The organism is Pedobacter antarcticus (genome assembly GCF_900112985.1).
GTDB lineage: Bacteria > Bacteroidota > Bacteroidia > Sphingobacteriales > Sphingobacteriaceae > Pedobacter > Pedobacter antarcticus.
Genome location: NZ_FONS01000003.1, coordinates 57,672 through 115,342 on the forward strand (window position 1 = coordinate 57,672; position 57,671 = coordinate 115,342).

Here is a 57,671-nt window from a genome sequence, read left to right on the forward strand (position 1 = left end):
ATGTAGGAACATCTACCCCGAATTTCACAGGAGGTATGGGGAATGAATTTTCTTATAAAAACTTTAGTCTGAATGCGTTTTTCAATTTCGTGTCCGGAAGTAAGATCTACAATTCGAGCAGGGAGTTATTCGATGCAGACGGTGCCTACCCACAGTATAACAGTATGGTATTAAAGGATGACTGGAACCGTTGGGAAAAAGCCGGCGACATAGCTACTCATCCAAAAGCAGTTGTAAACGGAAACAAACTTTCCTACAAACCTTCATCCAGATATTTGGAAGACGGATCTTACCTGCGTCTGCGGAATGTGACTTTTGCGTATAATTTCCCGGAAAGTGTCACTAAAAAATTAAATCTGTCAAACCTGCGCGTATTTGTAAGTGGTGACAATCTGCTCACACTAACTAAATTCTCTGGAATGGACCCTGAGGTATCAGACCTGGAACCAAATACAGCAAACAGCGGAGTAAGCGGATTCAGATATCCGATCAGCAAAAAAGTAATGTTCGGTGTTAATTTAAACTTCTAATCAGGCTACAAAAAATCTAAGAAAATGAAAGCTAATTATAAAATATGTATAGCAATGGCGCTGATCTGCACTTTCGGCTCCTGTAAAAAAGACCTTGAGCTCCCACCCTACAGCGGTATAATTAATGAAACCGTTGTCAGCACGCTCGAAGGACTACAATCAGCAACGATAGGAACTTACAATTACATAAAAGATGCGTATTACGTAAGAAATTATCATATCCTTTCTGAATATGCCAGTGATAACGTTTCACTGAGCGGCACAACAACTGACCCTTTATTTTTTGCTTATAATTATCAACATCAAAAAAACCAGGGGAATGTCGCCAATATCTGGAGAAAGGCCTACCAAGCTATTTATGGCACCAACGTGGTCATCGAAAAAGTTGCTGAAAGTGACGATCCGGTAAGAAACCAGCTCCTGGGTGAGAATTACTTTCTGCGGGCCATGGTCCATTTTGATCTGGTTAAACTTTTTGGCAGACCATATACCGATGATCAGGGCGAATCGCTCGGGGTAATGATAAAAACTAATACAGATGTTAAAGAACTTCCTGCAAGATCCAAGGTCAAGGATGTTTATCAGCTTGTCTTGTCAGATCTGCTTAAAGCAGAAGGACTGATGAACAGTACTAAAATAAATAATTTCGCATCAAAGGAGGTTGCTACGGCGATGCTGAGCCGGGTATATCTCTATATGGGAGATTATCAGAAAGCGTGGGAATATTCAGATAAAGTGATCAAAACCCAACGGTACAACCTGGTCTCTACTGGTGAATATCCAAAGTATTTCACTAAATCTCCCGAAGAGAATTCAGAGACAATTTTTGCTATCAAACATGTACTCACCGATGACCGTCTGGATGACGCAATAGGTTCCATGTACTGGGGAGGTGATTTGGGTTACGGAGAAATGTACGCCTCTCAGACTTATAGAGAGCTATTAAATAAACACCCTGAAGATGTAAGAAACTCATTTGTGGTTCCTCAATATGAAAAAGATGCTAATGGTAATATCAAAAAAGATGCACAAGGCAACCCGATTCTTCAAAAAAGGAATGGATACGCTAAATATTTCATTAACAAGTATTCCTTTCAAAATGGTTATGAGACACTGAGTTCGCCTGTGGTGCTCAGACTAGCCGAAATGTACCTCACCAGGGCAGAAGCCGCCTATCAGATGGGAAGAATCCAGGAAGCACTGGATGATGTTAATACCATCAGACAAAGAGCAGGATTGAGTGGTAATTCTCTGTTCTCTACCAGCAATATGCAGGGCTATACTAACGTACTGGATATTATTCTAGATGAACGAAGACTGGAGTTTGCTTTTGAGTCACAGCGCAAATTTGACGTGTTTAGAAATAAGCAAACCATGTATAGAAACTATCCGGGTACGCATCTGCCATCAGGAGAAACGCAGCAGGAGATTAAATACACCAGCCCCCGGGTAATTTACTTTATTCCCGAAAATGATATGGTTGTTAACCCTAACTTAGTTCAAAACCCCTAATAAGCAGAACCCCGCAAACAAATGCGGGGTTCTTTGATTGATACCTTTCGCTATGAAAAATAAAAAACAGAGCAAACTGATTATAGTCTTATTAGCCTTACTCGTTTCAGGAATAAATTTACCGGCTGCTATCAGACAGCAACCGGTTATTATTCCAGTAGCCGGAAACAGCTGGAAGAAAGATAATTCGGTCCGCATCTACTTTAACCTGTCAAAACCAACCAAAAGCAGAATAAGCCTTGACATCATACCAGATGGAGATGCTGAAATCGTAATCAAAGCAGGGAAAAAGTCACGTACTTTAAAACTGACTGGAAATGCTCCGCAAATGATAGATGCAGGTACATTTCAGTTCGACCGTTCTGGCTATTCCACTATAGAACTAATTAAAAAGTCTGGCAATCTGGGTATTGCACGAGCTGTTCATCTGAACGATCTGCCCGCTGAGGTACAAACCAATTATGTAAAAGATAATCAGGACAACAGATTTTACTGGGGAAGACGCGGGCCTTCTGTACATTTAAATTACGACGTACCGGAAACGTTAGTCAAACAAGATATTTCCTGGTTCTATAATGAGATTACGGTATCTGAAGGGAAAGACCCGGTTGGCTCATATTTTATGGCCAATGGTTTTGGAGAAGGTTATTTTGGGATACAGGTTAATTCTAAAGCCGAGAGACGGGTGCTGTTCTCCATTTGGAGCCCCTTCCATACCGATGACCCTTCTGCAATTCCCGAAGATCAAAAGATACTGATGCTTAGAAAAGGCAAAAATGTGCAGGCAGGTGAATTTGGAGATGAAGGATCTGGTGGTCAGAGTTTTCTGGTCTATCCATGGAAGGCAGGAAAGAAATATGAATTTCTGACCAGCGCGGTCCCCGATAAAGCGACAAATTCTACAGTTTACACTTCCTATTTTAAACCAGCTGACGCAGAGTGGATGCTCATTGCCAGTTTCCGCAGACCGCAGACGCAAACATATCTTACCAGGCTCCACTCCTTTTTAGAAAATTTCGACCCGGAAATGGGTGACCAGACGAGAAAAGCGGTTTACAGCAATCAATGGATCAGAGACAAATCTGGTCATTGGATTTCATTATCCAAAGCCAAATTCAGCGGAGATGACATTGCCAAAAGAGCATATCGGATCGATTATGCCGGTGGTTTAAGCAAGAATGGATTTTTTCTTCAAAACGGAGGATTTTTTAGTCCGGGAGTACCTTTGAATGAAATTTTCACCCTCCCACGCAATGCAGTCCATCCCCCGGAAATAGACTTCAGCCTGCTCCGGTAAATTTGCACTGATAGAAAAAAAGGAGGCTTACCAACCGGTAAGCCTCCTTTTTTGTTAATAATTATTTAATATTAAAAGATAATCGCAACTTGCATACATGTCGGTTAAACCAACAACCATTAAAGAAATTGCTAAATTACTGGACATTTCAGTAAGTACAGTTTCCCGCGCTCTAAATGACCATCCCAGTATTGGCCTAACTACAAAAATGCGGGTCAGGAAAATAGCTAAAGAATTAAATTACGAACCAAATCAACGTGCAATCCAGTTTCTTCAAGGAAAATCGCATACTATTGGCGTTATTTTGCCTGAACTCTCTGAATCTTTTTTTTCTGCTGCAATCAGCGGGATTGAAGAAATTGCCTATAAACGTAATTATACTGTGCTGCTGGCCCAGTCTCATGACGATGCCGATCTGGAAAAAGTATTACTGGAGAAAATGAAAACACAAAGGGTTGACGGTTTATTGATCTCAGTAGCAAAAACAACCATAAATTTTGATCATTTTGAAGCACTGAACCGATTGCAGATTCCGATTGTGTTTTTTGATCGTATCCCTGCCATAAAAAACATTCACTCCGTAGCATCTAACCTGGAAACCGGCACTTACGAGGCAGTGAGCTTCCTGCTGAAAAAAGGGCACAGGACTATTGGGATGATCAATGGTCCGACCAATATGACCTCCAGTGCAGAACGTAAAAACGGATATATCAAAGCGATGACTTCGCACCGCCTTAAATATGATCCTTCATTAATGATTCATACAGCCCTGACAGAAGAAGATACCATTCAGGCAATGAATACATTTATTCACCATAAACGTAAACCTACTGCTGTTGTTACCTTTAACGACTATGTCGCACTCTTCGCTATGCGTTATGCACGCTCACAGAACCTGAAGATCAATAAGGACATTGAGTTTGTAAGTTATGCTAACCTGCCTATTATAGAATACATGGAAAACACACCGATTGCCTCGGTAGAACAATTTCCATTTAAACAAGGTCAAAAGGCTGCAGATATTCTTCTCGATCTGATTAACAGCCCTAAACCAGATAACAGCACAGAACAGGCCTGGTATAAAGTAGTTGTAGAATCTGAGTTGGTAACAGGTAAAAATAAATAATTACACAACCGTTTGCACAAAAATCTCCTAACGAAATTGTTTAAGTTTGGTTTGATGTCTTTATGAACAATCATTCCTAAATCTATATGCATAACCAAATATTAGCCCAATACGGAAATCATCTTTCAAATTCGCAAATTCAATTATTTGGTGATGGATTAATCAATAAAACCTGGAAAATAAAAACGGTAGCCGGAAACTATATTCTGCAGCAGGTTAATGCATCTGTTTTTAAAACCCCGGAGGATATAGATGAGAACCTGAATAAACTTCGGCTATATCTGGAAAAGAACAATCCCGAATATCTGTTCATTTCTCCATTACCTACGCTAATTGGTGAATCCTTGGTTCATACCGAAGAAGGCTATTTCAGGCTTTTCCCCTTCGTAGAAAACTCCCATAGTTTAAATGTGCTTACTCAACCGAAAGAGGCTTTTGAAGGTGCTGCCCAATTTGGTAAATTTTCCCGCGTGCTGCAGGATTTTGACGTCAGCCAGTTAAAAATCACACTCCCCGATTTTCACAATCTTAGTTTACGCTACCAGCAATTTAATACCGCGCTGGAAAATGCTTCTGCAGAAAGAAAGGCCCGTTCTTCAAACCTGACCAGCTTTATCCAGGATCATCGCGATATTGTAGACACTTATGAGAAAATCGTCAGTGAAAATCTGATTCCGGTGCGGGTAGTTCATCATGATACTAAAATTAATAATGTGTTGCTCAATCAGCAAAACAAAGGAATGTGCGTGATAGATCTTGATACTGTTATGCCCGGATACTTTATAAGTGATGTTGGAGATATGATGCGTACCTATCTTTCTTCTGCTAACGAAGAAGAGACAGATCTCAGCCAGATAAACGTCCGCAAAGCGTTCTTCAAAGCCATCTATGCGGGTTATATGTCGGAAATGGGTAATGTCTTAACTGCTGAAGAACAGGAATATTTCATCTATTCCGGAAAATTCCTCATTTATATGCAGGCCATCCGCTTCCTGACGGACTATTTAAGTGAAGATGTTTATTATGGATCACGTTATCCGGGTCACAATTTAAACAGAGCTGCCAATCAGATCCGTTTACTCGAATGTTATCTGAAAATGGAGGATGAGCTGAACGCAATGGTTGCCACAGCCGGGTACTAAAATTAGGGCTCTTTTCAATTTCTAATTGTCAGAAGCATAAAATTTACAGATATTCGGCGCGGATGAAAATATTGTACGCCATTCAGGCAACCGGAAACGGTCATATTAGCCGGGCCAGAGAAATCGTTCCTCTATTGCAGAAATACGGGACGGTCGATTTGCTGGTAAGCGGTACTCAGGCAGATATGCAGCTGGATCAGGAGGTAAAATACCGCTTTCATGGCTTCAGTTTTGTTTTTGGCCGGAAAGGTGGTGTACATCATTGGGAAACCTGGAAATCAATGAACCTGCGCAGGTTTTTCCGAGACATGCAAAGCCTTCCATTGAAAGACTATAATCTGATTATTAATGATTTCGAACCGGTTTCCGCCTGGGCCTGTAAATTACAGGGTATAGAAAGTGTGGGTCTAAGCCATCAGGCCGCTTTTCAGTCTCCCCTGGTACCTAAATCCAAAAGCATCGACTGGGCGCAACTGGTCATGAAGTATTACGCCCCCGCCAGCCACTATATTGGTTTTCATTTTAAACGTTACGACCAATTTATTTATACGCCGGTTATACGCTCGGAAATCCGGCGTTTAGAGATATCAGATCTCGGCCATTACACCGTATATCTGCCTTCGATCGCCGATAAATGGCTGGTACCTGTTTTAAAACAAGTACCTGACGTAAAGTGGGAGATCTTCTCTAAACATATTTCCAGTGCTTACTCAGATGGAAATGTCAGCGTATTTCCGATACAGAACGCCGCTTTTAACGAGAGTTTAGCGAGCTCTACAGGCTTTCTGACAGGTGGTGGTTTTGAAGGGCCGGCAGAAGCGCTCTTTTTAGGCAAGAAGCTTTTAGTGGTACCCATGAAATTTCAATATGAGCAGCAGTGTAATGCTTATGCACTTAAACAGTTTGGCATTCCTGTAATCTGGGGCAGTAATCACGACTGGCTTCCTGTAATTCTTAAATGGGTAAAAGAGCCTCAACAACATCAATTGGAATTCCCGGATGAGACCGCATCCATCATTGACGATCTAGTCAAAAAATACGCACGTTAATTTGTCGTTAAATTGCCATAAATTTATCCGCATTGAAACATGACTGACTATTTTATGTTTTCAGTCAAATTTATGGGCCGCCTTTATTACCTTTGCCTCATATTTTAGCTTTTTTCGAGAAACAGAAATCGCTGGTGTGCTGTAAATTGCTTATTTTATCTATTTATTAGTCATTAAATAACGTTTACTGCCAAAAATTATTTTTAGAAAGACTTATGTTATTTGCAATAATCGCCGCAGGAGAAGGTTCCCGCCTCTCCAATGAAGGCTATATGGGATTAAAACCAATGGTAAAGATTAACGGTGAGATGATGATTGACCGCCTGATCCGCATTTTTCTGGCAAATAACGCCAGCTCAATTGCTGTCATTATCAACGAATCCTCGTTAGAACTTGCTGCGCATTTGCAACAGCTGAGCTTGCCGGTTCCTTTACAGATCATTACTAAAACTACCCCAAGTTCCTTACATAGTTTTCACGAACTTTTACAGGCTTCCCCTGAAGTTAACGAAGTTTGCCTGAGTACGACAGATACTATTTTCGATCCGGAAGAATTTGCAGGTTATATCCAGGACTTCCGTGAAAACGGGCAATTAGACGGTTCTCTGGCTGTAACAACCTTTATTGATGATGAAAGCCCCCTTTATGTCGATTTCGATGAAAAGTCGCTAATCAGCCAGATTACAGACGCCCCGGTTTCATTTTCACCTTCAGTTTCAGGTGGAATTTACTGCCTTCGCCAATCGGCGATCAGCACCGTATCGACCGCGATAGACAAAAATCTAAACCGGATGAGAAACTTTCAACGTTTAATGATCGAAAGTGGTTTACAGCTTAAAGCTTATAATTTCAGCAAGATCATGGATGTAGACCATCTTTCCGATATTACCAAAGCCGAACAGTTTTTAACAGAAATCCAATCCTAAGCAGTGCATATACAACCAATAACTTTACTGGGCGTCAAACGTGGCAGTAAATTCTCTCCAAACCATATCGGTAATGATGAGGCGATCTTTAACCTTACAGTAACGGCACTTGAAAAAATGGGTTGCACGGTTAATATCTGTACTGAAAACGATTTGATGGAAATGACCGATGTACAAGAGCGTTTCATTTTCGCGATGGCCAGAGAAATTGTTGTGGTCGAAAAGCTAAAGTCATTGGAAGAAAGTGGAAAAATCGTTATTAATTCAGGATATGGGATTGAAAACTGTTTCCGCACCAATATGACCAATGCATTAATTGCAAACAATATCCCTTATCCTAAAAGCAGAATTGTCTTGACAGATGAGCCCGGAGATGATGCATTTACAGATTTACCGGGTGAAGGTTACTGGATCAAAAGAGGTGATTTTCATGCAATTCACAAAGAAGACGTTACCTACGTTGAGTCGGAAGAGCAAGGCCGGTATATCCTGAAGGAATTTAATCTCAGAGGAATTCCCGATGCTGTTATTTCCCAGAATCTGCCAGGTGATCTCGTAAAGTTTTATGGAATCAGGGGTTCACAGTTCTTCCACCATTTTTACCCTTACGATCATAATCATCATAAATACAGCAGCTATGAGCAAATAAACTCAGCTACTGCACATTATCCTTTTAACCTTGATACATTAATGCAAGCAGCTGATGCTGCGGCTATTGGCTTAAATATCTATATTTATGGCGGTGATGCCATTGTCGACCGCGAAGGTAAGTTCCACATCATTGATTTCAATGACTGGCCTAGCTTTGCACCGTGCAGGGATATCGCAGCACCACACATTGCGCAATGCTTGTATGATAATTTTATAGCACATCTTTAATGAAAGCTCAACAAATACCACCAGTGCAACCTGACGTTTCCTTTGAGAGCACTTTGAAATCGAATGATACTGAAGAGAAAATAGATATCTATTTCTACCGGCCTATAGGCTATCGCATAGCACTACTTTGTGCAAAACTCGGGATTACTCCTAATGCGGTAACGATTATCAGTATTTTCTTCGGAGTCGGTGCAGGTATTTTATTTTATTTCCCTGAGCTGTGGCTGAATGTAATCGGTATGCTCCTGCTTGTTTTTGCAAACTCTTTGGACAGCGCTGATGGTCAGCTGGCAAGAATAACAAATAACAAAAGCAGACTAGGTCGTATTTTGGATGGTTTTGCAGGCGATTTCTGGTTTACATCTATCCACATTGCACTTTGCCTGAGATTAATGGATGCTGGATGGCCGGCCTGGGTCTGGGTGCTGGGAATCGGTGCAGGAGTATCTCACATATTTCAATCTGCGATGGCAGACTATTATAGGAATATCCATCTTTATTTTATTAAAGGCGTAAGCGGCAGTGAACTGGATAACTCCGCAGATCTGCAAAAAGAATATGATCTGAATAAGGCAAATACTAATTTCTTCCTGAATTTTGTAGCCAGAGGGTACATGGGTTATACCCGTTTGCAGGAAAATTGCTCTCCAAAACTGCAAAGGTTACTTGCATTGATGAAGTCTAAATTCGATATGAAAATTCCTGCTCAGGAGCTTCAGGCCTTTAATGCACAGAATAAACCTTTAATGAGGCTAACGAATATTATACAGTTTAACACAAGGGTTATTTTCCTTTTCCTGTGGTTGTTTATTGACCAGACCTGGTTATATTTTGTTTTTGACCTGCTTGTTCTGAATACAATCTTAATTTATATGGTAAGACGTCAGGAAAAGATTAGTGGTAATTTTTATCAGCGTTTATCAGCCATTGCTTAATGAACAGTAAATTATATAAGCTCATTTTTATGATCCTGGGTATCTTTACCCTGGGGTACATGATCTATAAATTGGGACTCGCAGAAATTGTGAGTGATATAGAAAAAACAGGCTTCTGGTTTTTCCCGATTATCGGTAGCTGGCTACTTATTTATATCCTGAATGCGATGGCCTTCCGCCAGATTATCCAGGAACCTGCCCTTCCACATTCAAATCTTCCATTTCTGACCGTTCTCCGCCTCACGGTAACTGGTTATGCTATAAACTATATTACGCCCTTTGTAGCTCTGGGCGGTGAGCCATACCGGATCATGGAACTCAAAAAAACACTGGGTATTCATAAAGCGACCTCTTCAGTTCTGCTATATGGTATGATGCACGTATTTTCACACATCATTTTCTGGCTGCTTTCTATATTTCTGATTCTTGCAGTTGTGCCGCTGGATAATACTTTATTAGCAGGCTGTATTATTGCTTTTTTTATCGGGTTGGGAATCACATTCTGGTTTCTAAGCATCTATAAAAAAGGTTTTACTGTGAGTACGTTCAAAATGCTGCAGAAAGTGCCTTTTATTAAACACAAAGCCACTAAATTTTTAGAAGAGAAATCAGAGTCACTGCATGAGGTGGACGATCAGATCAGAATTTTATATGCAGAACGTAAATCACGATTTTTAAAATCACTGCTCTATGAAATTCTTGCACGTGTAATTACCTGTGCTGAGATCTATTTCACGGCAATTGCCATTGGGCTGAATATGAGTATTATGGAAGCTTTAATTATCAGTTCTGCGTCTTCCCTTTTCGCTAACATCATTTTCTTTTTCCCAATGCAGCTGGGTGTACGTGAGGGCGGTCTTGCTCTTGCCTTGCGTTCAGTTGGTTTACCAGCAGAAGCTGGTATCTTTATTGGTATAATTATGAGAATCCGGGAAATTGTCTGGATCATGATCGGTTTTATCTGGATCAGACTGGCCAGACAAAAAGGAGTCGATTCTAAATTACAATAGCTATATAAAACATATTTTATGATTAAGGGACTTTTATTTGATTACGGCGGAACAATAGATACCAATGGAATTCATTGGGCGGTGGTATTGAAAAATGCCTATCAGCATTTTGGAATTGAAGTTCCTGAAACCTTGTTCTCCCAGGCTTATACATTTGGTGAAAGAAGTCTTGCATTGAAAGCACTGGTTAAACCAGAACATACCTTTCTTGATGTCCTGCGCCTGAAGGTCGGTCAACAGTTTCAATTTTTAAATGAACAAGGTTTTATAACGAATCCTGAAGCTATAGAAATGATTGCAGCACATTGCAACGAATTTGCAGCCGACACGATCAGTGTAACCAAAAGGACTCTGGAAGAACTTGCTGAAAAATATCCGCTTGTTATGGTTTCCAATTTTTATGGAAATCTGCATACCGTACTCCGGGACTTTGACATTTTACATTTATTCAAAGAAGTCATAGAATCTGCTGTCGTCGGTTGTAGAAAACCTGATCCGAAAATCTACCAACTGGGTGTAGATGCGCTTGGTTTTGCACCTGAGGAATGCATGGTAGTCGGAGATACATTTGGAAAAGATATTGTTCCGGCAAAAGCTGTCGGATGCCCGGTCATATGGCTTAAATGTCAGGGATGGGAAGAAGATCCGGAAAAGATCCGCGAAACCGGAATCCTGGCCGATTTTACCATTACCGATTTTGCAGAGATTCCAGCAATTATCAAAGGATAAAAATTACCTATAAAAAAACAGGGCAGCCAAAATATTGGCTGCCCTGTTTTTTTATAGGTTTACAGCGCTTACTTTCCCTCCCTGATCGAAAATCACTTTCCTCTCCTCCGGGGATTTCTTTAGTTCAACCTTATAATAAAACTTCTTACCCATTTCAAACTGATCAGCATCATCAATGCGGAATCCTTTGTATTGCTGTGCAATTGCATCCCGAACAGGTTTTGGTAACTCAGAAGATCTAAGCTCTTTTTTATGCTTGACAATCTGTCCCTGATCATTAATCCATGCCTCATGGTCTCTTCTGCCAATGTCAAATTCAACATTATACCCATCAATCTTCTTTTCCCATTCCACCTTAGTGGCTTTTGGGAAAGTTTTATGAAAAACGTTAACCACAACCCGGGGTACTTCAGCTTCGGCCAGGTCCTGAGCCAGCAAATAAAAAGGTGCCAGCAATAACAAAGTAATAAAGCTTATTTTCTTCATGAGATTTTATTTGTTTGTTAGTCTAACATCCTGTGTTTGAAAAAGTTTACGTCCCGGTAACCAATTGGTAAATCTTCCCTTTAAGCGTACTAAATTTCACAACCCCATTAGTATCTCGTTGGATTTGTACAGGCGCTCCCTTTTCGTCCAGAATAACCATTTCTGGTGGTAATACCAATTGACAGATTCCATCAATACCCGCAATTACCTGCGCTTTTTTTAATGTACTTCGGTCCCATTCAAAATCGACCGTGAATCCATTTCTGGCACGCATACCGGTTACCTTTCCCTTACTCCATTGTTGAGCCGAAGGTAATGCCGGTAAAAACCGGATCACCGCATCTCGCCCATTACTCTGCAGCAACATCTCTGCAATGGCAGCTGTACCGCCGAAATTACCATCAATCTGAAATGGTGGATGAGCACAAAACAAATTTGCATAAGTACCAGGAACAGACTTAATTTTTTTAGCAGGATCTTCATATGATGGATTTAAAAGAGATTTAAACATTTTCCACGCATGATCTCCATCCCCCAGCCGGGCCCAGAAATTTATTTTCCAGGCTCTGGACCAGCCTGTCCCGCCATCTCCTCTTCTTTCCAGTGTCTTTTTAGCTGCTTCTGCTAAAGCCGGGGTTTCCAGTACGTTTATTTCATCAAAAGGATATAAACCGTATAATTGCGACACATGCCTGTGTTCAATTTCTACTTCATCATAATCCCTGATCCATTCCTGAATACCTCCGTTTTTTTTACTGATCTGATTGGGTGCCATGTCTTTGACTATTTTCGCCAGGGAGTCTGCCCAATTCAGATCCCTTCCCAATAATCTTGCGGCAGTAATCGTGTTTCCCAGAAGTTCCCGTCCGATCTGCATATCCATTGCCGGTCCCATGGTGGTCTGCCCTACAAAGCCGTCCTCAGTTTTGTAGCTGTTCTCCGGAGAATTGGATGGTGCCGTCACTAAAAACCCTGTCTCAGGATCACGGATAAGTATACCTTTATAAAACTGCGCAGCACCCTTGAGCACGGGATAAATTTCTTTTAAGGTTTCTAAATTTGGATTAAACTGGTAATGCTGCCATAGATGTTCACATAGCCAGGCACCACCGGATAGGGTCGATCCCCATGCTGCACCTTCACCAGGCGCAGTGAACTTCCAAGGATTGGCAATCACATGAGCAACCCATCCTTCCGTATTATAATAAGTCTTTGCAGTTTTAGTTCCCGGTCCCACCAGTTGTTTAGTGAATTCTATCATAGGCTTGTGTATCTCTGCAAGATTGGTGATCTCAGCGGGCCAGTAATTCATCTGTAAATTGATGTTTAAATGATAATCTCCGTTCCATGGAGTTTGATATTCCTCTGCCCATAAACCCTGTAAATTCGCCGGTAAACCACCAGGTCTTGAACTGGAAATTAAAAGATAACGTCCGAAATTAAAATATAGGACAGGTAAAGTTGTATCCTCACCACCTTTAGCAAAATTGTTTAGTCTGTCTCCTGTTGACCAGTTCTCCGGAACATCTTTTCCAGATGCGTCAAGCTGAAGTGTGCAGCGGTCATAGTACCCGCGAAAGTCCTTCTCCTGATTTTTCTGCAGAACTTGCCAATTCATTCCCGCAGCTTTATTTACGTTGTTAAGTACTGCAATCGCCGGATCAGCACCCCGTTTTTCTACATTTGGCCAGTTCAGGTCTGTTGCCGCACTAATTACAATCAAACAAGTCGTTGCGCCACTAACTTCAACAGCATCTCCTTTTGCACGAACTTTACCGTTGTCTGTAATTGCACGGGCGACGGCAGAGAAGCGGATACCAGGCTCTCCATCTCCACCAGAAAGTTGACCGGTCATCGTAATCTGATTATCTCTGGCTTTAAAAACCGCCTTTTCTTTTCTGGAGAGATTAAATGTAAAGTTCAGCGCATTTGCATCACTCGCAGTCAGTCTGACCAAAATAACCTGCTCAGGACCGCTAACGATTACTTCCTCCACATATTTAACTCCTTTACGCTCCCATTCTGTAACTGCAGATGCCTTATTAAGTAATAACGTTCTTTTATAATTGCTTACTGTACCTGTGGTGTCTTTCCAGTCAATGAATAAATCGGATAAAATCTGGTAACAGCCGTATTTTGCATCTCCCTGAGACGAACCTGAACCTTTACCGGCGCTCACAAAATATTCCTGCAAAATGTCCTGTGCCTGTTTATTTTTCCCTTGCTGCAGGTAGCTGCGAATTTCAGGTAAATGTGCAGCTGCATCTGAACGATTAGGGTCTTCTACCCCTCCGGACCACATTGAAATCTCGTTTAAAACAATTCTTTCTTTACTTGTACCGCCAAAAACCATAGCCCCAAGACGACCATTTCCTAAGGGTAAAGATTCAGTAAAATGTGTGGCAGGTTGATTAAAGCGAATTTGCTGATCAGATTGGGCATAAGAAAAAAAGCTGCCCAGCCATAGACAGCCTGTTATTAGATAACATTTTTGGAACTTCATACAATATTTGGTTGATATTTAGCTTGAACTGCCGGAAGATAATAATTATTGAGCAGCGGTTTGCTAAAAATCAAATTCGCAGGCAGAGCAAATTTGCACCTGGTACGTACCTGGCGTAATACCAACTATCTTTTTGAAAATCCTTATAAAATAATTGGCATCGCTAAAACCCAATTCATAACTAACAGCCGCTATTTTTGACCTTGGATTACTCAATAACTGTTTTGCCCTTTTGATCTTTTCTTTCAGGATATAATCATTTGGACTAATACCAAGTTCTCTTTTAAATAACCTGTAAAATGTCGATTTACTCATACATGCTTTTTCACTCAGCATGTTCATGTTTATTTTCTCTCCAAGGTTTGACTTTATATACTGAATTACAAATGCAAGGGGGCTGGAGGCATATGCACCTGCTGAACTTACCAGCGAGCGAAGGTTCTGCTTTTGCATAATCCTGACGAGCAATTCTTTCATCGTCAGGTCGGCCAGAATATCTTTTTCAATACTTCTTTCAGAACAAATCCGAACAGCCTTATTAATCAGGTAGGCAATTTCCTGGCTATTAGCGAAATGACAGCCTTCCTCTTTCAAAGCCCAGCATTCTGAAGAATCTGCTTTGGGATAAAATTCGTTCAGGTAATCTAAAGTCTGCTGAATCTGCTGGCGGTCGATTGCTAATGCAATGCACTGTGTAGGATCGGTAGCTGTTGCATCTGGAAAATCTATATTCATGGTCTGCGCCTGGGGAACTATCACCGTCTCCCCCGGCAAATAATTGAATTTTTCCAGCCCTGGGATAGTCATAACCTTTCTGCCGCGTAACATACTGGTAATAACCAAATCATTAAATGTTAAAGGGACTTCAAGAGATTCCGTATAAGTTTCAAAAACATTAAGTTCACATCGTTCCAGAGAATATACAGTCCTGTTTTCTACCAGCGTTTGCAGGTTCTGCTGCCTGCTTAAATTAATAAGTTCTAATCTGTGCTGCATGATAATCGAATTTTGGTTAGATAATGCTATGCTTTGAAACTATACTCCTATCTAACGATAGGATATCAGTTTAGGTTTGTAATAACCAAAATATACAATTATGGAACAACAAATCAAAAAACCAGTATTCAAAGCTCACTATGATAATTTTATAGGCGGTAAATTTGTCCCACCGGTTAAAGGCGTATACTTTGATAATATTTCACCGGTAGATGGTCAGGTATTCACCAAAGCTGCCCGTTCCTCTAAGGAAGATGTTGAACTGGCTCTTGATGCCGCTCAGGAAGCTTTCAAAACCTGGGGTAAAAGTTCTGCAGCTTACAGAAGCAATATCCTGCTAAAAGTTGCACAGAAAATTGAAGATAACCTGGAGTTCCTCGCAACTGTAGAAACCATAGAAAACGGAAAAGCTATTCGGGAAACCTTAAACGCAGACCTTCCATTAGTTGCAGATCATTTCCGTTATTTTGCGGGAGTGATTCGTGCAGACGAAGGTACAATTGCCGAACACGATGAAAATACAGTAAGCATTGCCCTCTCAGAACCTATCGGTGTAGTCGCACAAATTATCCCATGGAATTTCCCACTGTTAATGGCCACCTGGAAAATTGCCCCTGCACTCGCGGCAGGCTGCTGTACAGTAGTTAAACCTGCGGAACAGACACCAGTTAGCATTCTTATATTAATGGAATTAATAGGAGAACTTCTGCCACCCGGGGTTCTGAATATTGTAAACGGGTATGGAATTGAGGTAGGTAAGCCACTCGCTACTTCTCCCAGGATTTCCAAAGTTGCGTTTACCGGCAGTACAACCTCCGGAAGGTTAATTATGCAATATGCTGCCGAAAATATTATCCCTTCCACAATGGAGCTAGGAGGAAAATCCCCCAATATTTTCTTTGAATCTGTCGCAGACGCAGATGATGACTTTTTCGACAAAGCTATAGAAGGAGCTGTAATGTTTGCGCTTAATCAGGGTGAAATTTGTACTTGTCCATCCAGATTGCTTATTCAGGAAAGTATTTACGATAAATTCATTGCCAGGGTAATCGAACGTACCGAAGCAATCAAGACAGGAAATCCCCTGGACAGAGATAGTATGATGGGTGCACAGACCTCAAACGAACAATATCAAAAGATTCTATCTTATATAAAAATTGGAAAAGAAGAAGGTGCCGAATTATTAACAGGTGGAGAAATCAATCAGCAATCCGGTGAACTTTCTTCAGGTTATTATATACAGCCGACCATATTCAAAGGGCACAATAAAATGAGGATCTTCCAGGAAGAAATATTCGGGCCCGTATTATGTGTGACGACGTTTAAAACTGTAGAAGAAGCAATTGAAATTGCCAACGATACCCTATATGGTTTAGGTGCCGGCGTCTGGACACGCGATGCACATGAGTTATATCAGGTGCCGCGTGCCATTCAGGCTGGCAGGGTTTGGGTTAATCAATACCATGCTTACCCTGCCCACGCTCCGTTTGGTGGTTATAAAAAATCTGGATTTGGAAGGGAAAATCATAAAATGATGCTGGATCATTACCGCCATGTCAAAAATATGCTGATCTCCTACGACCAGAAAAAACTTGGTTTCTTTTAGATCATATGAAGGGGTACCGTTGTTTGGGTACCCTTTTACTATTTCATCGTTTTTATATTTTAAACAGACCTGATTATGAGCAACTCAAGAATAGCTGTAACCCCGGCAGCAGCAGCCGTTATACAGCAATTAAAAGATTCATACGGCGAACTGTTCTTCCATCAGAGCGGAGGCTGCTGTGAAGGATCCTATCCGCATTGTTTTGAAAAAGGTGGGTTTCTGATCGGTTCCAACGATGTAAAGATAGGACAAATAGAAAGTTGTGATTTCTATATGGCTGCTGATCAGTTTGCTTACTGGCAGCATACCCATCTTACATTAGACGTGATGCCAGGCAGAGCAGCCGGATTCTCACTGGAATCAACTCTGGATATGGCATTTATAATTCATTCCAGATTATTCACCGAAGCTGAGTTACAAGATCTGGAACCAATTATCAATTCCGGTTAATCAACGGCATATATATTTTTAAATGTGATGCCAAACTTTTTTATACATCCCCTGTTATAAGTTTATCAATCAGATGAATATGGGATTATTAAAAACAGCATTAATTGGCGCCGCAGTATACGGTGCTATTAAATACATCACAAAAAAAGATCATACCGGAAGGTCAATCGTAGATGATTTACAAGACAAAGCGCCCGAATGGGTAGATAAAGCAAAAAAGTTCAGAGATGATCTCGATGCTAAGTATCAAAATACCAGTTATTCGGATATTAAGCCTTAAAAAAGGGTTGATTATTTGCTAAAATGAAGTACCTCCAAAATTTATACGCTTATTGGAGGTACTTTATAACAACCACATCTTTCTTGTCTTTTTTCGATTGTGGGAAATTCATAGTAGCTTGCCCTGCAATCATATATTAAAAAAAATACAATAAAAACATCTAACGGAACAATGCTTACGGGCACTGTTGTGTGAAATGATCAAATGGCCTTTTCATGATGAATGAAAAGGTTTTTTCGTTTCCGATCTTTCTGTTTTCTCAAACTCTCCTGCCCTTTTTTATTATTAATGCGACTTATTTGGTTTGTATCCTCTTTATTACGATTTTAATTATTTAAAATTTATGCTAAATTACGGCCGCCAAATGGAGCTAAAACCTTTTAACAATACAGGAGTATGAACGAATTTCAAATTAAAAAGTCAGACGTCGAGTATGACGCTATTATTGTCGGCTCGGGTGCCGGGGGCGGCATGTCCGGATACGTACTGGCGCATGCAGGATTAAAAGTCCTAATGCTTGAAGCCGGTGCCTATTTTGATCCAAGAATAGACGCGCAACAACTGAAATGGCCTTGGGAATCACCGAGACGTGGTGCCGGTACAACCAGACCTTTCGGAGATTTCGATGCCTCTTATGGGGGATGGGAACTCGACGGTGAACCATATACGCAAAAAAATGATTCAGAATTTGCCTGGTTCAGATCAAGAATGCTGGGTGGAAGAACTAATCACTGGGGTCGTATTTCACTGAGAATGGGACCTGAAGATTTCAAACCTACAGACGGCCTGACAGATAACTGGCCAATTACCTACGATGAAATCAAACCTTTTTATGATAAAATCGACCGGATGATCGGAATCTACGGTACTGCAGAAGGTATCGAAAGTGAACCGGACGGAATTTTCATGAAACCACCAAAACCAAGACTTAACGAATTATTTATAACTAAAGCTGCAAGAAAAAACGGTGTAAAAGTTATTCCGGGACGTGGATCTGTGTTAACAGAAGCATTACCGAATAATAAAGATCGTGCACCTTGTTTCTACTGTGGACAGTGCGGCAGAAGCTGTAAAGTTTACGGAGATTTCTCTTCTTCTTCCTGCCTGGTAATTCCAGCTGTAAAAACAGGGAATCTAACTGTAATTACAAATGCAATGGTTCGCGAAGTCCTGACAAATAAAGAAGGACTGGCTACTGGCGTATCTTATGTAGACAAAACTAATTTAGAAGAACATCAGGTTAGAGGTAAAGTGGTAATCCTTGGTGCCAGTGCATGTGAGTCGGCACGTTTGTTACTAAACTCTAAATCAGCCGCACATCCGAATGGATTAGCGAACAGCAGCAATGTAGTTGGTAAGTATCTGCATGATTCTACCGGTGCAAGCGTGGGCGGTTTCCTGCCACAATTAATGGATCGTAAACGCTATAACGAAGATGGTGTAGGTAGTGTACACATTTATTCTCCATGGTGGTTAGATAATAAAAAACTGGATTTCCCAAGAGGTTACCATATCGAATATGGCGGTGGCATGAATATGCCAGGTTACGGATTCGGTTTCGGTATGGAAGGCATGAATGACAGAGTACCCGGACGTGATGGAAAGATGAAAGAAGCTGGTGGTTACGGTGTATCTTTAAAAGATGATTACAGACGCTTTTTCGGAACTTCAGTAGGTATGGCTGGTAGAGGTACTGCAATAGCAAGAGAGTCAAATTACTGTGAAATTGATCCAAGTGTCGTAGATAAATATGGTATTCCTGTATTACGTTTCAATTACCAATGGGCAAATGAAGAGGTAAAACAGGCTAAGCACATGCAGGAAACTTTCCAGGAGATATTCCATACAATGGGCGGTATTATTACCTCCAAAATTCATGGTCCTGAGACAAATTACGGACTTGAAGCACCTGGAAAAATCATTCATGAAGTTGGTACAGTAAGAATGGGCGATGATCCTAAAAAATCTGCATTGAATAAATGGTGTCAGGCACATGACTGCAAAAATCTTTTTGTGGTAGATGCAGCCCCATTTGTACAGCAGGGTGACAAAAATGCGACATGGACAATTCTTGCTTTATCGATGAGAACTGCAGAATATATCCTTGCACAAAAGCAAAAATTGAACATTAGCTAAGATCGATTACACATTATTAATTTTCTAACCTAAAAGCAATGAACAGGCGTGAATCACTAAAAGCCATCGGCCTAACAGCAATCAGTACATCCGTTTTACTGGCAGCATGTAAAACAGGTCCAGATGGAAAAGAAGAATTAAAAGACGGCGAAGTTGCCGCACAGCCGGGTCGTGAGACCTTCGAAATAGAAAGAGACCAGAAATTACATGCCGAGAAGTTTTTCGACGAGCATGAGATGGCTACAATTTCCATTCTGGCTGACATCATTATACCTAAAGACGAGAAATCAGGAGGAGCACTTGATGCAAAAGTTCCGGATTTTATAGAGTTTATTGTGAAGGATATCCCATCTCATAAGACGCCCATGCGTGGTGGAATTAAATGGCTTGATTTGCAATGTCTTAATTTATACCAGAATACTTTCAAAGACGCATCCAAAACTCAACAACTGGAGATGTTAGATGCAATTGCGTATCCTAAGAAAGCTAAACCAGGTATGGAACAGGGAGTAGCATTCTTTAACAGAATGAGAAACCTGACAGCTACTGGTTTTTTCACCAGCGAAATAGGTGTTAAAGATCTTGGCTATGCCGGAAACGTTCCAAATCAATGGACCGGGGTTCCGGACGATGTACTCCGCCAATATGGTATGGAAAACGTCTAATTAAAAAGGACTGTCTGCGGACAGTCCTTTTTAATATCTTTATACCCAAACCGCAGCCATGCCAAATAAGCTCCCATTATCTAACTGGTCCTTAAAGAAGACCCTTCAACTGATAAACGATCCTATCAAGCATGCCAGAATCACGGTTTTCTACTATATCTTTTTATTTAATTATTTAAAAATCGGAATTGTTCTTCCTGTGTTCATTACACAGTCCAACCTTCCTGGAATACTCTTATGTGCCGCGGGTTTCATCTGCACAACCATTATTCTTAAGTTACTTCTTTCAAGGCCAGCCTATCTGGACACCCTGATAAATTTCGCATTAATAAGTTCCTTACTCACTATATACGTATCTATCCTACTATTTAACAGCCACTTGAACATTATTCTGATGCAGGATATTTTCATGATTTGTATGTGGAGCTTTTACGGCCTGAAAGGATGGTGGGGATTAATTTATTCTTCACTGGCAGCAATCCCTGTCATTCTGTATAGTTACAGTACTAATCACATTCAAGTTAGTGTAAGTCCGGCCTATATGCCACTCTATAGCCAGCTGCCAACGATAATATTAAACTTCATTATCATTTTTATGGCCCATTATTATTATCGCCATATCATGTATTCCAATATGGAAAGACAAAGGGAGCTCAATGCCGAACTTGAAGTATACAACCAGGAGCTTAAAAAATCCAATCAGGCGAGAACTCTATTTTTCTCTACCGTCTCCCATGAATTAAGAAATCCACTGAATACAGTAATTGGCATGGCCGGATTAATTAAATCACAGAATAAAGATGCTGATCAGCAGGAAAATCTTGACATTCTTAAGTTTTCTGCAGAAAGCCTGCTTTCGCTTATTAACGATATACTTGACTTCAACAAAATAGGGTCAGGCAGTGTGGAATTGGAAGAAATTCCATTTAATCTCTCTCAGCTGATGGAAAGTTCATGCGCTGGCCTGAGACGGGAAGCACTCAGAAAAGAGCTATATCTGAACTTAGCTATTCCCGAAGAATTCCGGCAGCAGGAGGTCCAGGGAGACCCAACCAGATTACTTCAGATCGTCAGTAACCTAATAAGCAATGCCATTAAATTCACTATTAAAGGTGGAATAGATGTCAGTGTAACTAAACTCGAATCTTCCGAAAAAGATGCGTTGCTCCGGTTTAAAATTAAAGATTCCGGACTCGGTATCAGTACGGACAGGCAACAATCGATATTCGATCCCTATATTCAGGAATCCAATACTACAACCCGCCAGTTTGGAGGGACAGGCCTGGGGCTTGCGATTGTAAAACGGTTACTGGAACTTCATCATTCACAAATAAACCTTGTTAGCGAAACAGAAAAAGGTTCAGAATTTACATTTGATATTCTTTACACCTATGCGACCAGATTAGAACAGCCGGCAAATCTGTTGCCCGATTTTTTACAAGAAAATTTAAGTCTGCATAAAGTTCTGCTTGCAGAAGATAATGCGATGAATGTCTTATGGATGAAAAAATTGTTCAGCACCTGGAATATTCCGATATACATTGCAGAAAATGGGTTGGAAGCAATTAACCTGCATCTTGTAAATGATTTCACCTTTATACTAATGGACATACAGATGCCAGTGATGGACGGATTTACAGCTGCCGCAAAAATCAGAGAACTCAAAAACCACCGGAAGGCAGAAGTCCCTATAATTGCACTTACAGGATCTGTAGACGCAGAACTTACACGGCTGGTGAAGGAGAACCGAATGAATGGCATCCTGGGTAAGCCCTTTCAAAAAGACGACCTCTATGCAGAACTAGTTAAATATAAGCCAGTCCTGGAAGTACAATCTCCATTTTAAAACTATCATAACGAATCAAAAAGAGGAAATATTTGGGATATAGAATAAAGTCTACTAATTTAGTAGTCTTACCTGTCTATCCCCATTTAATTCATTTTTATGATGCAATTCAATTTTCTTGTATTTACGATCCCCGCTTTTCTTATCTTTTTCTGGCTGGAGTTTCTGCTTGCGAAGAAAATTCGTAAACCCCACCTGTTCAAATATGAAAGTTCCATTGCCAATATCAGTGTAGGTATTGCAGAACGTTTGCTCAATCTATTTCTAACAGCCAGCTTTTACGGTGTGTTTTCGTGGATATACACTAAATATGCGCTATTCAAAATTCCAGATACCTGGTGGATGTGGGCAATCCTGATCTTAGTAACAGATTTGGTCTGGTATTGGTATCATCGGTTAAGTCATGAAATAAATCTATTTTGGGCAGTTCATATTGTGCATCACCAGTTGAAGAATTTAACCTGACTGTCGCCGCCAGGATTACCGTTTTTCAATCTCTGGTCAGAAATGTATTCTGGTGCGTCATTCCTTTCCTCGGGTTTCATCCGGACATGGTGGTCACTATCCTGATTGTACACGGTGCCTACTCGTTTTTTACCCATACCCGGGTAATTGGCAAACTCGGCTGGCTGGAGCATATTCTCATTACGCCTTCCCTGCATGGGATCCATCATGCCAGCGATGAAAAATATCTCGACAAGAACTATGGAGACGTGTTTACCTTTTGGGATAAACTGTTTGGGACGTATATGCAAGAAGAAGAACCCCCTAAATACGGATTAACACACCCGGTAAAGAGTTACAGCCTTCTATGGCAGCATTTCCATTATTTCCTGGAAATCATAGCGGCCTGTAAACGGACCGGCGGCTTTAAAGAAAAGTTAAAGATTATTTTTGGCAGCCCTGCATTACTTGATCAGGATATACGGCCGGAGCTGGAGAGAAAATATCTGCAACATAAAAACCACACCGAGTATCGTTTCCGGTTTAGCAACTATCTCAACTATCAGATCGCAGGCTGCATTATATTTCTGGCAATCATCACTGCATTTTACAAGAAACTGTCTCTTCCAGATCATCTTTTCATTGCCAGTGTCCTATTAATTACACTTGTAAACTGCGGGGCATTAATGGAGCAGAGAAGATGGATATACGATTTAGAATGTGTACGTCTGATATTAGTTTTCACCTACCTCTGCTATAGAACAGATTATTCTGAATATCTGATCGTACCGGCAATTTTAATATTCCTGATAGGTGAACTATTCAGCATGAGAGAGTATTACAACAAACATGTGCTGCACTACATCAAAAATTAGTCTGAATTTTAAAAGCCAGAGCGCCGGATTCAGGGATCCCCCTAGATGCCCCATCCTCCGGATATTTTCGTCGCGCTGGTACCGTAACACTAAGTTATCTAATATTTATTCTAATTCCTTCTAAAATTTTGTATTTTTTGATATTAAAAATAGTAGTTATATTAAATTTTATTATAAGTCTATTACTTTAGTTAATTTTTAATATAAGTAAACTGTATTTATTAGTATATTGATGAAAATTTTGACGCCGCCATATGCAATCAAATCCGAAGGGAAAAATCATGCTTATGAATGAAGAACAACTTCAGGAGATGAGCAAAACGGAAAGAAAAAAGTATTTATACAAACTCAAACTGATTCGTAATATTTTCGACTTCGGACCACAGTCTAATGCAGAACTCTTTACTTTGTTAGGCATTAGCTCTCCCACCTCCCTGGCCCTGCTATCGGAATTGCAGGAGGAGAATATTCTGGAAAAGAAAGGTAAAGGAGCCTCTATAGGCGGAAGAAAACCAGAACTTTTTGGCTTAAAAGACGACACCTATTATATTCTTTCCATTGATGTAGAAAGATTTAAAGTACGAATGGCCGTGCTGGACAATAACTGTAATTACATCACCGGGCCTGTAAAACATGATATTACAATAACTCCGGATCTTAAATCACTGGATAGTCTATTTGAAGCAATCGAGTTATTAATTAAATCGGCAATATTTGATCACCGTAAATTAATCGGCATTGGAATGAGCATGCCTGGTCTTGTAGATTCAAGGGCAGGCAAGAATTACACCTATCTTATTCCGGGACCAGAAGATAACTTGCAGGAACTAATGCAGCGTAAACTCGGTTATCCTGTATTTATACAAAATGACGTAAAAAGTGCTACAATAGCAGAATGCCGGTATGGCCTGGCATATGGAAAGAGTGATGCATTACTCGTACTAATGGACTGGGGTATTGGTCTGGGTATTATTATGGATGGCAAATTGCGGTCCGGATCCAAAGGTTTCTCCGGAGAAATCGGTCATATTCCTTTCGTTGAAGATGGTAAGCTTTGTTACTGTGGTAAACGCGGCTGCCTGGAAACAGTTGCTTCGGGCATAGCACTGGCAAGAATGGCAAAAGAAGGAATTCAATCCGGCAAGTCGTCCATTCTGAATCAATTATCTGACCAGGAAATCGAGACCATAGAACCAAGAATCATTATTGACGCGGCAAATAAAGGCGATCAATATGCCATCAATATCTTGTCGGAGGTCGGCGTTAGTCTTGGCAGGGGAATAGCCACTTTAATTCAACTGTTTAATCCGGAAGTAATTATTCTGGGTGGTAAAATAGCTGCTGCAAAACAATATATAACCATTCCCATACTCCATTCAGTTAATACTTACAGTATGACGGCCATTAGAGAAAACACCAAAGTAATCTTATCCGAGCTGGGCAACGATGCCGGAATTTTAGGAACAGTCAGTATGGTTATTGATAAGGTATTGGAAATGCAGATTGAGATGGCAGGCAAATCCTGACTTTCAAATACGTCTTAAATAAATAAACCTGTACCGGAATTACCAGTACAGGTTTATTTGTTTATTTAATTTAGAGGCTATGATATTATATCCCAGCGTCTCTTTTAACTTTATTCGCTGTACCTGCACCCGGTAGATAAATCTGAAGTCCGAAAGAAAGGTTCAGATTATTTTGAGTTGTGGAATTACCAAAGCCGACCAGACCATTGTATTTCAGCATAGTTTCCAATCCGATATTTGGCGTAATGAAGTATGCAAAACCTGGACCCACACCAAGGTTAAGGCCATTCGTCTTACCACCACCTTTACTTACGTTAACTCCACCAAAACCTACAGTTCCCTCTGCGAAGAAACGTCCGTGACGAAGTACCTCTACGTCTTTACCCGTATAATAACGACCTAAAGCACCCACTCCGTAATTAGTAGTGGTTGCACTGTTTTTCTGAGTTTTCAATCCGAGATTCACGTATCCACCGACAGCTACGTTATCCTGAATAAACCAAGCTGCTTTTGGTGTGATATCAACACTGAAAATACTCGGGTTATCTAAACCGAGATTAAGGTTGGCAAAATTACCGCCGACGAATACATTCCCTTTCTGAATTTGGGCATGTGCTGAAAAAGTTGCAATCAAAAGTGCAACTAGAGTAAGAGTTGAAAATTTTTTCATAGTGTTAGGATTATACTTTAAACCAACCATTGGCTAAAAGATGCTTTTAACACTACGCCTGAATACACCAAATTGTTTGCCTATTGATTAATTTTTAATAATTCACAGACTATTTCAGCTTTAAAAACGTTCTTTCGCCCTAAATAAGGGCCTGCAGAATCTCATGCGGAGGTAAATTCCAGAGAACACTTTCCAGTTTCATTAAACATTTATACCTTTATCCAGAAGAAATTATAAGATTTCTTAAACCTCGGGGTGCCTTACTATCAGGCTGAGATCAAACCCGCAGAACCTCGACCGGATAATGCCGGTTAGGAAAGGTAAGCCATTGGTTCTCCAACTTACCTTAATATGATTGGAATAAAACTAATGCATTGAAACATGAATTTACACGAATGGCTGTCGCTGTTTTTCGAACAGCTTATGAAAACCAGTTTACTGGAATATCTTGCGGTAGGATTTGGCATCTCAGAGGTTCTGCTGGCCAAACGCAACAACATTTGGCTATACCCTACAGGTATTATCTCCATACTGTTGTCTATGACACTTCTATTTGAGGCGAAACTATATGCCGAAACCCTTTTAAATACTTATTACCTTGTCATGAGTGTATATGGATGGATCCTTTGGAGAAGTCGTAAACAACAACAGCAGCTTCAGGCAGACTGGAGCAACAGAGCCGAGTTGACCACTGCGATACTCATTTCAGCCGGAGGTTTTATTATTCTGTACCTGGTATTGAATCATTTTACAGATTCAGATGTCCCGGTGTGGGACGCTTTTGTTGCCTCTACTGCATGGGCGGGAATGTGGTTACTCGCTAAAAGGCGCATAGAAAACTGGATCTTTCTAAATATCTCCAACCTCTTCGCTATCCCGCTGCTTATCCATAAAAAACTACCAATGTTCGCTGTGCTCACCACCGTACTATTCATAGTGGCCATTTTCGGTTTTATAGAGTGGAAAGGCATTATCAAAAAGAAGAATTCATCCCCAAAACCAGCACATGTTTAACTTGCTTAGTACAGAAGAAAAAGACTGTATACACCAATACGCTGCCCTATCAGAAGAACAAGGTAAACTTCATCCGGCCATACTCGAACTCGCTTACACCAAACAATGGTTTAAACTATTTGTACCGGCATCATACGGCGGGCCCCAGTTATTGTTACCAGAAATACTCAGAATGGAAGAGGCATTGGCGGCAGAAGACGGAAGTTTAGCCTGGACAGTAACTTTATGCAGCGGAGCGGGCTGGTTTGCAGGTTTCTTAGATCCTGGACTGGCAGCAGAAATCTTTTCTGACCCTCAAGTCTGCTTTGCAGGAAGCGGGGCTGTAGCTGGGACGGCAGTTGAATCTGAAACTGGCTATACAATTAATGGCTATTGGAAATATGCCAGTGGAGCTTTACACGCTACGGTATTTACGGCCAACTGTCAGCTACTCGACCACAACCATAATCCACTTAAAGATGACGCCGGAAACCAGGTAATCCGCTCTTTTATACTTAAAAAAGAAGAAGTTGAACTCGTACCCGGCTGGTCATACTTCGGGCTTGTAGCGACCGGAAGCCATGCATTTGAAGTAAAAGATCTTCAGGTTCCTGCTAACAGAACATTCCAGATCAACGAAAACATTAAACTAAACAGCCCTGGGTTCGACTACCCTTTCTTACAGATGGCCGAAACTACCCTTGCGGTGAACAGCGCCGGAATGTCTGCACATTTTTTAACACTGGCTGCCGACAGTTTCCGCTCCAGATCGGGACTAAAAAGATATACACAGGACCAGGTTAAATTCTTTGAAACAGAGCTCAGTAGCTGCAGCGAGGCATTAAAGGAAGCCAGAACAAATTTTTATACAACATTTGATGCCAGCTGGTTACAGTTAACAGAAGAGAATAAAATTGACAAGGAACTACTGGATGCAGTGAGTCTGAGCAGCCGTAAACTTGCCCATATTGCCAGGCAAATAACTGATACCTTATATCCATATTGCGGATTAGAAGCGGCGCGGAAGGAAACGGAAATAAACCGCGTCTGGAGGGACATACACACCGCTAGTCAGCATTCATTGTTAACTTTTTTGCAGTAGTATACAGATAAATTGATGAACCGCGTTTAAAACAAAGTAAACGCGGTTCATTCAGAATTTAAACCAGGTTTTTTTTAACAAAATTGTAGCTATCCGTGATACTTACGAAAGGATCAATTTTGATCATATCCTGTTCAACAAAAATATGCTTTAAGCCAGCTTGCTGCTGATGCGTAAAGATCTCTTTGAAATTAATACTTCCGGTTCCTACTTCTGTATAACTAATTCCCTTTAAAACTTCCATAGATGAGGTAGTATCTAGTTTACCTCCGGTGATTTTGGCCGTATTGGCTTTATCCACATCTTTCACATGCCACATTGCAAATCTTTCAGGATACTTTTTAAAATAAGCATCAGGAGATACACCGGACTTTTCTATCCAGAACAAATCCATTTCAAAAGTAACCAGCGCAGGGTCAGTTTCCTTCAGAAGGATATCGTAACCCTTTTCACCATTTTCAAGTGTGCGAAATTCCCAGAAGTGGTTATGATAACCCATTTTTATCTTTGACTTTGCAGAAAGTTCGCCAGCCTTGTTCAACTGGGCAGCCATAAATTTAAAATCGGTACTCGTCATTTTATCCAGACTGGCTCCCATGGGTGGTACAGGAACAACAAAATACTGCTGCCCCAAAGCGGAAGCAATTTCCAGCTGTGCCTTAAGTGCGGTGTCATCACCTTTCCCCGGGCTTAGAAAATCATTGAGCTGGTAATGCCCACTATATGTCTTGAGGCCTGAACTCTTTAGCAGTGCAGAAAATTCAGCCGCACTCTGCCCCCACAGGTCAACCGGAGCACCGGCACGATAATTATAAAAAGTCTCCACATGGTTGTATCCTATTTCAGCAACCTTACCTATCGTACCTTTCAGGTCTTTACCAAGCTGCTCCCTTAAAGTGTATAACTGTAACCCAATTTCCTGCACCTTACGCGCAGGATTAAATAATTCCATTGCCTCGCTGAATAAAGGCGTGGCCAGTACTGTAGCAGTACCAAGCAAACCAGCTTTCTTTAAAAACGATCTTCTATTATCCATTATATTAGCTATTTATTTTTTTTTAGAATGTCCTTATAGCTAAACAATTTACAGCAACTAAACCACATTAGCAATAGAGAAATTTAGCCAATTAGCAGATATTTTCGGACCCTTACTTCAGATATTTTTTATTGAAATTAATCTCCATTAGTTCGTATCGTTTGAGCTGTGTTTTTAAACGGAGCTGAAAATCAGTGTAGTTACGCTGTTCTTTTGGACTCCAGAGCACTTCACTTAGAGCATCCAATCTGGGAAACAACTGGTATTCGGCTTTAGCAGGATTACTGATATATTCAGACCACAAATTTCCCTGACCACCAATAATGTAAGCGGCGTCTGCCGGATTTAATCCCACAGGAATTGGGTCGTAATTATAAACAGTTTCTAATGTGGTCAATTTCGCGGCTGTCAAAGAATCTTCCTTCAGAAACTGCGCATGATTAAAATAAGTCTTCATTTCCGGTGTCATAATGACCTGATGTTTTTTCTTCGCTGCAGCTATTCCTCCCGCTTCTCCTCTCCAGCTCATTACAATAGCATCAGGAGCAAGTCCGCCGTCCAGAATTTCGTCCCATCCAATCATTTTTTTACCCTTTGAAGCCAGATACTTTGAAATCCTATTTACAAAATAACTCTGTAATCCATTCATATCTTTAAGCCCGTTTTGCTGCACAATACGGTTAGACAGCGCAGATTGCTTCCACCAGATTTTAGCACATTCGTCTCCTCCTATATGGATATAGGGCCCTGGAAATAATTCGATGACCTCACCCAGCACGTTTTCCAGAAATTTAAACGTCTGATCAGTAGGCTGCAGCACATTATTAAATTTATTAAAAATTCCCCAGGTCTGTGCTACCCGCGTCTTAGTCCCGGGATTGGTACCGAATTCCGGATAAGCAGCCAGGATAGACATTGCATGTCCCGGCATCTCAATTTCCGGAACAACAGTTATATAACGATCTTCCGCATACCGGATAACCTCTTTGATCTCATCCTTTGTATAAAAGCCACCGTAACGGATCCCATCATTCCCTGTACCTGGATATAATCCTATGATTGTACCGTCACGCCATGCGCCAACCTCTGTTAACTTGGGATATTGGTCGATAGCTATTCTCCAGCCGTGATCATCGGTCAGGTGCCAATGAAAATAGTTTAGCTTATGCAGAGCGAGATAGTCAATATATTGTTTCACAAAAGTAATATCGAAGAAATGCCGGCTTACATCGAGATGCATTCCCCGATACTTGAAACGCGGATAATCTATTATTTCCACAGCTGGAATTGATATTTCGGCCGAATCTACAGGAGGAAATAGTTGTATTAACGTTTGTACGCCGTAAAAAACAGCCTTCGCAGAATTACCCCTGATATGAATTACCTTCGGCTGCACCTGAAGCTGGTACTGATCTTCAAAGGCACCCGGTATGTTACCTACTTCTAATATAATGCGGGAAACATCATCATTTTGTTCTGCGGCTGCTGGCTTCAAATTCAGCTGATGGTATCTTTTCAGGTAAGCAGATAGAAATGCCGAACTTCTAACCAGAGAATCGGCTGCAAACAGCTCCGTGCCATCCTGAAGCTGGAATCCCGGCATATTTCCCTGAACCTGTATGGATACCGGCTGAGGAATAATGGCCGGTTGTTGAGCCAGTATGCAACAGCTGTAAATAGTCAAAAGAAAACTCAAAAAATACCTTTTCATATTCAAAAATAAACGTTCGCAACAAAGTAAAGATAAAAACAAGCATAAAAACACCTTTAAAAAAGCAGTTATCAGCCTGTTAAGATTAAAAGAAGGCGACGATCTTTAGCTTGCTAAAATCAAAGAGAACCAGACATGAAAAAAAACATTCAACTCAAACAGTCCACCGGTCAGACCAAAAAGTTAAAGAATTTCATTTGTGACCTACTTTTAAAGCTGATTGCATCTCCGGATGGCACAATCGCACCAACCCTCCTTAAAATCCTAATCTTATATCGGTATACAATCGCGGCAGGCGAAAAAAAGGATACGCTCATTACCCTCCCTATCGCACTCATTCCCGTTACCAGCTTTGATGAACAGGATATTGATGGAACGGGGATTGCCTGCAACTCCTTAAATGACACCATCTTGAACTGGTTTTCTATAAACAATCCTGTCTGTAACAATGGACAGATCGTATTTTCGGCCACTCTTTATTCCAACCCTACCAATAATGAATCCCCCCAGCCTTTGTTTGTGCTGGACGATGTAAAAATATATGTAGCAGAGATCGAAGATCTTTTCCCCGGTAAAAAAATGGGTAAAAACCCTGCCCGGACGATTCAAAGAAAACAAAGAAAATCTATTAATAGCAGTAAAACAAATTTGCAAAACAGCTAACTTGTATTGATTTTCAAATTAAATATAATAACTCTAATGTCTCTCAAAATTATTTACTCCGCCCTGATCGCAGGCCTTTGCTTTTTCTGTTCCTGTTCCGATAAACCTTCTAACAACACGGATCCCGATGATAACAGCACAGATAATACACTGACAGTTGCCCAGGCAAAGAAATACGTAAAAAACTACGAGCCACGAGCAATCGATATAGATTCGATTTATCCGGCCGGAGTAAACAGAAAACCTGTAAATAAGAAGATACAGGACACCAGGGCTGTCTGGTTTGGCATTGAAAGGCTAAAAGCGCTGGTTAAGAAGATTGAAGCAGAAGGTGGTGACGGAATCCGTTTTTATTATGCAGCCTATGACAGTGTGTATAATGAAAAGTCAGATGCGCATGTACCAATAAAACCGTATTGGAACCACAATACATTGATCATGGTTTCTACCAGGGACAGCGCAAGTATACACAAGGATTATTATACAGATTTTAAGTTGAATGGTGAATTTAAAGGATTTATCATCACAGCGAAACCAGAAAACAAAGGTGAAATGTGCCCACCGCCAGTCGATTGTAATGGTACAGGAGCAACACTTATATCCCGATAAAATGTCAGCATTAATAAATTATTTCACCGTCAACACCGTGGTTGAGCTGATTTGCCTGATTATAGGCACCTGCTTTATTTTCAATGAAAAACAACCAGCATGGTGGATTTTTTACGGCTATATTTTTCTTACCTGTATTGTAGAATTCACAGGAATCCATCTCCGCCTGCAAAAGCTACCTAATATGACTGTCTACAATATCTTTCTGATACCGGAAGGAATAGTCATCAGTTATTTCTTTTACAGCCTGTACCAGAAATATACAAATAAAATAAAATGGCTGATTGCATGGATCGGCATTTTTCTGATTTTCTGGATCGCGGAAACATTAAGCGATAGTTTTCAGGGGTTTGCCTTTAATACTTCCTCTTTTATATCCATTTCATTTGTGCTGGCAAGCTTGTATTATTACTACCTCATTCTGAAAGATCCTAATTTCGAGAAATTAGGATCTTATGCCCCATTCTGGTGGGTTAATGGTGTGCTGTTCTATTATTTTGGGACAACAGCAATTAATATTTTCTTCGATTACCTTTTACAGGATAACATTTATACCTTCCCGCATTCTATAAGATACAACGTGATTAAAATTGTCAATGTATTTTTATACTCATGCTGGTCATACGCTTTTATATGCAGATATCATCAAAGGAAATCGTCTACCTAATCAGTATAATCACTGTAATTTTTCTGATCGCTCCAATTTTTATTATTATTTATGTCAGTCTATATAACCGGCGTAAGAAAAATCATATTGAAGAAACGATAGCATTGAAGAAGACCTTTGACAATGAACTTTTAAAAGCTCAAATAGAAGTTAAAGAGCAGACCTTGCAGACTTTAGCTGTCGACCTGCATGACAATATCGGGCAATTACTGGGTTTGACCATAGCGACATTAAGCTCCATTAACCTCAATGACCAGGAAAAGGCTGCAACAAAGATCAACTCAGCCGAACAGCTCGCAAAAAGATCAGTTAAGGAAATAAGAGCTTTATCACGCCTGCTGCATGGAGAAGAATTACTCAGCCGCGGTCTCATAGCTGCAATCACTTTTGAACTGGAATGGGTTCAAAAATCAGAACTGTTTAAAATCACGTTCGACACAGAAAGCCCTGAAATTAACCTGCCACCAGATAAACTGATCATCGTATTCAGGCTATTTCAGGAAACATTAAATAACATCCTCAAACACGCGCAGGCAACATCCATTTTTGTTACCGTTAAATCCGAAATGAGCACCTTAACTTTGGTTATTAAAGATAATGGAATTGGCTTTAACATTGCTGAAATTGCTTCCGCACACAAAGGTATCGGTCTGAGTAACATGACTAGAAGAGCAAATATGATTGGGGGAAGTGCTTTTATAGACTCTAGCCCAGCATTAGGCACCACCATAACATTCACTATTCCCTGTTAGATAATTACGTAATGTCAGAAGATCAGATTATATCCATAGCTATTGTTGACGATCATAACTTGTTCCGCCAGGGAATGATCAGCCTGCTCTCAGAGTTCAGGGAAGTCCATATTATTTTTGATGCCCCAAATGGAGCAGTAATGAAACAGAAAATGATTGAAGGCCTGATCCCTGAAGTTGTTCTCCTGGATATTAGTATGCCGATTGTCGATGGCTATCAGGCCGCAGCCTGGATCAAAGAAAACTATCCGCAGACCCGGATTCTGGCGCTTAGCATGTTTGAAGAAGATAAACCAATAATCAAGATGCTCAAAAGCGGCGCCGGAGGGTACCTGCTTAAGGAATCTAAAACCACGGAACTCGTTGATGCAATAAAAACTATCAAACAGCAGGGATATTACCTCAATGATCTGGTTTCCGGGAAACTACTTAAAAATATTCAGGACAATACTGCGGGGCAGTCGTTAACCAGCGAGCTGAATCCGAACGAGATCAGGTTCTTACAACTCTGCTGTTCTGAATATACCTATAAAGAAATAGCAGAACATATGAATCTGAGCCCGCATACAATTGATAACTACCGACAGGAGATATTTCAGAAATTCGATATTAAATCTCGTACAGGTCTGGTTCTTTTTGCACTCAAACACGACCTGGTAGAATTATAAACCTACAAAAAAACGGCTGCAGATATCTGCAGCCGTTTGTACCAAATTTGTCTGTGACAAAACTATTTAATAACCTGGATTTTGAGTTAAAGCCGGATTATTTCTTCTTTCAGCGTCAGGCACCGGGTAGAGATAATAATTAGGATCTGGCTTTTTCATAATTTCAGTCAGTGCGAGTCCGGTTCTGCAGTAATCAAACCAGGTTTCCCCTTCGAACATCAACTCACGTCTTTTCTCCAATTGTACGGCTTTCACAAAAGCATCCAGTGTGGTCGATCCGACAGCAGGAGTTTCAAGACCAGCACGATCTCTCACAGTCTTATAGGAATTATAAGCATCGGCACTAACGTTTCCATCAACCCTTGCCTGTGCCTCTGCATGGATCAGATAAACTTCTGCCAGCCGTATTACTGGGAAGTTCTGCGTAGCGGGGCTAAAAATCCTGTATTTACCAATATAATATCTTGGATCGGCTTCTGTATTCTTGTACACAGTAAAATCTCTTCTCTTATCTCCGCTATCATACAGATCTACAATAGACTTGCCGGCAGCGTAAAATAATACAGACGCATTTGGGTTACTCACTGCAGCCAGATTATTGGTTGCCTGCTCGTCAAACTGTAATTCAAAGATTGACTCCGAAGTATTTTCTGTTTTCCAAATCGTTTCATAATCTGCGGGCAGAGAGAATCCCCCGCTTGTAATTACCTCTTTAGCTAATCTGGCAGCTTCAGAATAATCTTTAGTTACACTACCATGGTATAAGAAAACTTTGGCTAGTAGTGCTTTCGCCGCAAATCCTGTAGCCCTGCCTTTACTTTCGGCATTGTTACTATAAGCGTTTGGAAGTTCAGATGCTTCTTTCAGGTCTGTAATCACCTGGTTATAAACATCTGCTTTTGGACTTCTTGGTACTTTCAGTTCGTCAGTTTCACCCGTCGGGGCTGTGATTAAAGGAACGTCTCCGAACGCACGTGCCAGCTGAAAATAATTCAGTGCACGAACAAATTTAGCTTCACGGATAAACTGATTTTTGCGCTCTGCACCGATAGCTGCAGCAGGCATTTCCTCTACCCGCAGGATAATGTTATTTGCAGCGTTGATAGCAGCGTAGGCAGCAGACCACGTTGTCTGTATCCAAGGATTATCAATCCTGATTGTATTACCAGTAAATTCAATGTATTCCGGGAAACTGGCCACATGATTCACATGACCTGCAGAAAACTCCGGTACAATTACCGAGGTCTGACCGTAAGAACTGGAACTCAGTAAGGTCCGGTACATGCCCATTACCGCAGACTGGGCGCCCTGTTCATTGGTGAATAAGTTATCCGGTGTAACCTGTGCTATCGGCTCATTCTCCAGGAATTTTTTGCAGGATGAAAGACTCATACAAGCGACAGCGATTAATATATATTTAGAAATTGTCTTCATTTTTTTTAGAATTAGGCTTAAAAGTTTAGATTAACACCAGCAGTAAAGATCCTTGGCTGCGGATAACTTCCATAATCGTACCCGTAGGTCAATCCCTGGTTAGCACCGCCATGACTAGAACTTACTTCAGGATCATATCCTTTGTATTTAGTAAATACAAAAGCATTTTGAACAGTAGCATATACACGCAGCCCTTTAACTTTAAGGCGTTCCATAGCTTTTTCACTAAATGTATATCCCAAAGTGATATTTCTAATTCTGAAAAACGATCCATCTTCTACAAAACGACTGGAAACAGCACTGTTATCCAGGTTATTAGGGCTTGGACGAGGAATATCAGTTACATCGCCAGGGTTTCTCCAGCGTCTGTTCCAATCCGTAAAACCATTACTGCTTCTGTTACTTCCTTCCAGTCCTGATGCCAGGTTATAGTTAAATACATCATTACCGTAAGAGAACTGACCCATGATATTCAGATCGAAATTCTTGTATTGAAAAGTATTGGTAATACCACCATAGAAATCTGGATTAGGATCACCGATGATTACACGGTCTGCCGGATCTGTAGGCGAACCCAGTGTACCATCCTGTTTCACATAATCGATCATACCGGTCTGCGTATTTACACCGGCCATCTGCCATCCGAAGAAAGTACCTAACGCGAGTCCTTCCCTGGCAATATTCAGGTTACCAACCCCACCGTACAACTCACCTCCAGGCAATGAAACAACTTTATTTTTGTTAAATGCCATATTGAAGGATGTAGACCATTTAAAATCACCGGTAAGATTTTTGGTTGAAATCTCAAATTCAAATCCTTTATTCTGAATTTCGCCTACGTTCGTAAATCTATTCTGAAATCCTGAACTCGTCGGAATTGCGATACCAACTAACAAGTCGGAAGTATTCTTGATATAATAATCGGCCAGGATTGAAATTCTGTTGTTAAACAATCCAACGTCCACACCAATATCGGTCTGCTTGGTTGTTTCCCATTTCAGGTCTTTATCTCCCAGAACATTAGGTATGTAACCAGTATTTCCCATATAATTATTGCTACCCGTATATAAGGAGTAACTGGCATAATTTGGAATGTTCTGGTTACCGGTGATACCCCAACTAGCTCTTAATTTCAGATTGCTGATCACGGTGTTTGTCTTCAGAAAATCTTCTTCTGAAAGTCGCCATGCACCTGCAAAAGATGGGAAATAACCATAACGGCTATTTGACCCGAAGCGAGATGAACCATCAGCCCTGAAGTTTGCAGTAAATAAATACTTGCCTTTATAATCATAATTTAACCTTGAGAATGCAGAAGCAATACTCCATTCTTCAGGATAAGAATTTGCACCAGTTATTGTTCCACCTGCCGAAATATATTCAATATCATTTGAAGGGAAATTAGAACGGCGGGCATCTACAAATTGAATTTTAGACTGTTGCACAGAGGCACCAGCTAATACATCGATATGATGATCACCGAAGTCTTTATTATATGTTAAAGTAGTCTCGTTGATCCATAATTGATCTCTGGTATTTCTTTGGGCTCCAATTCCACCCTGAGCCGCAAAAGAACGGATTCCATTAGGCGGCATAAAAAAAGTTTCGTCGATATAACTCATATCTGCACCGAAATTTGTTTTTAAAGTCAGTTCAGGTATAATTTTATATTCAGCAGAAACACTGGTCAGCACGCGGAAAGTCTCCGATTTATTGACAGGTAATTCCAACATCGCAAGCGGATTCTCGCGGCTGGTATTAACCTGATCATAGGCATAACTGCCGTCAGCATTAAATACCGGAAGATTTGGTGGTGCAAGAATACCATTTTTGGTTGAGCCTTCTTTAGAGTTCTCTTCCTGTACCCGGTTATTTAAGGCGCGTGTCAGGTTAACACGTGCAGAGAATTTTAGTTTTTCGCTATGCTGATGGTCGAGGTTTAACCTTGCACTCAGGCGACTGAAGTCAGAGCCCTTAATTATACCGCCTTGGCTCATATAGCCAATTGACGTATAATACTGCGTTTTTTCGGAACCACCACTTGCAGAAAGTTCATAATTACGTGTAGGAGCTGTTCTGAAAATCTGATCCTGCCAGTCTGTATTTGTACCCGGATTGGCTAGTATACCATCAGGTACCGGACTTGGATTACCATTTGCATCCGGAAGATATTTATAATAATCTCTCATGTAATCCTGATATTCACCAGTATTCATGAATTTGTACTTTCTTTCATTCGGCACCTGGGAAAAACCTTCGTAAGCATTAAAGCTAAAGTTACTCTGGCCTGGCTCACCTTTCTTTGTCGTGATTAACACCACTCCATTTGCAGCTCTCGCTCCATAGATAGATGAAGAAGCGGCATCTTTCAGTACCTCAACAGATGCAACATCAGAAGGGTTAATAGAAGACAGGATATTAATTCCCTGTGTACCGCCACCAAAGTTGAAATCACTTCCCCCCGTAAAATTCGTAGTGCTGTTCACAGGAATTCCATCAACAACATATAAGGGATCGGAACTGGCATTAATAGAGGTTGTACCCCTTACGCGGATACTTAAGCCCCCGCCCGGAGAACCGGATTTCTGGGTAACCTGTACGCCACCCGCCTTTCCCTGAATAGCCTGGCTAATGGTGGGCAAAACTTCATTTTTAATTTCGTCGGCACGGATACTGGATACTGCACTGGTTAATTTAGCCCGGTCAACTGTTCCATAACCCGTTGCAACTATCTCAACTTCTTTTAGCGCTTCGGACTTAGTAGCCATTATCACGTCTACCTTCTTCCGGTCCTTTAAAAGTTCTTCCTTTGTGTTAAAGCCCATAAAAGAAAAAGTGAGTATCGAATTTGCAGGAGCTGCAATCTGATACTCACCTTTTGCGTTGGTTAACGTCTTAATCTGGGTGTTTTTTACTGCTACTATGACTCCAGCAATGGGGCCGGCCGTATCAGTTACCATTCCGGTTACCGTGGGCTGCCCGGGACTCGCTGTCGCTCCAGGCACTGCAGAGGTATCAGTTACTGCCGGCTTCACCGCAGCAGCTGCCGCGGCAGAATCTTTGACTGCGGTATCGGTTTTAATTACTGTTTTTGGAATAGTGTCTGCAGGAGTTTTCGGAGCAGGAGTTGTATCTTTTGAAATTACAACTTTAGGAACCGTGTCAATCTTGACTTTGGGTACTGTATCCGTCTTAGCTTTAGGTACGGTATCAGTTTTCTGAGGGATCGTGTCTGTTTGCCGGGAAGATGCAAATAATGCATCCGTACTGAGTGTCAGTAAGGGCAAAAATAGGATGTACGGTAGAATTTTTCTTTTCATTTGGATACGCAATTCTTAGGTAAGAGATGTGAATAAAGAATTCAGGGCATCAATTATTGCTCCATTTGTCCAAAATCGAATAAAACGTTAGTTTTAAGTAATTTAAAAGATTAATAGTTAAAAAATATTGTAGACAAAGTCTACAATATGTGCGGTTATACAACAAACCGCACAGAATGAATTTCTTAAAAAAGTATTTTATTCAGCCCGATCAGCATTTGCCCTTGCTTTTTGCTTACTGCGGTTAACCAGCAGATAACATATATATAGCATAATAAGCCAAACTGGAATTAATTCTACAGACATTTTCATTCCTGTAATCCACATAATAATCAGGATTCCGAATAAAAAGATAAGGCAGATAATGTTCGACAAAGGGTATAAAAATGAAGGAAATTTGGTTTTTATACCGCCTGCATCTTTTGCTCTTCTGAACTTCATGTGCGTAAAACTAATCATGAGCCAGTTAATAACCAGTGTAGATACAACCAGCGACATTAAAATCTCCAGGGCCTTATCAGGAATCATTTTATTGACGATAATACAGATTGCGGCAAACAGACTTGATACCAGGATCGCTTTAATAGGCACAGAATTTTTGTTGAGTTTAGATAAGAATGCCGGTGCATTCCCTTGTTCCGCCAAGCCGTAAAGCATCCTGCTGTTACTGTAAACACAACTGTTATACACAGAAAGTGCAGCAGTAAGCACGATCAGGTTCAAGACATTAGCGATAATACTGGTGAAATAAACCGTCTTACCCATCAGGTCGAACTGAAAACCTTTCAAACTCTCAAAAACCATTACAAACGGACTACTGTCAGTGGTAATATTCTTCCATGGTGACAGGGAAAATAGAATGACCAGCGCACCTACATAGAAAATAAGAATCCTGTAAATCACCTGATTGGTTGCTTTAGGGATAGTTGTTTCCGGGTTTTCTGCCTCAGCAGCAGTAATTCCGATTAATTCCAGTCCTCCGAAAGAAAACATGATCATCGCTATAGCGGCAAATAAGCCCTGATATCCCCCTTTACCGTCCGAACTAAACAGCCCTTTAGCGAAAAATCCGCCGTCATTCCATAAATTCTGTACGGTGGCCTGTTCGCCACCAGAACCGCTCACCAAAAGATAAATACCAAACAGTATCATCGCGATAATGGCCACCACTTTGACAATAGAAAACCAGAATTCAACCTCTCCGTAAACTTTAACGGAGGTTAGATTTAAAGCATTAATGGCCAGAAAGAAGAATAAACTGGAAGACCAGAGTGGGATTTCAGGCCACCAGAAATGAACATACATTCCAATTGCAGTTAACTCAGACATACTTACCAGAATATAAAGCACCCAGTAGTTCCATCCTGAAGCGAAGCCAGCGAAAGAGCCCCAATATTTATAGGCGAAATGACTAAAGCTTCCGGAAACCGGCTCCTCCACAACCATTTCACCGAGCTGACGCATAATAAAAAATGCAATCACACCTGCCAGTGCGTATCCTAAAATTACTGAAGGTCCTGCGAGTACGGCTGCCGGCCCGATACCTAAAAATAAACCAGTCCCTATCGCACCACCCAGAGCGATCAGTTGTATATGCCTGTTTTGCAATCCGCGTTTGAGCTTTTGCTCTTCAGGCTTAGTATCCGTTTGTTTCAATTTGTGTTTCTTGAGATGTTATCCGGCAAATGTGTAAACTATTTATCACATCAGCTATTTTTTTATAAATAATATACTATTTTCTATCAGCTTTCCAGCCAGGCCGGCAAACCCGGTGATATAATGCGTACCTTTGATGATTAATTAAACGAAATATGGCGAAAGATTTTAGTGATTTAATTCTTAAAGATAAAAATTCCGGCAAAATTAAAGACCTTGAAGAAGCATTGGAAGGTGTGGAAGTCACCTATAACAGGTGGTTAATTGCACGTGAAAATATTCATACGGGTCAAAAACCCGACACGCTTAAAAATTATTACCGCCACTTTTATAATGAAGATGGCATACAGTTCTACGTTAAAGAATCTTTGCCTAATGACATCAGAAATGCCTGTATATCAGCATTCAGAGGGATATTCGTTAATAAGTAATCTAAACAGACTTTCAGCAGCAGCACTTAAAAAAAGCTATTGCTGAAAGTCCTGATAATAGGTAAAGCTTAACCTGCATCTCTAATGCAGGATTATATTACTTTCAATCTGCTCTAGCGATTTGCCTTTAGTCTCCGGCATTATTCTCCACACAAAAATCAACTGCAATACCATCATAAAACCGAAGAAGAAAAAGGTTACGGCCCCGCCAAAGGTCTCCGACAGATAGGGGAAATAGAAAGCGATCAGTGCGGCCATAATCCAATGTGTTGAGCTACCCAGCGTCTGTCCTTTTGCACGAACCTGATTCGGAAAGATTTCTGAAATAAATACCCAGATTACTGCACCTTGAGAAAAGGCGAAAAATGCAATAAAAATCATGATGTAAACCGGAATGGCAATGCCACCAAAACTTTCGGTATAAAAAGTGAAACCCACCAAAAATAGTGTCACAATAAGCCCCACAGATCCAATTAGCATTAACACCCTCCGCCCAACTTTATCAATAAAATTAAGGGCCAGCAGTGTAAAGGAGAAATTCACGATACCAATACCGACTGTAGACAGTAAAGAGGAGTGCGCTCCCAGTCCGGCCATCTCAAAAATTCTGGGCGCATAATAGATGATGGCATTGATACCTGAAACCTGATTAAAAAAAGCAAATAGCATGGCCAGTAAAACGGGCCTGTTATATTTTCCAGAAAAGAGTCCTTCCTTATTTTTTGTCTTGTTGCCTGAATCAAGATCAGAGTTCTGAATAGCAATCAGCTCCTGTTCACAATTTTTCGGATTAATAATTCTGAGGATTTCCAGTGCTTTCTGCGTGGCTCCTTTCTTAAGAATTAACCACCGCGGACTTTCCGGAATAAATCCGATCAGGATGAAAAATATTAGAGATGGAACAGCCTGTACACCCAGCATCCACCTCCAGGAGGTTTCCTCCCCTGCCAGACTAATGAGATAATTGGACAAATAAGAAATGAGTATTCCTAACACAACATTAAACTGAAACAGCCCCACCAAACGACCACGTCTGTCTGCGGGTGAAATTTCAGAAATATAAATCGGCGCTGTTACAGACGAAGTACCCACACCTACCCCACCTAGAAATCTAAAGAACAGGAACATATACCAGTTATCGGCCATTGCAGTGCCTAATGAAGAAAGCAAATATACTATTGCTACAAAATACAACGTGTTCTTCCTGCCAAAGCGATCTGAGGGTCTGGACCCCAGCAAGGAGCCGATTACTGTACCGATAAGCGCAATAGAAATTGTCAGACCATGTTCAAAAACAGAGAGATCCCAATATTGCTGGATTGCTTTTTCAGCACCTGAAATCACAGCTGTGTCGAAACCGAACAGAAAGCCGCCCAAAGCTACTACGGCCGACCAGGCCAGAACCGAATTTTTTTTCATGATTAAATTTATAATGGTTAATTAAAGCTATCATAAATTCGGGAAAAATAAACTGTAATTCTATCTGGAAACTTGTTTATTTCAAACTGATTTCAGAGTACGTTGAAAGGGTATTGAGTCGGTGTTGATACGGTGTTGAGTCGGTGAAATGGTATAACAACACCGACTCAATACCGTATGGATACCCTTTTAAATCCGTTTCAAACAAACTCTAAATGTTAATAGATTTTAAATAAAAGGTAGAAATGTGATAGCGTAATTTTGAATTTAATTTATAATTGATTAATTTACAAATCAATAAAAGAATTTTGATTAATCAATAGTTATATGGCCATCTTAAAATCAAACCTACCCGATGGTTTTTCGGGAAAAACTGGAAATGAGGTTGTATATCTGCTAAATGGAAAATGGGTCAAAAGATCAATCGGCGCCAGAAAAAAGACGCAATCTATTCCATTACTAGCCAGTCAGCAGCGAATGAAGCTCATGAATAGCTTTCTCAAAGCTGCGAATACCTTTTTTAAAACCGGATTTGGATTAATAGCGTCGCTGGAGATAAAATCTCCATATTGTGTCGCCTATTCTTCCAATCATAAAGCAGTACAGGGGGTTTACCCCAACCAATTTATTGATTACAGTAAATTGATATGGAGTGAAGGGACGCTCGAGAATTCGCCTGCTGTGAACGTAAACATCGCTTTAAATGGTTTGGAATTCACATGGGAAACATCAACGGAGTCATCAAATTCAAGATCCAATGACCACGTGATGCTTATGGCTTACCTTCCCGAAAAAGAACTGGCTATTTTTGAAACATCTGGCAACAAACGTGCTCTGGGAATCGACACCCTCATTTTACCTGCTAGTAAAGAGCAAGTTATTGTGGAAACTTATATCTGTTTTATAGCATCCGACCATAGTTCAATATCTACCAGCATATATACAGGTAGATTTACATGGGGTGTCAATTATTGAAGTTTTACAGCTGTTACATTGATAAAATCCGGGCCGTTTTCTACCGGGTATCCTTCTACTTTTGTTCCATGTACAGTAACACTTTTACCTTCGTAAGTACCCAAATCAACGGCACTGCTCCGTAAAGCATAGGTTTTATCTGCCGATTTCAGCGTGTGTGTTCCATACTGGTAGGTTGTCATTCCAGCAGCTTCGATCGTACCTTTCAATTCGATCTGGCCATTGCCACTGGATTTACGGGCAGTACTGCAGCTACTGAAAGCAATGCCTAATGTCAATAAAACTAATAATTTTCTCATAACCAATAAACGTTAAAACAGTGGTGTATGCTACAAGGTAGAAATATTTTATCTTGTATGAATAGCACAATAAAAAATCCTCTTCATTGATTATAAAGGGTATCCGTGGTGCCCAACTTGATCCTTTCGAATCTATTATTGCATTAAGTAGGTTTATCAATGGATATTTAATTGATTTAAATCCATTCTTTAAAATTAAAATAATGAGTATGAATGACCAATAACTACATTCATTGAATTTGTCGGCTACATATGAAATAACTTAATCTAATAATTATCTTAATTACGTACAAAACTGAATTGATTGACTAAGACAAACTAAAAACTTTTTCTAAATGTTCGGGATACCTTTCTAAGGTGCCTGAGATATCGCCATCTTTGTAAATATCAAAGCAATTGTAATCCGGCACAATTTCCACCCCACAAAAACGATAAGTCGTTGTAATATTTATTAAGGCGTCAGTTGTACTTCTACCCTCATACAAAAACTGATCTCTATTGCCAAAACTTTCCTGTGGCGCATTCCATGTACTACTAACCATAAATTTCTTTCCCATCATTTTTCCACCTGTTCCATATTGTCTGGTCGGATCCTGGCGTGTTCTGCCGTCGTTTACAAAGAATGTCGTTTTAATGAATCCGCCGTCAAAAACCTCATCCACGTATTTTTTATATATCCAAGGCGCACTAAACCAATTAATTGGGGTCTGTAAAATGATGATATCTGCTGCCAGATGTTTTTCTACCTCTATATCCACATTATATCCATCCTCAACTTTAGTTTCTAAAACTTCGAAATTCTTTGACAGGAAAAAGTCTTTTGCTTTTTGATGAAATGCCTGATTTAATAGCCCTTCCGACCGATTAGGGTAGGTTAAATGTGTGTTGATCAAGAGCACTTTTTTTGTTGTATTCATTTTTATTTTATTAAGTATTATGATTTTGTGATTAGTTTACCACTTATGCAAAACTTAAACATTCCATTGTTAAAAGATAATCTGCAGCCATGATTTACACTTATTTCAGTATCATAGCTATGCGAATTATTCACTACTTACAGTAGGAACAGCCTTCAGTTAATAAAGCAAAATTATGTATATTCACTTGTATTAATTAAGTTGTAACCTAAAGGTTAGTACTATCATAGAGGTTAGTTGCGTAAAATATATGGAAAGTGAAAACGATAAAAATGAATTCAAAAGTTTAGCTTGTTCTCAAAGTTTAAATGCTATTGAGGATGCTCTGCATGTTCTAGGAGGTAAGTGGAAATTACGTATTTTAGTAGGAATCGTTAGTGGATATAATCGCTTTAATGAATTACATCGAGCCCTGGAGGGTATTTCTGCCAGGGTGTTGTCAAATGAATTGAAGGATTTGGAAACAAATGGTGTTATAGTTCGTAAAGTTGAAGCTGGAGCTAAACCTGTTATCGTTACTTATGAGCCAGCTGAATATGCGAAGACAATTATTCCCATTGTAAATACACTTGCTGATTGGGGGAAAAATCACAGAAATAAACTACAAAATGAATGTCGTTTGTAAATTAATCAAAATGAAACACACGGCACATTTCAGTAGGATATTCCATATATAAGATGTTAAATTGGCAGCTTCTTGACATCGACTTTAATTAATTTTTTCTTTAAAACATATTAGAGTCAATTGATATATAAACTGGCGGGTATGATAAGGGCAAACTATAATGTATGCAAGTATTCTAGACTAAATCGTGGTTGATCCATAGGAATCATTCCATTACAAGATGAAATAAATAAACAGAAATGGCTGTCGAAATTTAGCGTTTTTTCACCTTTATAAGGTCTAGTAATACAGGGTTTATATTTTGAAATTAACAATGGAAAGTACATTTATGTTAATCGCACAGTCGGAATTTGATTTCCCTTCTCAACACCTTAAAAATATACTTGGCAGAAAACCTGAAACACTTTAAGAGTTTTTGAAGGTTGCATACAGGCTTTAAACAATTTATTTAACGCAGCAATAAGCAACAACTAATGCATTATCGCGACATGGTGGTGTTATACCATAAAGCAATTGAATTCTTTAAATTTTTCTTAGTTGGCAATGCGTTGCAGGATAAGTGCTTCTAAACGACTTATTTTTTTGAGCCTTGCTTTTTCTATTACAGTAGTCAGCTTTAAATATGAGAATGAAATTTTAACCTATATTTATCTTGAGTAAACTATCGATTTTGAAAAATAACATTTTAAATCAGCCTATTACAAAATTACCATTTGTAGAGGTGTTTAAGTTGGAGAACTTAGGTGAAGGTACTTTCAATCATTATCAGCGATTTAATTTCCATCAACTAATATGGAGTACAGCTATAGACGGAAACATTACTTTAAGCATTGACTTTACTGATTTCGAACTGTTTTGCAATCAGGCCGTAGTCATTTACCCATACCAGAATATTAAAATTGACGTGACTGATAAAGAAGGATATTTAATTTTAATCCATAATGATGTATTCTTTTGGATAAATCAAAAAATAGGTTCTGATTATCTAAATGGTTTTTTTATAAACCAGCTGGTATCATTTGACAGTAGAAATGCCAGAACAATGAGAAACATTGTTGAATTACTTGTAGCAGAGTACAGTATAGACAATAGAGCTTTAATGATGGAAAGCTATGTATTTTCACTTTTATTTCACGTATCATCTATTTTTGAAGGAAACCCAGGGCCAAGAGATTATGTTGACTATCCTATTTTTGGAAAACTGATGAGCTTGATAGAAACGCATTTCATTAAAGAAAAAGGAACGACCTTTTATATTAAACAGCTAAATATTTCAGCAAAAAAGCTTAATCAGATCTGTGATAGTATCACCAATAAAAATATTAAGTATCTAATACAGGATCGTATTATTATGGAGATCCGAAAGGAATTGCATCTTGGTAAAAAGACTGTGAAGGAAATAGCATACGATCTGGGATTTGCGGAACCCGCTTATCTAACACGTTTTACAAAAAAACATACCGGTCTCACCCCAAAAGAATTCTCAAAGCAGTAAAGTCCTTTTCTTTAGCGCAAAAGTGTATTTTTTCGCCCTCTCTGTTATTCTACTTTTGCAATGTAAAATAACAAAAAATGGAAAATTGCACTTCAAGACTGAATATTCACTGTTGCGTCCCGGCAACTAATCATAGTTCATTAGTATGAAAAAGACTTCATTAATTGCCTATCTCAGAACAAAGCGGGTTCTGTTTATAATTTGCGGTATTTGTCTGATTGCAAGTACATTATTCTTTGCGTTTGCCTGGTCAGCAGGCCTGGTTGGCGGAAGAACTACTACCCAAACATTCCTAAAGGATACTCCCAGTACATTTCCGGCAGGCTACCGTCGTGCCCATGGTAAGGGTATCTGTTTCGATGGCACTTTCCGTGCCTCCGGTAAGGGCGTCCCATTTTCTGTTGCGAGAGTATTTGCCCAGCAGAAAGTTCCAGCTGTAGGCCGTTTCTCATTAGGTAGTCCTGATCCTTATGCCCCTGATAATTCCACCCGAACGGTTAGTATGGCCTTAATGCTTACTGCTGACGACGGGGAGCAATGGCGTATGAAACTAAATAATGAACCCTTTTTTGCCACCCGTGATGCAAAAGGTTTTCTGAAACAAATGGATGCATATAAGCCTACTCCGGCTACGGGCACTCCAGATCCAGCACGAGTTAAAGCTTTCTTGAAAGAATATCCAGAAGCAAAGAAATATGTAACATGGGATGCTGCTGCACCCTGGACCCGCAGTTTTGCCGGAGCACAATACAACGTTATTAATTCGTTCATTTTGATTGCTGAAAATGGCAAAAAGCAGGCAATACGCTGGTCTATGCGCCCACACGCGTCTTTCACGTCTTGGAGCGTTAGCCAACGTAAACAGGCCAGCCATGACTTCCTATTTGAAGATCTGAAAAAGCGGCTTCAAAAAGGTCCTCTATACTGGGATTTGGTAGTTACTTTAGCCGAATCAGGTGATCCGGTAAATGACCCTTCACAGGTTTGGCCAGAAAGCCGAAGAGAGATAGTGGCCGGGACATTAGAAGTGTCCCATGTTTTTGATCAGGCGAATGGTGGTTGCAGAGATATTAACTTTGATCCTACTCGTGTACCAAAAGGGATTACCCTTTCTGATGACCCGGTATTGCTAGCTCGGGCAGGCATTTATTCTCATTCTCACAACAGTCGTGTACGGGAGATCGGCTATGGTAAGGCTACGGATGCAGTAGGCAAACGTCAAAACGATAATCGTAAAAATAAGTAACCATGGCTAGAAAGAAAAATATACCTTCGGCTCCTCCAACCCACTTCAATACCACTGCCCGGATTTTGCACTGGCTGATGGCAGCAATGATACTGGCCATGATATTTGTCGGCTTGGGTATGATGACCTCCTTAACATGGAGACCGTGGTTACTCGACCTCCATATGCCTATAGGTATTGCTATACTGCTGTTGGTAATTATCCGTTTTATAAACAGATTAAGTTTTTCAGTACCAAAAATGCCTGCTAGCATATCTAACTTTCAGTCAACAGCAGCAGGAACTCTGCACTGGTTACTTTACGCTATGATGCTGGCTTTGCCATTGACAGGATGGGCACAATTATCCGCTGGAGGTTTCCTTGTAAAGCTTTTTCCTGGTATAAATCTTCCTTCAATCCTCCAGCAAAGTCCATTTTTATATGCATTGTTGCATGACGCTCACAGGGTAATGGCCTGGTTACTATTCTTGATGGTAGTGGGGCATCTTTCGGCAGCATTGTTACATGCATGGGCATATCGTGACGGGTTGTTTTCTAGTATCACATGGGGAAAAAAAATGATTAATAGATCTGAAGAACATTTCAAAAAGAGCGATAGTTTAAGGGAAAATTGTAAAAAATAAGTAGTTCAAATAAAGTTTGTATACTACCCTTTTCTGATAACTGGTAGCAATCAATATATACAAGAATCCTTGACATAATGGAAAATTTTAGTTTTCATTTACTGTGCTACGCTTTTTCTCATCTTCGGCTCCATTGCTTTTCTTGATAGTTTTTATCGTGCCACCAAAGTTGTAGCTAAAGTTTAATTTAGCCATTCTGGTTTCAAATTGGTTTCGCCATAACTGCTGTACTGTACCACTATTTTGTTGATAATAATTTCGGTATGATTTAAATACATCCATAAAATTTAGCTGGACTGAGGCGCGTTTATTTAAAAACTGATGCCGGACACCGGCAGTTAAGTAAGCGAAAGCCTGATTGGTAATGGTTCTATCCACGCTTTTTCCTCGGTAATTGAATAAAAACATTACAGAGAAATTTTTACTTAAAGAGAAGCTATTATAAGAAGTTGCCGACAAGCTGGCAATGCCATCGCTCTCTAGCAAATTACCATTAACTACACCTTTAAAAGATCGTTTCGACAGAATAGCATTTGAACTCGTATACCACCAAGGCAGCACTTGCTTGCCATACATAGCTTGCAGGGTATAATAGTTACTATAATCGGCATTGCCGGGCAATGTGGTTGTGATGCCATCTTGAAGAGGAATGGAAACGCTTGTGAAATCATCAAGACTGTAACTGTAGGTAAGACCAAGGAAAAGTGCATTCTTAAAGCCATACCACAAGTCTGCGTTATATGCAATTACAGGTTTAAGTGTCGGATTCCCTTGTTGTAGATTATTACTGCTGATGATACGAACCAGTGGGTTCAGACTTTCATAGCCAGGCCTTTCTATCCTTTTATTGATTCCTAAAGTAAGATTTTGGTTTTTTGTAATTTTATAATCAAAATGCAAAGATGGGAATGGCTGAAAATAACTTCTTGTAAAACGGTTTGTTCCAAACTGCTGCTCACCCTGTCCGTGTGTATACTCACCTCGAACACCTAATAGATAGGAAAATGCTTTTCCCGTGTGACCGTAAGTTAAATATACTGCAGATATACTCTCATCATAATTAAACAGATCAGTTTGGCTACTATTTTGATCCTGATAGAAATTAGAATTATCAGAATTTACATAACTTGTCTTTACGCCCATTTCTAGTTGGTAACCATTTTTTAATGGATGAGAATAATCCATTTTAAATGCATAGATATCAAAAACGCGGTCTTGAGCTATCACGCTAGGAAGATCCAATGCAGGATCAAAAGCAATTGATCTATTATTTTGATCGTTGTAATTTCCATAACGGTAATAATCTAAGTCAATTGTTAATTCCCTTCCCACAGTATCAATCTGATGTTGCAGTCGTAATCCGGAGGAAAAGTTTGTTGCCCGAATATCAACCCTATTAAGAAATTGTGATTGAGTGCTGGCTACCCCTGCCTGAGTAGAATAGATGTCAGCAACGCCATCACGACTAAAATGCTGAAACCCTGGTTTTACCGAAGCTGATAAGGTTGTGCGTTTAGAGAGGTAAAAATCTATTCCTAAATTCGGTGTGTAATTGGCATTAGTTCTGTCACTTTTAACATCAGAAACGTACTGACTAGGCATGTCCCCATTAAAAACAGTGGAAACTATATAACTGTTATAAAAGTATTTGTTATAGTTATAATCCAGGTTTAAAAGTAAATTATAAGCTTTGCCTTTATAGTTAAGATTGATACCTCCATTAGCTTTTCCAAATGTTCCGTTGCCCCCACCAACGTAAATATTTCCATTCAATCCTGCTTTATAATTGCGTTTTCGGATAATGTTAATAATAGCACCATTTCCTGCGGCATCGTATTTGGCTGAAGGTTGAGCTATGAGTTCAACTTTTTGAATTGCTGATGAGGAGGTTCCTTTTAATAAGCCAGCTAATGCTTCAGAAGATAGTGTTGTCGCTTTCCCATCCATGTAGATTTGAACCGATTTACCATTCAGGGTGATCCGGTCATCCGGTGTAACGACAACACCTGGCAATTGGTTCATTACCTCCATCATTGGCGCACCTGAACCCAGTCCATTTAGGTTGACGATAAGCTTATCAGCTCTTCTTTCTACAAACGGAAGTTCCGCGGAAATATTTACACCCGCCAATTGAGTAGTGATCGGATTTAGTTGAATTTTGCCCAGTTCCGAGCTTTCCCCACTGACAACATTGAAAACTTTAGAGTAGACTGTTCCATAGCCCATCATTTTTAGCTCAACGAAATATTTTCCTGTCGCGGCTTTAAAAACAAACTGTCCCTTATCATTTGCAAGTAGCGCTTTTACCTTAGTGGAATCCCGACTGCTTTTTAAAGTTACTTGAACAAACGGCAGGGAAACAGAATTTTCGTCCACTACTTCTCCTGTCACTGTGCCAGTGTTATCCTGAGCGCTAACGAACATTGCGCTAAACAGCAAAATGAAACCTGGTAGGAAAAATAAACTTGCAGATTTAAGAGATTTAAAAGGCATAATGTTTGGAATTTTTACAAAACCAAACATATAACTAATAAATTAGTTATACAACTAATAAATTAGATTTCACAACTAATAGATTAGTTATTGATGTTAAACTATTGATTATCAGACTTAAAATTCAAACCAATTTGATAAGCTGAGCGTATTTTCTTCCCATTTTTCAACGCTGGTATCCATTTCGGACTCAGTTTGATTACCCGTAATGCTTCATTATCGCAGGTTTCATTTAAACTACTATCAATTCTTGCATCATCGATCTTTCCTTCAATATCTACAATGAAACTTACTACTACTCTACCATTTGTTTTAGAATCGTTTCTTGTATTTTTTAGCAAATATTCGCTAAAAGCGGAAAATCCACCCTGAAAAGTTGCTGCCTTGTCAATTATATTTGTACCCCCGCCATTTAAATATCCAGACCTGAACGAGCACAGTGTGATTAATAAAACCATCAGGGGCATAACTAAAATATATTTTAATATTTGATATGAGCTTGATTTTTTACGCTGCAACATCTTAATCCTTGCCTCTAGTAAGAACGGACTGTTAAAAGAGTTTGTCAAGATCGGGCCAGCTTTAAAATTCTGTAGAAATAGCATCATAGCGTATTGTCTCTTGCTTTCTGCAAAACTCGCGGCATGATCATCCGCTTGATATTCATGAATTAATTTGAGACTCCTTGAATAACTATAAATTAGTGGGTTGAACCAAAAAAATATGCCTATTACTTCAATCAATAGAATGTCTAGTGTATGCAACTGCGTCACATGTATATCTTCATGCGCATTAATTGCTGAAAAATTAGATAAATCCTGGTCAATTACTTTGGTTTTCCAAAATGAAAACGCACTTCCACTTTCAGCCCTTTTGATCTGTCTTTTTACACCAAAAAGTTTAATCAGTAACCAAATTGAGGTTAGCAGAACACCGGTATAATAAATGGTGGATAACCAACTATAATTCTTTTCATCTACAATTGTTAATTTTCCGTTCCCAGTAATAGGTAGTGAAGAAAACATTAATTCCATTTTCGGTAAAGGCATTAGGACGGAAAAATCAATCAATGGAAGCACGATTGACAAACTAAGCGCAGATAACAAATAAATCCTATTTACGAGAAAAAAGGTCTCACGTCTGAGTAACAACAAATAAAACAGGTAGAATATTGCCATTGAAATACTCGACCAAAAAAAATAAAGCTGCATTTCCATCTGCTTAGTCTTTGATATTATCTATCATTTTCAGTAATTGCTCTGCATCTTTCAAGTCAATCTTTTTCTCACGAACAAAAAATGAAAACATATCCTGTACAGAGTTAGAAAAGTAATTGCCTAGAAATTTATCTGCCTCATGACGCATATACTCTTCCTTTGTAATAAGCGGAAAATAACGGTGAGTTTTGCCGAAAGCCTCATAGCCAATCACACCTTTATTTTCTAAAATTCTGATAATGGTAGAAACTGTACTATATGCAGGCTTAGGATCAGGTAGCTCTTTGATTATTTCTTTAACAAAAGCTTTATCTAATTTCCAAAGCACTTGCATTAACTGACTTTCAACTTTAGTCAAATCTTTTACATCCATTAATTAGTTCTTTTGATCAAATATCAGCTAATACTTTAGTTGTTACAACTAAACTTTAAATTATTCGATTAAAAGTGCTTTCAACTAATGCAAATCTTTGCCTGAGAGCGACCACCGGGCCTATCGCCAGAAAAGCTTCAGTTAGCATTAAAGCACGTGATCTTCATGATACAGGTAAACATTCAATTGCAGAAATAGCGCTAAAGAAAAAAGACAAAATACCGATAAAGTTCACATATCCTGCCATTACTGAAAATACAAAAATGGCATCAAAAAACTTCTTTACTTTTTCAAGACTAGTCTGCAGCAGATTGTCCGTCCCTCATTTCTTCCATTGCGCGGGTATGCCCTTCGCTATACTTAATACTCCCCCATGCGGTAAGCATGGTCACTAAATCTTCTTCCGTTAAATCTCCTGATACCTGACTTTGGCAATAGGCTAAAAATTCTCTTTCACTCATTCGAATATATATTTGACTGATCTGTGAATCAGCCTTCAAATATACAATTTAGCTTTAAAAGCTGTAACCAGTACTAAAAACCAGCCCACGGTTATAGATACTTTCCTGTCCATGGATATTCGCCGAATTTTCTATCACTGGTGCCAATCCATGCACATACCGGAACCCGACGGAGATCTGTTTCCAGTTAAAATTCATCCCGGTAGAAAATCCAGCATCCATTTTTTGCGTATAACCGCCTTCAGAAGAGGCGTCACCAAAAATACTTTTGTCTTTATATAAGTATCCGGAACCATTTTTTCGCTGGATTGAAGAGGCCGTTAGCAGTGAAAAATACGGCCCTGCATATAATTGCAGCAACTTGAGGTTAAAAGTTAAACTTACAGGGGAAATTTCCAGGTAAGTGTTTCTGTATTTACTATCAAACAGCTGACCTTGCTCATCTTTCAACTGCAATAAAGCACCTTTTTGAATAATTGCAATACTATGCTGCAGACCTAAAAAACGATTTAATTCAATATTACCTTCCAAACCAGTAAAGAAACCATTGAGATTGGAGGATTTTCCCTCAGCTGATAATTCGGAAACGCCATTACCTTTCACCCTGAACATTGTAAACCCGGCTTTCACAGCTAGTTTGATCTTCCCTACCCTATAAATTTCCGCCAAATTTTCTTGTGCCATAGCCTGATTTGCTATTAAAATACAAATCAGTATATACCCTATTTTTTTCATTTTCATCTGTTTAGTGTTTTCATTCTTATTTGATGCGCAATAATTAGAGATTCAGGTCCCAAATGCCTGCTGCTTTTTCCAGGCCTACCAGTGCGACGGCATTATTCTTTAAAGTTTCCAGATAATTCTGCTGTACTTCATTGAAAGTCCGCTGGGCATTTAATACTTCAAGCAGACTGGTTTCACCCCTTTTATAGCTGTAAATTTTTCCATCTCTCACTTCCCGTGCATCTTCCAGCATTCCTGAAGAGAACTGCTTCACCTGTTTACTTGTCGCCAGGTAATTAAAATAGGCCTGGGTAACTTCGGTCTGTATCTGCAATTCCGTTTCCCGGTATTGCACAACCGTCTGATCGGCCTGATAAGCAGCAGAAATTAATGCGCCCTTATTGCGGTTTGAAAATTTAAGTGGAATAGTCATTCCCAGCGTGAAACTTCCAGACGATGGTGTTGGTGCCACGCTGTTCGCAACTACGGAACTGGCAGTCACACCTGCTGAGATCCCCAGATCGGCAAGCCGATTGGCTTTAGCCAGTTGTAACATTCCCTGGGATAACTCTCTATTTTTTATTGCAGCCTGTAAATCTGCCCGTTGATTTAATGCTGATACAATCAGCTCCTGCAATTTAAATTCACGGTCGAATGCGAGTAAGTCGGCTGCAGGATTCCCAGACTTATCGTCTGCCGTTCCGCTGATTTGATTTAATCCGGCCAAAGCAGTTCTCCAGTCTGCCTCTTGTTGAAATACCTCATTCAGCTGACTGGCTGCCTCTAGCCTGGACTGCCTGGCATCTACAGCTGTAATAGCCCCCAACCGGAATCGTATACTATCTGCGGTGCTGAGCTGTTTCATTTTCTCGTAGGAACTCATTTTGACTTTAAGCAAATCCTGCTGCGTCTGGACTTCCAGGAAAGCTATAGCGGCCTCTGCCTGAAGATTTCTGAAATAGTCGGAAAGCATTAATTCACTCAACTCCGCCTGCCGTTCCGCTATACTAATCCTTGCCTTTCTCTTACCCCCCAGTTCCAGGTTATAACTTAGCCCCGAGTTAAAAGCATAACCCATTTTCATGCGGCGCTCTCCGACATCTTCCAGCCCGAAACTAAGCTCCGGATCTGGGAATACCTTCGCACCTAATACTTCTGCCCGGGCAATTGAAACGTTAAACTTTTCTGCTGCATACCCCAGGTTACCGGTCTTAACCCTTTCCAGAAATGCAGCAAGGGAAATCTCATTTTTTTGCGCTCCGGCATCCAACTGAGCAAAAACAGGCATTCCGGACATCAGGAATATAAAGCAGATCATACCGCTTATCCGGATATTAAATAATTTCATTTCCATTTATTGTTTGATCTAGTTGAATGTTTGTTTTTGATTCTATCTCTTCCTGCTTACGTTCCATGAGGTAATACAAGGCCGGAAGAGCATATAATGTCAGTATAGTGGAAAAGAGCAGTCCGTAAACAATCACAGTCGCCAGCGGACGTTGCACGTCGGATCCGATACCTGTTGCAAAAGAGGCTGGTAACAGGCCAAGTACAGCTACCGTTGCGGTCATCAGAACCGGTCTGAAACGATCTCTTGCTCCGCCTGTAACCGCATCTTTAAGGTTCAGCCCCTGTACACGCAAAGTATTGATATGCGAAATCATCAATACTCCATTCTGGATTGCTACACCGAACAGCGCAATAAACCCAACAGCAGAAGATACGTTTAACGTCATTCCCCTGACATTTAAGGCCAGCAGTCCACCAAAGAGGGCTAAAGGAACTATAGACATAATTAATGCCGCATGGCTGAACTTCCCAAACGCAGCATATAGCAGCAGAAACATCAAGGCGAGTGCCAGTGGAACAATAACCAGCAGCCGGGAATAAGCACGATTCTGATTTTCGAACTGTCCACCCCACTCAATTTTATAATGCTGATGATCGTAATCGACACTTTTTTCAATTTTGTCCTGCGCAGTCTTCAGCAGTGTCTTAAGGTCTGTTCCCCTTTTATTAAGTTTTACAGTAAGATGCCTGCTGTTGGCTTCTCTGGTGATTGTACTCTCCCCGGTATTCAGCTGAATATCTGCCACCTGTGCTAATGGTATTCTAACCCCGTCTTTATTAGTCAGCATCAGGTTGGAAATTTTCTCCGGTGTATCTCTTGTATCTTCTTTGTACCGGCAGATTACCTCATAAACCCGATCTCCTATAAAAACTTCTGATATGGCTTTCCCACCAAGTGCAACAGCTATCAGATCGCTCACATCGGATATATTCAACCCATACCGCGCTATCTTTTCACGGTCCGCGTGGATCTGCAACTGCGGCAGCGGCGGTTCCTGATCAATAGCAATATCAACAGCACCTTTTACTGTTTTTAATGCAGTTTCCACGCCTTCGGCTATTCTGCGGGTTTCCTTGAAATCATCACCATAAACCTTCACCACCAGTTCACTATGTGCACCTGAGATCTTGTCCATTACGCCATCAATCATCGGCTGGGCAAAGCCAACCTTAAACCCAGGCATATCTGCATAGTCTCTGGCAAGTTTCTCAATAAGATCGGCCTTGGTTTTGCCGCGTTTCCATTCATTATAAGGCAATATTCCTATAGAGCATTCAAAATGTGATGCTGTAAATGGATCAGTTCCATCGTCATTCCTGCCAGCCTGTACCATCATATAAGTCACTTCCGCATGCTTCATAGTCCGGTTTCTAAGGGTGTCGCTCATTTCACGGGATTGTGCTATTGTAATGCCGGGCGGCAACTGAACCTGCAGCCAGATTGAGCCCTCATCCAGCGGCGGTAGAAAGTCCTGACCGACAGTTGTACCCAGAATAACAGCGCCTGTCATGACGATCGTTAACGGGATAAAGATCTTTTTCTTTAACAGCAGCATTTTAGTAATCCGGCTGTGATAAGCAGCGCCCAACTTCTCCAGCCAGCGGTTATGATAAATTTTCTGCGGCTTACGATAACAGATATAAGCCAGTCCGGGGATGAGCAGTAGCGCTACCGCAAGTGCACCCAGCAGAGCATACCCAACAGTAAAAGCCATCGGTGTAAACAGTTTCTTCTCGACCCTTTCGAAAGCAAACAATGGCAGATAGGCTGTAATGATAATTATTGTTGCAAAAAATATCGGTTTTGCTACACTTAAAGCTATTTGCGCAACCGGCTTCTCTTGTAGTTCATCCTCCGGATTTTCTTCCCTTCTGCGCAGGATGGTTTCCATCATAACGATAGCGCCGTCTACTATAATCCCAAAATCTATAGCACCCAGTGAGAGCAGATTTGCGGGAATATCCGTCAGTTTCATCAAAATGAAGGCGATCAGCAGTGAAACCGGAATAGTGATAGCTACAAGTAAAGCTCCCCGCCAACTGCCAAGGAAGATAATGAGCACGACAATTACCAGGGCCATACCTTCAAAAAGGGTATGCGAAACTGTTCTTAATGTTGTATCGACCAGCGATGTCCGGTCTAAAAAAGTGTGGATCTTCACATCCGGCGGCAATAAACCACCATTAAGTTGTTCAACAGCCAGATTTACACCCTCCAATACTTCGGACGGATTCTCCCCTTTTAATAGCAGAACGATCCCCTCAATACTTTCATTATAATTTCGTTTACGATCTGTGTAACCAAGTATGCCTTTCCGCTCCAGCTGACCATATTGGATAGAACCCAGCTCATTAAGCAGCACCGGAATACCTTTATCCGATTTTACAACAATGCGCCCGAGATCTTTCAGGCTGCCGACCAGACCAATTCCCCTGATTACGTAAGCCTGTTCCCCACTATTGAGCATGCTGCCGCCTGCATTTGCATTATTCTTTTCAATCGTTTCCTGTACTTCAGCTATGCTTAAATGATATTGCTCCAGTTTTGCGGGGTCTAACTCAACCTGATACTGGGTGGTTATCCCGCCAAAATTTGTGACATCTGCGACACCGGATACCTGTTTGATCCTGGGTATAATCAGCCAGTTCTGCAGATCAGTTAATTCGCGCAGGCTATGACCTTTACCTTCAATAATGTACCGATAGATCTCACCCGTAGGTGAAGTCAGGGGATCCAGACCAGGCATTGCACCGTAAGGCAAGGTTACTTCATTTAACCGCTCCTGTATCCTTGC

General features: G+C 40.3%; 50 protein-coding genes, 1 pseudogene and 1 riboswitch (2 of these 52 cut by a window edge). Of the genes and pseudogenes, 32 read left to right on the plus strand and 19 right to left on the minus strand.

Annotated elements, in window-relative coordinates:
- The 11 genes from BM192_RS07765 to BM192_RS07815 form a co-directional block, all read left to right on the plus strand.
- Positions 1–530: the 3' portion of a SusC/RagA family TonB-linked outer membrane protein gene (locus BM192_RS07765; RefSeq protein ID WP_051760361.1), read on the plus strand. 2,599 nt of this gene lie to the left of the window's left edge; 530 of the gene's 3,129 nt are visible here — the last part of the coding sequence; the start codon falls outside the window, past its left edge; it ends in the stop codon at positions 528–530.
- 24 nt (positions 531–554) lie between these two features.
- The gene (locus tag BM192_RS07770; RefSeq protein WP_037445289.1) at positions 555–2,042 is read left to right on the plus strand and encodes a RagB/SusD family nutrient uptake outer membrane protein; all 1,488 of its coding nucleotides are present in this window, start codon (positions 555–557) and stop codon (positions 2,040–2,042) included.
- A 52-nt stretch (positions 2,043–2,094) separates the two neighbouring features.
- Positions 2,095–3,339, plus strand: a complete 1,245-nt coding sequence (locus tag BM192_RS07775) for a DUF3472 domain-containing protein (RefSeq protein ID WP_037445287.1) — start codon at positions 2,095–2,097, stop codon at positions 3,337–3,339.
- Between the two features lie 97 nt (positions 3,340–3,436).
- Positions 3,437–4,465: a LacI family DNA-binding transcriptional regulator gene (locus BM192_RS07780; RefSeq protein WP_037445284.1), complete on the plus strand. Its 1,029-nt coding sequence runs from the start codon at positions 3,437–3,439 to the stop codon at positions 4,463–4,465.
- An 86-nt stretch (positions 4,466–4,551) separates the two neighbouring features.
- Positions 4,552–5,607, plus strand: coding sequence for a phosphotransferase enzyme family protein (locus tag BM192_RS07785; protein ID WP_037445281.1), 1,056 nt, complete (start codon positions 4,552–4,554; stop codon positions 5,605–5,607).
- A gap of 62 nt (positions 5,608–5,669) precedes the next feature.
- Positions 5,670–6,656 (plus strand): glycosyltransferase family protein, encoded by a 987-nt coding sequence (locus BM192_RS07790; RefSeq protein WP_037445278.1) that lies wholly within the window; start codon positions 5,670–5,672, stop codon positions 6,654–6,656.
- 215 nt (positions 6,657–6,871) lie between these two features.
- On the plus strand, positions 6,872–7,582 hold the full coding sequence (locus BM192_RS07795; protein WP_037445275.1) for an NTP transferase domain-containing protein: 711 nt from the start codon (positions 6,872–6,874) through the stop codon (positions 7,580–7,582).
- A 3-nt stretch (positions 7,583–7,585) separates the two neighbouring features.
- Positions 7,586–8,461: a hypothetical protein gene (locus BM192_RS07800; protein ID WP_234797528.1), complete on the plus strand. Its 876-nt coding sequence runs from the start codon at positions 7,586–7,588 to the stop codon at positions 8,459–8,461.
- A complete protein-coding gene (locus BM192_RS07805) occupies positions 8,461–9,396 on the plus strand; it encodes a CDP-alcohol phosphatidyltransferase family protein (protein ID WP_037445272.1) in 936 nt (311 codons plus the stop codon). The genes BM192_RS07800 and BM192_RS07805 overlap by 1 nt, the downstream gene beginning before the upstream one ends.
- Entirely contained in the window at positions 9,396–10,406 is a 1,011-nt protein-coding gene (locus BM192_RS07810) for a lysylphosphatidylglycerol synthase transmembrane domain-containing protein (RefSeq protein ID WP_037445269.1), read from the plus strand. The genes BM192_RS07805 and BM192_RS07810 overlap by 1 nt, the downstream gene beginning before the upstream one ends.
- Positions 10,407–10,424: 18 nt before the next feature.
- A complete protein-coding gene (locus BM192_RS07815) occupies positions 10,425–11,135 on the plus strand; it encodes an HAD family hydrolase (protein WP_037445266.1) in 711 nt (236 codons plus the stop codon).
- Between the two features lie 51 nt (positions 11,136–11,186).
- Here BM192_RS07815 and BM192_RS07820 read toward each other — a convergent pair whose 3' ends face one another.
- The 3 genes from BM192_RS07820 to BM192_RS07830 all read right to left on the minus strand — a co-directional run bounded on the left by BM192_RS07820 (position 11,187) and on the right by BM192_RS07830 (position 15,120).
- The gene (locus tag BM192_RS07820) at positions 11,187–11,621 is read right to left on the minus strand and encodes a PepSY-like domain-containing protein (protein ID WP_074587651.1); all 435 of its coding nucleotides are present in this window, start codon (positions 11,619–11,621) and stop codon (positions 11,187–11,189) included.
- 46 nt (positions 11,622–11,667) lie between these two features.
- Entirely contained in the window at positions 11,668–14,124 is a 2,457-nt protein-coding gene (locus tag BM192_RS07825) for a glycoside hydrolase family 95 protein (RefSeq protein WP_051760171.1), read from the minus strand.
- Between the two features lie 63 nt (positions 14,125–14,187).
- On the minus strand, positions 14,188–15,120 hold the full coding sequence (locus tag BM192_RS07830) for an AraC family transcriptional regulator (protein WP_037443582.1): 933 nt from the start codon (positions 15,118–15,120) through the stop codon (positions 14,188–14,190).
- A 100-nt stretch (positions 15,121–15,220) separates the two neighbouring features.
- On the opposite strand from BM192_RS07830, the gene BM192_RS07835 reads away from it, so the two are divergent.
- The 8 genes and pseudogenes from BM192_RS07835 to BM192_RS07870 all read left to right on the plus strand — a co-directional run bounded on the left by BM192_RS07835 (position 15,221) and on the right by BM192_RS07870 (position 24,948).
- On the plus strand, positions 15,221–16,726 hold the full coding sequence (locus BM192_RS07835; protein WP_037443584.1) for an aldehyde dehydrogenase family protein: 1,506 nt from the start codon (positions 15,221–15,223) through the stop codon (positions 16,724–16,726).
- A gap of 75 nt (positions 16,727–16,801) precedes the next feature.
- Positions 16,802–17,176, plus strand: a complete 375-nt coding sequence (locus tag BM192_RS07840; RefSeq protein WP_037443586.1) for a DUF779 domain-containing protein — start codon at positions 16,802–16,804, stop codon at positions 17,174–17,176.
- 79 nt (positions 17,177–17,255) lie between these two features.
- Positions 17,256–17,456, plus strand: a complete 201-nt coding sequence (locus BM192_RS07845) for a hypothetical protein (protein WP_037443820.1) — start codon at positions 17,256–17,258, stop codon at positions 17,454–17,456.
- Between the two features lie 396 nt (positions 17,457–17,852).
- Positions 17,853–19,592 carry a GMC family oxidoreductase gene (locus BM192_RS07850; protein WP_037443588.1) on the plus strand — a complete coding sequence of 580 codons (1,740 nt, stop codon included), beginning with the start codon at positions 17,853–17,855 and terminating at the stop codon, positions 19,590–19,592.
- A gap of 38 nt (positions 19,593–19,630) precedes the next feature.
- On the plus strand, positions 19,631–20,257 hold the full coding sequence (locus BM192_RS07855; RefSeq protein ID WP_037443590.1) for a gluconate 2-dehydrogenase subunit 3 family protein: 627 nt from the start codon (positions 19,631–19,633) through the stop codon (positions 20,255–20,257).
- Positions 20,258–20,315: 58 nt separating this feature from the next.
- A complete protein-coding gene (locus BM192_RS07860; RefSeq protein ID WP_051760173.1) occupies positions 20,316–22,103 on the plus strand; it encodes an ATP-binding response regulator in 1,788 nt (595 codons plus the stop codon).
- Between the two features lie 342 nt (positions 22,104–22,445).
- Positions 22,446–23,422 (plus strand): annotated as a pseudogene (locus BM192_RS07865) (sterol desaturase family protein).
- A 287-nt stretch (positions 23,423–23,709) separates the two neighbouring features.
- Positions 23,710–24,948 carry an ROK family protein gene (locus BM192_RS07870; protein ID WP_037443824.1) on the plus strand — a complete coding sequence of 413 codons (1,239 nt, stop codon included), beginning with the start codon at positions 23,710–23,712 and terminating at the stop codon, positions 24,946–24,948.
- A gap of 85 nt (positions 24,949–25,033) precedes the next feature.
- On the opposite strand, the gene BM192_RS07875 is transcribed toward BM192_RS07870, so the two are convergent.
- Positions 25,034–25,618, minus strand: a complete 585-nt coding sequence (locus BM192_RS07875; RefSeq protein WP_037443827.1) for a porin family protein — start codon at positions 25,616–25,618, stop codon at positions 25,034–25,036.
- A 241-nt stretch (positions 25,619–25,859) separates the two neighbouring features.
- A riboswitch (TPP riboswitch) is annotated at positions 25,860–25,953 on the plus strand.
- A 46-nt stretch (positions 25,954–25,999) separates the two neighbouring features.
- Here BM192_RS07875 and pnuC point away from each other — a divergent pair.
- Positions 26,000–26,632: a nicotinamide riboside transporter PnuC gene (gene pnuC, locus BM192_RS07880; RefSeq protein ID WP_037443592.1), complete on the plus strand. Its 633-nt coding sequence runs from the start codon at positions 26,000–26,002 to the stop codon at positions 26,630–26,632.
- Positions 26,625–27,713, plus strand: a complete 1,089-nt coding sequence (locus tag BM192_RS07885; RefSeq protein ID WP_037443594.1) for an acyl-CoA dehydrogenase family protein — start codon at positions 26,625–26,627, stop codon at positions 27,711–27,713. Before pnuC ends, BM192_RS07885 begins: the two co-directional genes overlap by 8 nt.
- A gap of 58 nt (positions 27,714–27,771) precedes the next feature.
- Here the strand turns inward: BM192_RS07885 and BM192_RS07890 are convergent, their stop codons facing one another.
- Both BM192_RS07890 and BM192_RS07895 read right to left on the minus strand, forming a co-directional pair.
- On the minus strand, positions 27,772–28,749 hold the full coding sequence (locus tag BM192_RS07890) for a sugar phosphate isomerase/epimerase family protein (RefSeq protein WP_037443596.1): 978 nt from the start codon (positions 28,747–28,749) through the stop codon (positions 27,772–27,774).
- A 112-nt stretch (positions 28,750–28,861) separates the two neighbouring features.
- Positions 28,862–30,460 carry a beta-N-acetylhexosaminidase gene (locus BM192_RS07895; RefSeq protein ID WP_037443598.1) on the minus strand — a complete coding sequence of 533 codons (1,599 nt, stop codon included), beginning with the start codon at positions 30,458–30,460 and terminating at the stop codon, positions 28,862–28,864.
- A 135-nt stretch (positions 30,461–30,595) separates the two neighbouring features.
- Here BM192_RS07895 and BM192_RS07900 point away from each other — a divergent pair, with 135 nt between their 5' ends.
- The 5 genes from BM192_RS07900 to BM192_RS07920 are packed head-to-tail and all read left to right on the plus strand — an operon-like array spanning position 30,596 to position 33,819.
- Positions 30,596–31,123 (plus strand): hypothetical protein, encoded by a 528-nt coding sequence (locus BM192_RS07900; RefSeq protein ID WP_037443600.1) that lies wholly within the window; start codon positions 30,596–30,598, stop codon positions 31,121–31,123.
- Positions 31,124–31,159: 36 nt separating this feature from the next.
- Positions 31,160–31,732 carry a hypothetical protein gene (locus BM192_RS07905; RefSeq protein ID WP_037443602.1) on the plus strand — a complete coding sequence of 191 codons (573 nt, stop codon included), beginning with the start codon at positions 31,160–31,162 and terminating at the stop codon, positions 31,730–31,732.
- 1 nt (position 31,733) lies between these two features.
- Positions 31,734–32,399 carry a hypothetical protein gene (locus BM192_RS07910; protein ID WP_037443604.1) on the plus strand — a complete coding sequence of 222 codons (666 nt, stop codon included), beginning with the start codon at positions 31,734–31,736 and terminating at the stop codon, positions 32,397–32,399.
- Positions 32,366–33,151 carry a sensor histidine kinase gene (locus BM192_RS07915; protein WP_037443606.1) on the plus strand — a complete coding sequence of 262 codons (786 nt, stop codon included), beginning with the start codon at positions 32,366–32,368 and terminating at the stop codon, positions 33,149–33,151. Before BM192_RS07910 ends, BM192_RS07915 begins: the two co-directional genes overlap by 34 nt.
- A gap of 11 nt (positions 33,152–33,162) precedes the next feature.
- Entirely contained in the window at positions 33,163–33,819 is a 657-nt protein-coding gene (locus BM192_RS07920) for a response regulator transcription factor (protein ID WP_037443608.1), read from the plus strand.
- A 66-nt stretch (positions 33,820–33,885) separates the two neighbouring features.
- Here BM192_RS07920 and BM192_RS07925 read toward each other — a convergent pair whose 3' ends face one another.
- The 3 genes from BM192_RS07925 to BM192_RS07935 all read right to left on the minus strand — a co-directional run bounded on the left by BM192_RS07925 (position 33,886) and on the right by BM192_RS07935 (position 40,229).
- Positions 33,886–35,253, minus strand: a complete 1,368-nt coding sequence (locus BM192_RS07925; protein ID WP_037443610.1) for a RagB/SusD family nutrient uptake outer membrane protein — start codon at positions 35,251–35,253, stop codon at positions 33,886–33,888.
- A 17-nt stretch (positions 35,254–35,270) separates the two neighbouring features.
- Positions 35,271–38,573, minus strand: a complete 3,303-nt coding sequence (locus BM192_RS07930; RefSeq protein WP_081857551.1) for a SusC/RagA family TonB-linked outer membrane protein — start codon at positions 38,571–38,573, stop codon at positions 35,271–35,273.
- A 198-nt stretch (positions 38,574–38,771) separates the two neighbouring features.
- Positions 38,772–40,229 (minus strand): amino acid permease, encoded by a 1,458-nt coding sequence (locus BM192_RS07935; protein WP_037443612.1) that lies wholly within the window; start codon positions 40,227–40,229, stop codon positions 38,772–38,774.
- A 155-nt stretch (positions 40,230–40,384) separates the two neighbouring features.
- On the opposite strand from BM192_RS07935, the gene BM192_RS07940 reads away from it, so the two are divergent.
- The gene (locus BM192_RS07940; RefSeq protein ID WP_037443614.1) at positions 40,385–40,660 is read left to right on the plus strand and encodes a hypothetical protein; all 276 of its coding nucleotides are present in this window, start codon (positions 40,385–40,387) and stop codon (positions 40,658–40,660) included.
- Between the two features lie 81 nt (positions 40,661–40,741).
- On the opposite strand, the gene BM192_RS07945 is transcribed toward BM192_RS07940, so the two are convergent.
- Positions 40,742–42,079 carry a sugar porter family MFS transporter gene (locus BM192_RS07945; RefSeq protein WP_088775998.1) on the minus strand — a complete coding sequence of 446 codons (1,338 nt, stop codon included), beginning with the start codon at positions 42,077–42,079 and terminating at the stop codon, positions 40,742–40,744.
- A gap of 327 nt (positions 42,080–42,406) precedes the next feature.
- Between BM192_RS07945 and BM192_RS07950 the strand changes: the two genes are divergently transcribed.
- Positions 42,407–43,054, plus strand: a complete 648-nt coding sequence (locus BM192_RS07950) for a DUF6266 family protein (RefSeq protein ID WP_051760175.1) — start codon at positions 42,407–42,409, stop codon at positions 43,052–43,054.
- Here BM192_RS07950 and BM192_RS07955 read toward each other — a convergent pair.
- The gene (locus BM192_RS07955) at positions 43,048–43,353 is read right to left on the minus strand and encodes a hypothetical protein (RefSeq protein ID WP_037443617.1); all 306 of its coding nucleotides are present in this window, start codon (positions 43,351–43,353) and stop codon (positions 43,048–43,050) included. The two genes, BM192_RS07950 and BM192_RS07955, sit on opposite strands and share 7 nt — an antisense overlap.
- A 308-nt stretch (positions 43,354–43,661) precedes the next feature.
- Positions 43,662–44,270, minus strand: a complete 609-nt coding sequence (locus BM192_RS07960; RefSeq protein WP_074587630.1) for an NAD(P)H-dependent oxidoreductase — start codon at positions 44,268–44,270, stop codon at positions 43,662–43,664.
- Between the two features lie 250 nt (positions 44,271–44,520).
- Here BM192_RS07960 and BM192_RS07965 point away from each other — a divergent pair, with 250 nt between their 5' ends.
- The 4 genes from BM192_RS07965 (at position 44,521) to BM192_RS07980 (ending at position 48,259) form a co-directional block, all read left to right on the plus strand.
- The gene (locus tag BM192_RS07965) at positions 44,521–44,895 is read left to right on the plus strand and encodes a winged helix-turn-helix transcriptional regulator (protein WP_037443621.1); all 375 of its coding nucleotides are present in this window, start codon (positions 44,521–44,523) and stop codon (positions 44,893–44,895) included.
- Between the two features lie 670 nt (positions 44,896–45,565).
- Positions 45,566–46,390, plus strand: coding sequence for a helix-turn-helix domain-containing protein (locus tag BM192_RS07970; protein WP_037443624.1), 825 nt, complete (start codon positions 45,566–45,568; stop codon positions 46,388–46,390).
- Positions 46,391–46,535: 145 nt separating this feature from the next.
- Positions 46,536–47,636, plus strand: coding sequence for a catalase family peroxidase (locus BM192_RS07975; RefSeq protein ID WP_051760177.1), 1,101 nt, complete (start codon positions 46,536–46,538; stop codon positions 47,634–47,636).
- A gap of 2 nt (positions 47,637–47,638) precedes the next feature.
- Positions 47,639–48,259, plus strand: coding sequence for a cytochrome b (locus BM192_RS07980; RefSeq protein ID WP_037443626.1), 621 nt, complete (start codon positions 47,639–47,641; stop codon positions 48,257–48,259).
- Between the two features lie 87 nt (positions 48,260–48,346).
- Here the strand turns inward: BM192_RS07980 and BM192_RS07985 are convergent, their stop codons facing one another.
- The 7 genes from BM192_RS07985 to BM192_RS08010 all read right to left on the minus strand — a co-directional run.
- Positions 48,347–50,752, minus strand: coding sequence for an outer membrane beta-barrel family protein (locus BM192_RS07985; protein WP_169741379.1), 2,406 nt, complete (start codon positions 50,750–50,752; stop codon positions 48,347–48,349).
- A 101-nt stretch (positions 50,753–50,853) separates the two neighbouring features.
- Entirely contained in the window at positions 50,854–51,801 is a 948-nt protein-coding gene (locus tag BM192_RS07990) for a M56 family metallopeptidase (protein WP_037443631.1), read from the minus strand.
- Positions 51,802–51,973: 172 nt separating this feature from the next.
- Positions 51,974–52,342, minus strand: a complete 369-nt coding sequence (locus BM192_RS07995) for a BlaI/MecI/CopY family transcriptional regulator (protein WP_037443634.1) — start codon at positions 52,340–52,342, stop codon at positions 51,974–51,976.
- Positions 52,343–52,638: 296 nt separating this feature from the next.
- Positions 52,639–52,803 (minus strand): hypothetical protein, encoded by a 165-nt coding sequence (locus tag BM192_RS20915; protein WP_157282919.1) that lies wholly within the window; start codon positions 52,801–52,803, stop codon positions 52,639–52,641.
- Positions 52,804–52,857: 54 nt separating this feature from the next.
- On the minus strand, positions 52,858–53,538 hold the full coding sequence (locus BM192_RS08000) for an outer membrane beta-barrel protein (protein WP_139218417.1): 681 nt from the start codon (positions 53,536–53,538) through the stop codon (positions 52,858–52,860).
- 43 nt (positions 53,539–53,581) lie between these two features.
- Positions 53,582–54,874 (minus strand): TolC family protein, encoded by a 1,293-nt coding sequence (locus BM192_RS08005; protein WP_169741380.1) that lies wholly within the window; start codon positions 54,872–54,874, stop codon positions 53,582–53,584.
- Positions 54,861–57,671 carry the 3' portion of an efflux RND transporter permease subunit gene (locus tag BM192_RS08010; protein WP_037443639.1) on the minus strand. 318 nt of this gene lie beyond the right edge of the window, so only the last 2,811 of its 3,129 coding nucleotides appear in the window; its start codon lies beyond the right edge, outside the window; its stop codon occupies positions 54,861–54,863. The genes BM192_RS08005 and BM192_RS08010 overlap by 14 nt, the downstream gene beginning before the upstream one ends.

What these genes read in the sequence shown, in the direction of transcription:
- BM192_RS07825 (WP_051760171.1), bottom strand. Translation starts at nt 14,124, where the DNA reads ATGAAGTTCCAAAAATGTTATCTAATAACAGGCTGTCTATGGCTGGGC.
- pnuC (WP_037443592.1), top strand. Translation starts at nt 26,000, where the DNA reads ATGAATTTACACGAATGGCTGTCGCTGTTTTTCGAACAGCTTATGAAA.
- BM192_RS07950 (WP_051760175.1), top strand. Translation starts at nt 42,407, where the DNA reads ATGGCCATCTTAAAATCAAACCTACCCGATGGTTTTTCGGGAAAAACT.
- BM192_RS07785 (WP_037445281.1), top strand. Translation starts at nt 4,552, where the DNA reads ATGCATAACCAAATATTAGCCCAATACGGAAATCATCTTTCAAATTCG.
- BM192_RS07975 (WP_051760177.1), top strand. Translation starts at nt 46,536, where the DNA reads ATGAAAAAGACTTCATTAATTGCCTATCTCAGAACAAAGCGGGTTCTG.
- BM192_RS07905 (WP_037443602.1), top strand. Translation starts at nt 31,160, where the DNA reads ATGTCTCTCAAAATTATTTACTCCGCCCTGATCGCAGGCCTTTGCTTT.
- BM192_RS07790 (WP_037445278.1), top strand. Translation starts at nt 5,670, where the DNA reads ATGAAAATATTGTACGCCATTCAGGCAACCGGAAACGGTCATATTAGC.
- BM192_RS07995 (WP_037443634.1), bottom strand. Translation starts at nt 52,342, where the DNA reads ATGGATGTAAAAGATTTGACTAAAGTTGAAAGTCAGTTAATGCAAGTG.
- BM192_RS07855 (WP_037443590.1), top strand. Translation starts at nt 19,631, where the DNA reads ATGAACAGGCGTGAATCACTAAAAGCCATCGGCCTAACAGCAATCAGT.
- BM192_RS07890 (WP_037443596.1), bottom strand. Translation starts at nt 28,749, where the DNA reads ATGGATAATAGAAGATCGTTTTTAAAGAAAGCTGGTTTGCTTGGTACT.
- BM192_RS07805 (WP_037445272.1), top strand. Translation starts at nt 8,461, where the DNA reads ATGAAAGCTCAACAAATACCACCAGTGCAACCTGACGTTTCCTTTGAG.
- BM192_RS08005 (WP_169741380.1), bottom strand. Translation starts at nt 54,874, where the DNA reads ATGAAATTATTTAATATCCGGATAAGCGGTATGATCTGCTTTATATTC.
- BM192_RS07835 (WP_037443584.1), top strand. Translation starts at nt 15,221, where the DNA reads ATGGAACAACAAATCAAAAAACCAGTATTCAAAGCTCACTATGATAAT.
- BM192_RS07815 (WP_037445266.1), top strand. Translation starts at nt 10,425, where the DNA reads ATGATTAAGGGACTTTTATTTGATTACGGCGGAACAATAGATACCAAT.
- BM192_RS08000 (WP_139218417.1), bottom strand. Translation starts at nt 53,538, where the DNA reads ATGAAAAAAATAGGGTATATACTGATTTGTATTTTAATAGCAAATCAG.
- BM192_RS07875 (WP_037443827.1), bottom strand. Translation starts at nt 25,618, where the DNA reads ATGAAAAAATTTTCAACTCTTACTCTAGTTGCACTTTTGATTGCAACT.
- BM192_RS07795 (WP_037445275.1), top strand. Translation starts at nt 6,872, where the DNA reads ATGTTATTTGCAATAATCGCCGCAGGAGAAGGTTCCCGCCTCTCCAAT.
- BM192_RS07870 (WP_037443824.1), top strand. Translation starts at nt 23,710, where the DNA reads ATGAATGAAGAACAACTTCAGGAGATGAGCAAAACGGAAAGAAAAAAG.
- BM192_RS07850 (WP_037443588.1), top strand. Translation starts at nt 17,853, where the DNA reads ATGAACGAATTTCAAATTAAAAAGTCAGACGTCGAGTATGACGCTATT.
- BM192_RS07895 (WP_037443598.1), bottom strand. Translation starts at nt 30,460, where the DNA reads ATGAAAAGGTATTTTTTGAGTTTTCTTTTGACTATTTACAGCTGTTGC.
- BM192_RS07845 (WP_037443820.1), top strand. Translation starts at nt 17,256, where the DNA reads ATGGGATTATTAAAAACAGCATTAATTGGCGCCGCAGTATACGGTGCT.
- BM192_RS07915 (WP_037443606.1), top strand. Translation starts at nt 32,366, where the DNA reads ATGCAGATATCATCAAAGGAAATCGTCTACCTAATCAGTATAATCACT.
- BM192_RS07955 (WP_037443617.1), bottom strand. Translation starts at nt 43,353, where the DNA reads ATGAGAAAATTATTAGTTTTATTGACATTAGGCATTGCTTTCAGTAGC.
- BM192_RS07860 (WP_051760173.1), top strand. Translation starts at nt 20,316, where the DNA reads ATGCCAAATAAGCTCCCATTATCTAACTGGTCCTTAAAGAAGACCCTT.
- BM192_RS07985 (WP_169741379.1), bottom strand. Translation starts at nt 50,752, where the DNA reads ATGCCTTTTAAATCTCTTAAATCTGCAAGTTTATTTTTCCTACCAGGT.
- BM192_RS20915 (WP_157282919.1), bottom strand. Translation starts at nt 52,803, where the DNA reads ATGAGTGAAAGAGAATTTTTAGCCTATTGCCAAAGTCAGGTATCAGGA.
- BM192_RS07930 (WP_081857551.1), bottom strand. Translation starts at nt 38,573, where the DNA reads ATGAAAAGAAAAATTCTACCGTACATCCTATTTTTGCCCTTACTGACA.
- BM192_RS07830 (WP_037443582.1), bottom strand. Translation starts at nt 15,120, where the DNA reads ATGCAGCACAGATTAGAACTTATTAATTTAAGCAGGCAGCAGAACCTG.
- BM192_RS07900 (WP_037443600.1), top strand. Translation starts at nt 30,596, where the DNA reads ATGAAAAAAAACATTCAACTCAAACAGTCCACCGGTCAGACCAAAAAG.
- BM192_RS07885 (WP_037443594.1), top strand. Translation starts at nt 26,625, where the DNA reads ATGTTTAACTTGCTTAGTACAGAAGAAAAAGACTGTATACACCAATAC.
- BM192_RS07775 (WP_037445287.1), top strand. Translation starts at nt 2,095, where the DNA reads ATGAAAAATAAAAAACAGAGCAAACTGATTATAGTCTTATTAGCCTTA.
- BM192_RS07960 (WP_074587630.1), bottom strand. Translation starts at nt 44,270, where the DNA reads ATGAATACAACAAAAAAAGTGCTCTTGATCAACACACATTTAACCTAC.
- BM192_RS07770 (WP_037445289.1), top strand. Translation starts at nt 555, where the DNA reads ATGAAAGCTAATTATAAAATATGTATAGCAATGGCGCTGATCTGCACT.
- BM192_RS07820 (WP_074587651.1), bottom strand. Translation starts at nt 11,621, where the DNA reads ATGAAGAAAATAAGCTTTATTACTTTGTTATTGCTGGCACCTTTTTAT.
- BM192_RS07925 (WP_037443610.1), bottom strand. Translation starts at nt 35,253, where the DNA reads ATGAAGACAATTTCTAAATATATATTAATCGCTGTCGCTTGTATGAGT.
- BM192_RS07840 (WP_037443586.1), top strand. Translation starts at nt 16,802, where the DNA reads ATGAGCAACTCAAGAATAGCTGTAACCCCGGCAGCAGCAGCCGTTATA.
- BM192_RS07780 (WP_037445284.1), top strand. Translation starts at nt 3,437, where the DNA reads ATGTCGGTTAAACCAACAACCATTAAAGAAATTGCTAAATTACTGGAC.
- BM192_RS07980 (WP_037443626.1), top strand. Translation starts at nt 47,639, where the DNA reads ATGGCTAGAAAGAAAAATATACCTTCGGCTCCTCCAACCCACTTCAAT.
- BM192_RS07910 (WP_037443604.1), top strand. Translation starts at nt 31,734, where the DNA reads ATGTCAGCATTAATAAATTATTTCACCGTCAACACCGTGGTTGAGCTG.
- BM192_RS07920 (WP_037443608.1), top strand. Translation starts at nt 33,163, where the DNA reads ATGTCAGAAGATCAGATTATATCCATAGCTATTGTTGACGATCATAAC.
- BM192_RS07965 (WP_037443621.1), top strand. Translation starts at nt 44,521, where the DNA reads ATGGAAAGTGAAAACGATAAAAATGAATTCAAAAGTTTAGCTTGTTCT.
- BM192_RS07990 (WP_037443631.1), bottom strand. Translation starts at nt 51,801, where the DNA reads ATGCCTTTACCGAAAATGGAATTAATGTTTTCTTCACTACCTATTACT.
- BM192_RS07945 (WP_088775998.1), bottom strand. Translation starts at nt 42,079, where the DNA reads ATGAAAAAAAATTCGGTTCTGGCCTGGTCGGCCGTAGTAGCTTTGGGC.
- BM192_RS07940 (WP_037443614.1), top strand. Translation starts at nt 40,385, where the DNA reads ATGGCGAAAGATTTTAGTGATTTAATTCTTAAAGATAAAAATTCCGGC.
- BM192_RS07810 (WP_037445269.1), top strand. Translation starts at nt 9,396, where the DNA reads ATGAACAGTAAATTATATAAGCTCATTTTTATGATCCTGGGTATCTTT.